The 55,636-nt window shown below is 68.8% G+C and carries 55 protein-coding genes and 1 pseudogene (1 of these 56 cut by a window edge); 38 read left to right on the forward strand and 18 right to left on the reverse strand.

The annotated features are described in order from the left end of the window. Window positions 1-995 precede the first annotated feature (995 nt). The 4 genes from AB0G04_RS20475 (at window position 996) to AB0G04_RS20490 (ending at window position 3,482) form a co-directional block, all read left to right on the forward strand. Complete coding sequence (locus AB0G04_RS20475) at window positions 996-1,340, forward strand: hypothetical protein (protein ID WP_360984682.1); 345 nt, start codon at window positions 996-998, stop codon at window positions 1,338-1,340. Window positions 1,341-1,540: 200 nt separating this feature from the next. Then, window positions 1,541-1,762, forward strand: coding sequence for a sulfotransferase (locus AB0G04_RS20480; RefSeq protein ID WP_360985381.1), 222 nt, complete (start codon window positions 1,541-1,543; stop codon window positions 1,760-1,762). A 103-nt stretch (window positions 1,763-1,865) separates the two neighbouring features. Next, a complete protein-coding gene (locus AB0G04_RS20485; protein WP_360984685.1) occupies window positions 1,866-2,885 on the forward strand; it encodes a helix-turn-helix domain-containing protein in 1,020 nt (339 codons plus the stop codon). A 42-nt stretch (window positions 2,886-2,927) separates the two neighbouring features. Beyond that, on the forward strand, window positions 2,928-3,482 hold the full coding sequence (locus AB0G04_RS20490) for a hypothetical protein (RefSeq protein ID WP_360984688.1): 555 nt from the start codon (window positions 2,928-2,930) through the stop codon (window positions 3,480-3,482). Here AB0G04_RS20490 and AB0G04_RS20495 read toward each other — a convergent pair. Together AB0G04_RS20495 and AB0G04_RS20500 are read right to left on the reverse strand one after the other, a co-directional pair. Beyond that, complete coding sequence (locus AB0G04_RS20495; RefSeq protein ID WP_360985384.1) at window positions 3,382-4,113, reverse strand: hypothetical protein; 732 nt, start codon at window positions 4,111-4,113, stop codon at window positions 3,382-3,384. The genes AB0G04_RS20490 and AB0G04_RS20495 overlap by 101 nt on opposite strands. 23 nt (window positions 4,114-4,136) lie before the next feature. Further along, window positions 4,137-5,027 carry a LysR family transcriptional regulator gene (locus tag AB0G04_RS20500; RefSeq protein ID WP_360984691.1) on the reverse strand — a complete coding sequence of 297 codons (891 nt, stop codon included), beginning with the start codon at window positions 5,025-5,027 and terminating at the stop codon, window positions 4,137-4,139. Window positions 5,028-5,105: 78 nt separating this feature from the next. Here AB0G04_RS20500 and AB0G04_RS20505 point away from each other — a divergent pair, with 78 nt between their 5' ends. From AB0G04_RS20505 to AB0G04_RS20515, 3 genes are all read left to right on the forward strand, one after another. Beyond that, window positions 5,106-5,993 (forward strand): EamA family transporter, encoded by an 888-nt coding sequence (locus AB0G04_RS20505; protein WP_360984694.1) that lies wholly within the window; start codon window positions 5,106-5,108, stop codon window positions 5,991-5,993. Beyond that, complete coding sequence (locus AB0G04_RS20510; RefSeq protein ID WP_360984697.1) at window positions 5,990-6,616, forward strand: NAD(P)H-binding protein; 627 nt, start codon at window positions 5,990-5,992, stop codon at window positions 6,614-6,616. Before AB0G04_RS20505 ends, AB0G04_RS20510 begins: the two co-directional genes overlap by 4 nt. A 125-nt stretch (window positions 6,617-6,741) precedes the next feature. Continuing rightward, window positions 6,742-7,341 carry a calcium-binding protein gene (locus AB0G04_RS20515; RefSeq protein WP_360984700.1) on the forward strand — a complete coding sequence of 200 codons (600 nt, stop codon included), beginning with the start codon at window positions 6,742-6,744 and terminating at the stop codon, window positions 7,339-7,341. Window positions 7,342-7,562: 221 nt separating this feature from the next. On the opposite strand, the gene AB0G04_RS20520 is transcribed toward AB0G04_RS20515, so the two are convergent. From AB0G04_RS20520 to AB0G04_RS20530, 3 genes are all read right to left on the reverse strand, one after another. Beyond that, window positions 7,563-8,339: a tyrosine-type recombinase/integrase gene (locus AB0G04_RS20520; protein WP_360984703.1), complete on the reverse strand. Its 777-nt coding sequence runs from the start codon at window positions 8,337-8,339 to the stop codon at window positions 7,563-7,565. A gap of 344 nt (window positions 8,340-8,683) precedes the next feature. Further along, window positions 8,684-9,211 (reverse strand): hypothetical protein, encoded by a 528-nt coding sequence (locus AB0G04_RS20525; protein WP_360984706.1) that lies wholly within the window; start codon window positions 9,209-9,211, stop codon window positions 8,684-8,686. Between the two features lie 62 nt (window positions 9,212-9,273). Then, on the reverse strand, window positions 9,274-10,374 hold the full coding sequence (locus AB0G04_RS20530; RefSeq protein ID WP_360984709.1) for a hypothetical protein: 1,101 nt from the start codon (window positions 10,372-10,374) through the stop codon (window positions 9,274-9,276). 212 nt (window positions 10,375-10,586) lie between these two features. Here AB0G04_RS20530 and AB0G04_RS20535 point away from each other — a divergent pair, with 212 nt between their 5' ends. Further along, window positions 10,587-13,058 carry a glycoside hydrolase family 3 N-terminal domain-containing protein gene (locus AB0G04_RS20535; RefSeq protein WP_360984712.1) on the forward strand — a complete coding sequence of 824 codons (2,472 nt, stop codon included), beginning with the start codon at window positions 10,587-10,589 and terminating at the stop codon, window positions 13,056-13,058. A 217-nt stretch (window positions 13,059-13,275) separates the two neighbouring features. Here the strand turns inward: AB0G04_RS20535 and AB0G04_RS20540 are convergent. From AB0G04_RS20540 to AB0G04_RS20550, 3 genes and pseudogenes are all read right to left on the reverse strand, one after another. Further along, a pseudogene (locus AB0G04_RS20540) lies at window positions 13,276-13,691 on the reverse strand (DDE-type integrase/transposase/recombinase). A 128-nt stretch (window positions 13,692-13,819) separates the two neighbouring features. Beyond that, window positions 13,820-13,954, reverse strand: a complete 135-nt coding sequence (locus AB0G04_RS20545) for a hypothetical protein (protein WP_360984714.1) — start codon at window positions 13,952-13,954, stop codon at window positions 13,820-13,822. Between the two features lie 151 nt (window positions 13,955-14,105). After that, the gene (locus AB0G04_RS20550; protein WP_360984717.1) at window positions 14,106-14,963 is read right to left on the reverse strand and encodes a calcium-binding protein; all 858 of its coding nucleotides are present in this window, start codon (window positions 14,961-14,963) and stop codon (window positions 14,106-14,108) included. A gap of 194 nt (window positions 14,964-15,157) precedes the next feature. On the opposite strand from AB0G04_RS20550, the gene AB0G04_RS20555 reads away from it, so the two are divergent. From AB0G04_RS20555 to AB0G04_RS20585, 7 genes are all read left to right on the forward strand, one after another. Further along, window positions 15,158-15,658 carry a hypothetical protein gene (locus AB0G04_RS20555; protein WP_360984720.1) on the forward strand — a complete coding sequence of 167 codons (501 nt, stop codon included), beginning with the start codon at window positions 15,158-15,160 and terminating at the stop codon, window positions 15,656-15,658. Between the two features lie 129 nt (window positions 15,659-15,787). Further along, window positions 15,788-17,257: an Ig-like domain-containing protein gene (locus AB0G04_RS20560; protein WP_360984723.1), complete on the forward strand. Its 1,470-nt coding sequence runs from the start codon at window positions 15,788-15,790 to the stop codon at window positions 17,255-17,257. 279 nt (window positions 17,258-17,536) lie between these two features. Beyond that, window positions 17,537-17,983 carry a hypothetical protein gene (locus AB0G04_RS20565; protein ID WP_360984726.1) on the forward strand — a complete coding sequence of 149 codons (447 nt, stop codon included), beginning with the start codon at window positions 17,537-17,539 and terminating at the stop codon, window positions 17,981-17,983. A gap of 398 nt (window positions 17,984-18,381) precedes the next feature. Then, complete coding sequence (locus AB0G04_RS20570; protein ID WP_360984729.1) at window positions 18,382-18,810, forward strand: hypothetical protein; 429 nt, start codon at window positions 18,382-18,384, stop codon at window positions 18,808-18,810. Window positions 18,811-18,927: 117 nt separating this feature from the next. Beyond that, the gene (locus AB0G04_RS20575; RefSeq protein ID WP_360984732.1) at window positions 18,928-19,212 is read left to right on the forward strand and encodes a hypothetical protein; all 285 of its coding nucleotides are present in this window, start codon (window positions 18,928-18,930) and stop codon (window positions 19,210-19,212) included. Between the two features lie 83 nt (window positions 19,213-19,295). Continuing rightward, window positions 19,296-19,790 (forward strand): hypothetical protein, encoded by a 495-nt coding sequence (locus AB0G04_RS20580; protein WP_360984735.1) that lies wholly within the window; start codon window positions 19,296-19,298, stop codon window positions 19,788-19,790. Between the two features lie 679 nt (window positions 19,791-20,469). Further along, complete coding sequence (locus AB0G04_RS20585) at window positions 20,470-20,901, forward strand: hypothetical protein (RefSeq protein WP_360984738.1); 432 nt, start codon at window positions 20,470-20,472, stop codon at window positions 20,899-20,901. On the opposite strand, the gene AB0G04_RS20590 is transcribed toward AB0G04_RS20585, so the two are convergent. Next, window positions 20,895-21,677, reverse strand: a complete 783-nt coding sequence (locus AB0G04_RS20590) for a L,D-transpeptidase family protein (RefSeq protein WP_360984741.1) — start codon at window positions 21,675-21,677, stop codon at window positions 20,895-20,897. The two genes, AB0G04_RS20585 and AB0G04_RS20590, sit on opposite strands and share 7 nt — an antisense overlap. Window positions 21,678-21,787: 110 nt before the next feature. Between AB0G04_RS20590 and AB0G04_RS20595 the strand changes: the two genes are divergently transcribed. Then, entirely contained in the window at window positions 21,788-22,387 is a 600-nt protein-coding gene (locus AB0G04_RS20595; RefSeq protein WP_360984744.1) for a CGNR zinc finger domain-containing protein, read from the forward strand. Window positions 22,388-22,431: 44 nt separating this feature from the next. After that, on the forward strand, window positions 22,432-23,217 hold the full coding sequence (locus AB0G04_RS20600) for a zf-HC2 domain-containing protein (RefSeq protein ID WP_360984747.1): 786 nt from the start codon (window positions 22,432-22,434) through the stop codon (window positions 23,215-23,217). Window positions 23,218-23,220: 3 nt separating this feature from the next. On the opposite strand, the gene AB0G04_RS20605 is transcribed toward AB0G04_RS20600, so the two are convergent. The 3 genes from AB0G04_RS20605 to AB0G04_RS20615 form a co-directional block, all read right to left on the reverse strand. Next, the gene (locus tag AB0G04_RS20605) at window positions 23,221-23,454 is read right to left on the reverse strand and encodes a hypothetical protein (protein WP_360984750.1); all 234 of its coding nucleotides are present in this window, start codon (window positions 23,452-23,454) and stop codon (window positions 23,221-23,223) included. A gap of 53 nt (window positions 23,455-23,507) precedes the next feature. Continuing rightward, window positions 23,508-23,960 carry a large conductance mechanosensitive channel protein MscL gene (gene mscL / locus AB0G04_RS20610; protein WP_360985387.1) on the reverse strand — a complete coding sequence of 151 codons (453 nt, stop codon included), beginning with the start codon at window positions 23,958-23,960 and terminating at the stop codon, window positions 23,508-23,510. Window positions 23,961-24,046: 86 nt separating this feature from the next. Beyond that, complete coding sequence (locus AB0G04_RS20615) at window positions 24,047-24,400, reverse strand: STAS domain-containing protein (RefSeq protein WP_360984753.1); 354 nt, start codon at window positions 24,398-24,400, stop codon at window positions 24,047-24,049. A 163-nt stretch (window positions 24,401-24,563) separates the two neighbouring features. Here AB0G04_RS20615 and AB0G04_RS20620 point away from each other — a divergent pair, with 163 nt between their 5' ends. Genes AB0G04_RS20620 through AB0G04_RS20645 form a run of 6 tightly spaced genes read left to right on the forward strand, consistent with a single transcriptional unit; the run spans window position 24,564 to window position 30,113 of the window. Continuing rightward, window positions 24,564-25,400, forward strand: coding sequence for an STAS domain-containing protein (locus tag AB0G04_RS20620; RefSeq protein ID WP_360984756.1), 837 nt, complete (start codon window positions 24,564-24,566; stop codon window positions 25,398-25,400). Window position 25,401: 1 nt separating this feature from the next. Further along, the gene (locus tag AB0G04_RS20625) at window positions 25,402-25,812 is read left to right on the forward strand and encodes an STAS domain-containing protein (protein WP_360984759.1); all 411 of its coding nucleotides are present in this window, start codon (window positions 25,402-25,404) and stop codon (window positions 25,810-25,812) included. Then, on the forward strand, window positions 25,809-26,213 hold the full coding sequence (locus AB0G04_RS20630; protein WP_360984762.1) for an ATP-binding protein: 405 nt from the start codon (window positions 25,809-25,811) through the stop codon (window positions 26,211-26,213). The genes AB0G04_RS20625 and AB0G04_RS20630 overlap by 4 nt, the downstream gene beginning before the upstream one ends. Beyond that, window positions 26,210-27,244, forward strand: a complete 1,035-nt coding sequence (locus AB0G04_RS20635; RefSeq protein WP_360985390.1) for a SpoIIE family protein phosphatase — start codon at window positions 26,210-26,212, stop codon at window positions 27,242-27,244. Before AB0G04_RS20630 ends, AB0G04_RS20635 begins: the two co-directional genes overlap by 4 nt. Then, window positions 27,241-28,584, forward strand: a complete 1,344-nt coding sequence (locus AB0G04_RS20640) for a sensor histidine kinase (RefSeq protein WP_360984765.1) — start codon at window positions 27,241-27,243, stop codon at window positions 28,582-28,584. The genes AB0G04_RS20635 and AB0G04_RS20640 overlap by 4 nt, the downstream gene beginning before the upstream one ends. Further along, window positions 28,581-30,113 carry a SpoIIE family protein phosphatase gene (locus tag AB0G04_RS20645; RefSeq protein ID WP_360984768.1) on the forward strand — a complete coding sequence of 511 codons (1,533 nt, stop codon included), beginning with the start codon at window positions 28,581-28,583 and terminating at the stop codon, window positions 30,111-30,113. The genes AB0G04_RS20640 and AB0G04_RS20645 overlap by 4 nt, the downstream gene beginning before the upstream one ends. Here the strand turns inward: AB0G04_RS20645 and AB0G04_RS20650 are convergent. Beyond that, complete coding sequence (locus tag AB0G04_RS20650) at window positions 30,110-32,173, reverse strand: S9 family peptidase (RefSeq protein ID WP_360984771.1); 2,064 nt, start codon at window positions 32,171-32,173, stop codon at window positions 30,110-30,112. The genes AB0G04_RS20645 and AB0G04_RS20650 overlap by 4 nt on opposite strands. Window positions 32,174-32,280: 107 nt before the next feature. On the opposite strand from AB0G04_RS20650, the gene AB0G04_RS20655 reads away from it, so the two are divergent. Next, window positions 32,281-33,393: an FAD-binding oxidoreductase gene (locus AB0G04_RS20655; RefSeq protein WP_360984774.1), complete on the forward strand. Its 1,113-nt coding sequence runs from the start codon at window positions 32,281-32,283 to the stop codon at window positions 33,391-33,393. Between the two features lie 92 nt (window positions 33,394-33,485). On the opposite strand, the gene AB0G04_RS20660 is transcribed toward AB0G04_RS20655, so the two are convergent. From AB0G04_RS20660 to AB0G04_RS20670, 3 genes are all read right to left on the reverse strand, one after another. Next, the gene (locus AB0G04_RS20660) at window positions 33,486-34,100 is read right to left on the reverse strand and encodes a dihydrofolate reductase family protein (RefSeq protein ID WP_360984777.1); all 615 of its coding nucleotides are present in this window, start codon (window positions 34,098-34,100) and stop codon (window positions 33,486-33,488) included. A gap of 647 nt (window positions 34,101-34,747) precedes the next feature. After that, window positions 34,748-35,308 carry a dihydrofolate reductase family protein gene (locus AB0G04_RS20665; RefSeq protein ID WP_360984780.1) on the reverse strand — a complete coding sequence of 187 codons (561 nt, stop codon included), beginning with the start codon at window positions 35,306-35,308 and terminating at the stop codon, window positions 34,748-34,750. Between the two features lie 20 nt (window positions 35,309-35,328). After that, window positions 35,329-37,365 carry a SpoIIE family protein phosphatase gene (locus tag AB0G04_RS20670; RefSeq protein WP_360984783.1) on the reverse strand — a complete coding sequence of 679 codons (2,037 nt, stop codon included), beginning with the start codon at window positions 37,363-37,365 and terminating at the stop codon, window positions 35,329-35,331. A 113-nt stretch (window positions 37,366-37,478) separates the two neighbouring features. Here AB0G04_RS20670 and AB0G04_RS20675 point away from each other — a divergent pair, with 113 nt between their 5' ends. The 5 genes from AB0G04_RS20675 to AB0G04_RS20695 all read left to right on the forward strand — a co-directional run bounded on the left by AB0G04_RS20675 (window position 37,479) and on the right by AB0G04_RS20695 (window position 45,455). Then, window positions 37,479-41,873, forward strand: a complete 4,395-nt coding sequence (locus tag AB0G04_RS20675) for a HAMP domain-containing protein (protein ID WP_360984786.1) — start codon at window positions 37,479-37,481, stop codon at window positions 41,871-41,873. A gap of 61 nt (window positions 41,874-41,934) precedes the next feature. Beyond that, window positions 41,935-42,483 (forward strand): response regulator, encoded by a 549-nt coding sequence (locus AB0G04_RS20680; protein ID WP_360984789.1) that lies wholly within the window; start codon window positions 41,935-41,937, stop codon window positions 42,481-42,483. Between the two features lie 131 nt (window positions 42,484-42,614). Further along, the gene (locus AB0G04_RS20685) at window positions 42,615-44,108 is read left to right on the forward strand and encodes a pectate lyase (protein WP_360984792.1); all 1,494 of its coding nucleotides are present in this window, start codon (window positions 42,615-42,617) and stop codon (window positions 44,106-44,108) included. A gap of 61 nt (window positions 44,109-44,169) precedes the next feature. Beyond that, the gene (locus AB0G04_RS20690) at window positions 44,170-44,682 is read left to right on the forward strand and encodes a SigE family RNA polymerase sigma factor (protein ID WP_360984795.1); all 513 of its coding nucleotides are present in this window, start codon (window positions 44,170-44,172) and stop codon (window positions 44,680-44,682) included. Then, window positions 44,679-45,455 carry a hypothetical protein gene (locus AB0G04_RS20695; RefSeq protein WP_360984798.1) on the forward strand — a complete coding sequence of 259 codons (777 nt, stop codon included), beginning with the start codon at window positions 44,679-44,681 and terminating at the stop codon, window positions 45,453-45,455. Before AB0G04_RS20690 ends, AB0G04_RS20695 begins: the two co-directional genes overlap by 4 nt. 200 nt (window positions 45,456-45,655) lie before the next feature. On the opposite strand, the gene AB0G04_RS20700 is transcribed toward AB0G04_RS20695, so the two are convergent. Beyond that, window positions 45,656-45,982, reverse strand: coding sequence for an STAS domain-containing protein (locus tag AB0G04_RS20700; RefSeq protein WP_360984800.1), 327 nt, complete (start codon window positions 45,980-45,982; stop codon window positions 45,656-45,658). A gap of 124 nt (window positions 45,983-46,106) precedes the next feature. On the opposite strand from AB0G04_RS20700, the gene hemL reads away from it, so the two are divergent. Genes hemL through ccsB form a run of 6 tightly spaced genes read left to right on the forward strand, consistent with a single transcriptional unit; the run spans window position 46,107 to window position 52,007 of the window. Further along, window positions 46,107-47,453 carry a glutamate-1-semialdehyde 2,1-aminomutase gene (gene hemL, locus AB0G04_RS20705; protein ID WP_360984803.1) on the forward strand — a complete coding sequence of 449 codons (1,347 nt, stop codon included), beginning with the start codon at window positions 46,107-46,109 and terminating at the stop codon, window positions 47,451-47,453. Then, window positions 47,446-48,102, forward strand: coding sequence for a histidine phosphatase family protein (locus AB0G04_RS20710; RefSeq protein WP_360984806.1), 657 nt, complete (start codon window positions 47,446-47,448; stop codon window positions 48,100-48,102). The genes hemL and AB0G04_RS20710 overlap by 8 nt, the downstream gene beginning before the upstream one ends. Next, window positions 48,102-48,662, forward strand: coding sequence for a TlpA disulfide reductase family protein (locus AB0G04_RS20715; protein ID WP_360984809.1), 561 nt, complete (start codon window positions 48,102-48,104; stop codon window positions 48,660-48,662). The genes AB0G04_RS20710 and AB0G04_RS20715 overlap by 1 nt, the downstream gene beginning before the upstream one ends. Further along, window positions 48,662-49,453: a cytochrome c biogenesis protein CcdA gene (locus AB0G04_RS20720; protein ID WP_360984812.1), complete on the forward strand. Its 792-nt coding sequence runs from the start codon at window positions 48,662-48,664 to the stop codon at window positions 49,451-49,453. Before AB0G04_RS20715 ends, AB0G04_RS20720 begins: the two co-directional genes overlap by 1 nt. A gap of 32 nt (window positions 49,454-49,485) precedes the next feature. Next, window positions 49,486-51,057 carry a cytochrome c biogenesis protein ResB gene (locus AB0G04_RS20725; protein ID WP_360985393.1) on the forward strand — a complete coding sequence of 524 codons (1,572 nt, stop codon included), beginning with the start codon at window positions 49,486-49,488 and terminating at the stop codon, window positions 51,055-51,057. Further along, window positions 51,057-52,007, forward strand: a complete 951-nt coding sequence (gene ccsB / locus AB0G04_RS20730) for a c-type cytochrome biogenesis protein CcsB (protein WP_360984815.1) — start codon at window positions 51,057-51,059, stop codon at window positions 52,005-52,007. Before AB0G04_RS20725 ends, ccsB begins: the two co-directional genes overlap by 1 nt. Here the strand turns inward: ccsB and AB0G04_RS20735 are convergent. Continuing rightward, window positions 52,004-52,828: a hypothetical protein gene (locus tag AB0G04_RS20735; protein ID WP_360984818.1), complete on the reverse strand. Its 825-nt coding sequence runs from the start codon at window positions 52,826-52,828 to the stop codon at window positions 52,004-52,006. The two genes, ccsB and AB0G04_RS20735, sit on opposite strands and share 4 nt — an antisense overlap. Before the next feature lie 75 nt (window positions 52,829-52,903). Here AB0G04_RS20735 and AB0G04_RS20740 point away from each other — a divergent pair, with 75 nt between their 5' ends. The 3 genes in view from AB0G04_RS20740 to AB0G04_RS20750 are tightly spaced (at most 31 nt apart) and all read left to right on the forward strand, a layout consistent with a single transcriptional unit that may run on beyond the window. Then, window positions 52,904-54,364, forward strand: a complete 1,461-nt coding sequence (locus AB0G04_RS20740) for a menaquinone biosynthesis decarboxylase (protein WP_360984821.1) — start codon at window positions 52,904-52,906, stop codon at window positions 54,362-54,364. Continuing rightward, entirely contained in the window at window positions 54,352-55,341 is a 990-nt protein-coding gene (gene mqnP / locus AB0G04_RS20745; RefSeq protein ID WP_360985396.1) for a menaquinone biosynthesis prenyltransferase MqnP, read from the forward strand. Before AB0G04_RS20740 ends, mqnP begins: the two co-directional genes overlap by 13 nt. 31 nt (window positions 55,342-55,372) lie before the next feature. Then, window positions 55,373-55,636 carry the 5' portion of a SigE family RNA polymerase sigma factor gene (locus AB0G04_RS20750; protein ID WP_360984824.1) on the forward strand. The gene runs 249 nt beyond the window's last position, so 264 of the gene's 513 nt are visible here — the first part of the coding sequence; the start codon lies at window positions 55,373-55,375; the stop codon falls past the right edge of the window.

Consider the following 55,636-nt stretch of genomic DNA (forward strand, 5'->3'; position numbering starts at 1 on the left):
GCGACAAACCGATCTCCTCGCCGGCTTCTTCGCCAACACCGGCATGACCCTCGACCCGGAACTACCGTGACGACGCGAACCTCAGCCTTTCAACCTCTGTAGCGGACATGGAAGATTCCGCGTCCATGGACACCGCGGTCCCTGCTGACGGACACGACGAATCCGTGCGGGCGGACAACGGCGCTGACGGTCTGTAACTGGCCCCTCGGGCCGATGAACAGCAGGAGCGAGATTACGCGGCGGTCCTGGAGGATTGCGATCGGATGCTGCCGCACCGCTTCCGCTTCTCGGCGCGATAGACGCGCCTGTGGTGCGGGTCGGCTTGCCACTGAATTCCTTCGGCCACTGCCCCAGAGTCGGAAGAGCCGGCACCTCGAGCCATTAATGATGATCGCTCCTCTGGAACCCATCCTCCAACACTCGGTGTAACGGCAAGCGCTGAAAGATCTTTCGTGCACGTGTCCGCGGATCTGGACTATCTCGTGTCCGTCAACAGTGCGCGAAGCTGACTTGAGCAGCGAGCTGGTGTGCGCGTCGGCGACCTAGGCCAGCGGCCCAACGGAAGCGCTGCGGTTACGCGGGTAGGAGGTGGCGTGGTTGAGGGCGTGCCGGGCGCCGCCGAGCGAGCATGCGCCGATGTTGAGGCGGCCGCCGTCGAGGGCGCCATAGCGATCGCGAAGCCGACGCCCTCCGCGCCGAGCAACGCGGCGCCGGGCACACCGACTGCGTCCAGGATTCTTTGGTGGATAGGCTGGGCGCTTCAGCCCATTTTGGCACCGTTCGGCCCGGACGACGACCCTTCCGCTTTGATGCCGACCTCGACGAGGGCCGCCGAGATCCCGGCGTTGCCCGTTCGGTAGTGACGAGGCACCTTTTTTGGCCCCCTCCCACCGAAGGCAACGCAGCGCCTCCGAGGCATGAAGCGTTCTAGCTACAGCAAGCGACGACGGCAATTGCGGATGCTGACAGTCTGACACTGGTGGGATGATCACGGCATGGACGCGAGGCCGCTGACACAGCGAGAGCGAGCTGTGCTTGACGCCCTTCTGGCGGTTGACTTCCCTGACGTTGCGACCCTGCGGCGCCAGGCGATGGAAGTAGTCGTCGTCGACGCCTGCGGCTGCGGGTGCCCGTCCATCGACTTCCAGCATGGCCGCGGGCTCGGGATGACGGTACGAGCCAATGCGGGCGTTCGAGGCTCCCACAACGGTCTGTTCCTCTACACGATTGAGGATCCGCAGCGCGGTGAAGTCCTCGGCGGCATCGAGTGGGTCGGCGTCGAGGAGACGGACCCGGACGAGCTCCCATCGCCGGAGCTACTGGACATCGAGGCTGCTTGACGGAAGAGCCCGCCCACCCGCCTGCAGGCAGGTCCGGATGCTGGCTGGGCTGAAACCGGTACGCCGTCACGCGTCCCGAACTCGCAACACCTCAATACGCGATGCCGTCAGTATTTCCGCAGATCAGAGCACTGATCAGTTGATGTGGTACTCAAAGGCGTTCGTTTTGGCGTCACCGTGATGCGGATGCGAACGCGAGTCTGACTATCTCCGCGGGCTCGGGCATTGGACCGCTGTGCGAGTTCCTGAGGGTGCCTGTCCCGGGAGGGCCGTTCCCGCACGACAATGCGGCGGACGGATTCGAGCGGGATCTGCAGCGCCGGACCCTGGCCATGTATGCGCGCAGCCTCGCCGGGATGGCGGCGGTGACGGCGGTGCTCGGTGCGGCCGCGGTCGCGTACCGGATGCACCGGTACCGATAGCGGCGGCCGCGGAGTATCGACACGGCATCACCTCACGCCGGCAGTTCGTCAGGCACCCGCTCATCCGGGATCCGGGCGGCCGCTCATGCGTTACCGTCGATGCGTGATTGAGCTGTGGTATCAGTCCGGTGACCTGGCGCGGCTCCGGTTCGCCCGGTCTCCCATGCAGGAGCTCATGACCAGCATGCTCGTCGGGCGCCGTACCGATCGAGCGCGGATGCACCAGCCGTGGGCGCGCTCGGTCCGGGGCTCCGTCGCTGCTCTGCGGCTCGATCTGCTGCGGCCGCTGCTCGACGACCCGCGGTACTTCCCGGATTTCCTGACACCCACGCCCGGGCGGATGGACACCCGGTTCACCGACGAGCTGGACCGGCTGCGTGCCACCCCCGCCGCGGTCGTACGGTCTCAGCTGGAGCTGCTCGGCGGCGCCGCGCCGCCGCCGGACGCGCTCCGGTCCTTCTATGACGATCCCGATCGCCAGCTCGGCCGGCTCGCCGCCGAGATCCAGTCCTACTGGGCGGCGGCGATCGAGCCGATCTGGCCGCGCCTGGCCGCGCTGCTCGACGCCGAGATGGACTATCGGGCCGACCAGCTGACCTCCGGCGGCATCGTGCGCCTGCTCGGCAACCTGCACCCCGAGCTGGAGTACGCGCCGGATGCGTTGCGGATCCGATGGCCCACCTGGCAGACGCAGGGCCGGCTCGACGGAACCGGGCTGACTCTGGTGCCGTGCGTGTTCGTGTGGCCCGCGCTACTGGTCGACATCGATCCGCTGGCGCCGAAGCTGATCTACAGCCCGCGCGGCGTGGGGCAGGTCTGGGACGGCTCGGCCCGGCGCCCGGCACTGCCCATCGCAGACCTGCTCGGACGCAGCCGGGCGACACTGCTGGCGAAGCTCGATCTGCCGCTGTCCACGACGCAGGTCGCCCGCGAGCTCGGGCAGAGCCCTTCGTCGATCAGTGAGCACCTGTCCGTGCTGCGCCGCTCCGGCCTGGTCACCTCCCGGCGATCGGGACGCTCCGTGCTGTACCAGCGCACCACCCTCGGCACCGAACTGCTGGGTGCCGCCGCACCCGGCGATCATTCGGCGAGGAGCGAATCGTGGAGCCGCCGCATCGGTTGACCGACGATCGTCGGGACAGAGTCTCGAATCACGGAGGTCGACATGCGTACGAAAAAGGCATTGTCCTTGGCGGCAGCTCTGACGCTGGTGACGGCGACGTCAGCGGCGGCAGCACCGGCGTCAGCGGCACCGGCGCCAGCACCGGCGCCCGAGCGGGCATTGAGCGGTGGCGGCTGGGAGCCGACCAGCACGCCGCCGTTCGTCCTCCCGGCCGGACAGATCTGCCCCTTCGAGCTGAAGGGCGACATCGTCGCCGACCGCGAGTGGATGCGTACGGTAGCCACCTTCCCGGACGGCAAGCCGCAGGTGCAAGACTTCGCCGGTGTGCTGGTCATCCGGTTCACCAACACCAGCAACAAGCGCTCGGTAGTCCGGGACGCGACCGGCACGATCCGGGTCTACCACCTGCCGGACGGCACGAGGATCCAGCAGCTACACGGCCACAACGCGCTGCCGGTGCGGGCGGCCAACACAGGGTTCCCCGGCGGTGACTACATCACCAGCGGCGACTTCGTCGTGATCGACCGGCCGGGCGGCGTCCGGGAGGTCCCGGTCCGGCTCGGCAAGATGGAGAACCTTTGCAAGACCCTTGCCTGACGGGCCGCCCGGCTCGTTGTACACGTAGGTGAACGCTGGGATGGCCGCCCCGCGGCCGACCGTGGCCATTCCAGATCCTGCGGCAAAGCCGGCGATCCACCCAGTTGCCCGACGACCACGTCGCCGGCCCCGGCTCGATGAAACCGGACGGCGGGACGCAACAGCCCGATCCACCTATCTTCGTGACCGTCCTTCGTTTCCATTTCCACCAGCCCGCCAGCGTGGCGCCGTACTTGCTGGTCAGGTCCTTGATGGCCAGGCCTTCGCAGCCGGCGGCGTGGTAGGTGTCGAACCAGTCGCGGGCTTCGTCGGGGTCGCGGGTAGCCGGGCACAGTGTCAGGCCGGGCGGGTTACCGGCGAGGAGTTCTTCCCGCAGTAGCCGGCGCTCGAGCAAGGGCCGGTCGAGAAGTTCGTGGCCGTCGAATTCGAGCAAGTCGTAGACAATGTACGAGGCGGGGTGCGTCAGGTCTTTGAGCTGCCTCGATAGCAAGTAGATCCGGCTGCTTCGGCGAATGCGAGGCATCTCCAGCCGTCGTTCTCCAGACTCCCGGTGTCTCGTGAGACACCGGCAGTCTGGCGGCAGGCGTCCTCGAATGGTGTCGATGAGGGCGTTGGCGGCCCTGGTCGGCATCACGTGCCTGGCCTGAACAGCGGTTAAGGCCGCGCGTCGTCGACGGAGAGAGTCAGTTCGGCGAGAAATGCTCTCGCTGCCGGGGTGAGGGAGGAGCGGTTCCAGATCAGGTGCTCGATGCGGGTGGGTGCGTCGCGGACAGGGACGGTGGCTATTCCGGTCAGGTGCGGGGTGTACATCGACGCGAGCAGGGCGACGGCGAGGTTCTCCCGGATGAGTCGGAGCATCAGGATGTCGACGGTGGTGACTTCGAACGCGACCTGCCGGTGCACTCCCGCGGAGGCGAAAGCGAGATCGGATTGGGCGCGTCCGGCCGTTCCCGCTGGGAGGTCCACGAATGCTTCCGTAGCCAGCCGGGCCAAGTCGATCTCGGTTTCGGCGGCGAGCGGGTGGTCAGGGGCTACCACGGCGACCAGCCGATCGTGGGCCAGCTGTTTACTGGCGACTCCTTCGGGTCGGGTGGTCACGGGCAGGCCGAGAAAGGCGAGGTCGATCGCGCCGGCCTTGACCTGTTCGATGAGCTGCTCGCTACTGCCGACGCGTAGGCCGATTCGGACCTGCGGGTACTTGTTGTGGAAGGCGTGCAGCGCCGAGGGGATGTCGACCGCCGCGACAGTGGGGATCAGGCCGACGGTGAGCCGCCCGCGGACTTCGCCGATGGCGGCGGCGACCTCGGCGACGGCGCGCTCCGCAGCGTCGAGGCATTGCTGCGCCACCGGTAGAAACGCCTGTCCCGCGAGGGTGAGCCGGACCCGTCGGCTGGTGCGTTCGAAGAGCCGGGTGCCGAGTTCGCGTTCCAGGCGGGCGATCTGGTGGCTGAGGGCGGACTGCACGACGAGGCACCGTTCGGCGGCCCGCGTGAAGCTGTTCGTCTCCGCAACGGCGACCACGTACCGCATCTGCTGAAGTTCCATTGATCCATCGTGATTCGCGATCGCTGGTGTGACAACGATGTGTTGGACTCATCGCTGCCGTGCGTTGAGGCTGAACACATGAAGATCTTGGTTACCTCGGTGACCGCCCTCGCCCCCCTGGTGTGGGGAACGACGTACGTCGTCACCACCGAACTACTGCCGCCGGGCCATCCACTGTTCGCCGCGCTCGTGCGGGCGCTGCCGGCCGGGCTGATCGCGATCGCACTCACCCGTACGCCGCCGCGGGGAACCTGGTGGCTGAAGGCCGCGACGCTGGGGCTCCTGAACATCGGATTGTTCCTTCCCCTGCTGTTCGTCAGCGCCGAACGGCTTCCCGGTGGTGTGGCCGCCACCCTGGGCGCCGCGCAGCCGCTGCTAGTGGCGGTCCTCGCGGTGGCGGTACTGCGCCAGAGCCCGTCGGCGTGGCACTTCGCCTGGGGGATGGTGGGGATAGCCGGTGTGGGCCTGGTCGTGATCGGACCGGCCGCGGGCTTCGATCCTGTCGGCATCGCGGCCGGTCTCGCCGGGACGAGCGTGATGGCGCTCGGCGTGATCCTCACCAAGCGCTGGGGCCGCCCGGACGGGGTCGGCCCGACGGCGTACGCGGGCTGGCAACTCACCGCGGGCGGGCTGTTCCTGCTGCCGCTGACCTGGATATTCGAGGGCGCCCCGCCCGTCGTCGACGGACCCGCCACGCTCGGCTATCTCTGGCTCGGACTGCCCGGCGGCCTGATCGCCTACATCCTGTGGTTCCGCGGCATCACCACGCTGCCGGTCACCTCCGTCGCCGTGCTGGGCCTGCTGTCGCCGATGGTGGCCGCATTGCTGGGCATGGTCCTGCTCGACCAGGTGCTGCGTCCGGTCCAACTGCTCGGCTTCGTCCTCGCCCTGGCAGCGATCGTCGCCGCCCAGCTCACGCCACACAACCTGAGCCCCCAACCCACTCTGGAAAGGATCAACCGTTGAAGATCACTGTTGTCGGTGCCGCCGGGATGGCCGGATCACGCATCGTCGCCGAGGCCCGCCGTCGAGGACACCACGTCACCGCCGTCCTGCCCGGCCCCCGGCCGGACACCCTGCCTCCCGAGGTCACCGACGTACGAGGGGACGCCACCGACGTCGAACTCATGACCAAGCTGTTCGACGACGCCGACGCGGTCGTAGGCGCCACCCGGCCGGCGCCTGGCGCGGAACACACCGTCACCGCAGTCACCGCGGCCCTGCTCGACGCCTCCGCCGCGGCGAAGACACGGATTTTGTTCATCGGCGGGTCCGCGCCGCTGCTGGCACCCGGCGGCGGGCTGGTGTTCGACGCTCCCGAATACGTACCGCCTGCCTGGCGCACCATCGCCGCCGCCAGCATCGCGCAACTGGCCGCCTGCCGCCCGCATACCGCCGACTGGACCTACGTCAGCCCGGCAGCACTGTTCGAACCCGGCGTTCGGACCGGACAATACCGGCGCGGCGGCACGTCTCTAGTCGTGGCTCCGGACGGTACCTCGCGCATCTCGGCGGAGGACCTCGCCGTCGCCGTGCTCGACGAACTGGAACAACCGGCGGAAGAACGGCACTTTTCCGTCGGCTATTGACAGCAACATGCTCGCGGCCGCCTGCCCAGCGCACATCGTGCGGGTGCCAAGCTCACCTGAAACACATCCGAGTCTCTGAATAACCGTCGTGCTTGGCCTCGTACTGCACGGTGCCCCGCGCTCGGATGTCGAGCAGGTCGCGCACGGGAGCATGGCGCGCGGGTAACGACAGGCTCTACGGCGACGTCGGCGGGGACGACCTCCATGGTGGACTGGGCCGAGACTACCTCGACGGCGGTGCGAACCACGACTGGCTCTATGGTGACGACCCCTACCTGGGGGCCGTCGCAGCGGATGTTCTGCTGGGTGGTTCTGGCACCGACGTGGCCAGCTACACCGGCCACACGAAAGCCGTCGTCATCGACGCCGATGGTGTCACCGGTGACGACGGGCAGACCGGTGAGCGCGACACCATCGGCGGTGACGTGGAGTCCCTCTTCGGCGGCTCGGGCAAAGACCGGATCACCGGAAACGCCGGGGACGGCTCGTTCATGGGCGGCGACGGCAACGACACGATCCACGGCGGTGCCGGTAACGACTGGGTCGTGGGCGGCGACGGCCAAGACAAACTCTACGGCGACGCCGGCGACGACTCCATGGACGGCGGCGACGCCGACAATACGGAGCTGCCGTTCGCTGACCTGCTCAACGGGGGCAGCAACACTGCCAGTGGCGACCACTGCGAGAAGGCGAAGAAGGACACGCTGGTCGGCTGCGAGAACTGACGACAGCATCGGCACCGGTCGCGTTCGACCGGTGCCGTGCCGCGTTCGGCGCGGTCCACGGCGGTGCCGAGATCCTTGGGATCCCCCTCATCGAATACGACGCGCCCGTGAACACGCCAGGACCGAACGCGGCCGACGTACCCACGACCGACCCGGACGCGTTCCAGGCCTTACGTCACCAAGCGACACACCTACCGCGGCGCGGCCTCGTACCCGGCCTGCTAATCCCCGACGACGATCACCAGCTGAGGCCGACGAGGTCTCGACCACACCCTGAACCTGCACCCGCCCGCCGGCCTCGACGCACGGTCGGACTCGGACGGCAGGCACCTTACGAGCCGTGAGCAGATCACCAACCGCGCGACAGGGCGCCGGTGACCAACCGATAGCGGGACTGTACGAATGGCCGCTCCGCCGGTCGCTCCACAGTCGCTCATATGTTCCGCACCCTGACCGGACGTACCCGGAGGGGGCCGGATTTCGTCGGCGTCGAGCATGGTGGTGACGAAGGTGTGGTGCAGCATGTGCGGGTGCATCTTCGGGATCCGCAGGTCGGCGGTCTCGGCCAGGTGCTTGAGACGGCGGGTCGCTGCGTGCCGGTCCATTCGGGTGCGGGCGATGCGCAGGACCGGACCGTCGTCACGCTCGTCGACGGCGCGGTCGATAGCCCGGGCCACCGCCGGCAGTAGCGGTACGAGAACGACCTTGCCTCCTTTGCCGCGGACTTCGAACACGCGATGGCCGTGTTCCTCGCCGAGGTCGGCGATGTTGGCGCCGCAGGCCTCGAAGATCCGCAGCCCGAGTAAGCCCAGCATCGCGACCAGAGCGAAGTCGTTGATGTTGGCTGACACTCGGGCGGTGGTGATGATCGCCTCGAACTGGAGATGGCTGAGGCCGAGGGTGGGTGACTCGGGTGGGACCAGTGGCCGGCGGACGTAGTCGGCGGGTGAGTGCGGCAGGATCTGGTCGATGACGCAGACGCGGTAGAAGCCGATCACCACGGACAGCCGCCGGTACACCGTCGACGGCTGGTACAGCCGGACGTCCGGAGCCTGCGCACGTAGCGTTCGATGTCGGTTCGTGCCGCGTGCAGCGGGTCCAGCGATTGCGTAGCTGACCAACGCAGGAAGACTTTGAGGTCGGAGTCGGTGTGCATCCGGGACTGCCGGTGCCGCGGGTGCGGTCAACATCGTGGGCGTCCGAACTGGCGGCCCGGATGCTCGCCTCGTGGATGCGGTCGGCAGGTGCGCCGTCAGCCTGCTCGGTGGGCGGCACCCGGGCAGTCAAGCGTTGGCCGGGCGCCTTCCGCACCGGTGTACACGATGTGATCGTGACACGAGGATCAGGCGGGCCAGATCCGTAGTAGGTATTGCTCCGGGCCGGCTAGCTTGGCGTACTCGGCTTCGGAGCCTTCCTCCAATTCGTCGGCGTCCCAGAGTTCCTGGGCGGCTGCGGCGGCTTGGTCACGCCCGCGATGCGACGCTGTGATCCGGTACATGCCCGGGCCTTGCGGCAGGTCGATCGCTTCAATGTCCCCGGGGGAAAGCGGGATGGGACCGTCGGAGATGTTCTCCACGCAGAGTCGTCCGCCTGGAAACTCCAGGGTCAGTTCCCGGCGTCCTTCCCAGTCTTCACCGGCCTCGGTGTTCGGCGTGCTGTTCCACAGCTCGAGGTTGACCACGATCTGCAGGGAATCCTGAGCCGCCTTGAGCGCCACCCGCCAGCGGCTGGCGCCGATGATGGCGTCCTCGGAGTCAGTCACGCACTGCTGGAAGTCTACTTCTTGGGCCCCCGACAGCGACGGGTCAGCGATGATCAGCCGCCCGTAGTACGGGAGAGCCTGGCCACGGTACGTGCCTAGCAGCGGCATGTTCAGCCTCCACTGTCCGCGTTGGGGCGGGCCGTGCTCGCGGCCCGCCCCAACTTTACGATTTACGGTGTGATGTTGACGAAGAAGGCGTCGCGGTCGATGAGGCGTTGCGCGTTGTAGAACGCGCCGAGCCGTGAGCCGGAGGTGCAGTTGTCGAGGCCCTTGATGGGGCGAACCGACACCCTCGGCGGAAGCCCGGGGTTGTCGGCGCTGCCCGTAGCCGCGCCCTCGTAGGTGGTGCAGAAGGGGTACTCGTCACACTGTCGGCCGCCCGTGGCGTAGTTGGGTCCCCAGGTCTCTTTGCAGAAGGCGATCGAGGCGCTGCGGTTGGCGTCCTGCAGGGGTTTGTCGACCAGCCGGTGCAGGGGTTCGGATCCGCCGGCTCGGCCGGGGATGGACTTGTTCGGCCAGCTGGGGAACGTCCGTTGCGGGTTGAGTTGCGCGTCGCGGATGTGCAGGGCGCTCTGGTTGACGGCCGGATCGCTGAGGGAGAACGACAGCGTCGGCGTGAAGTCGATCAGCGCGGCCCCGTGGGCGGGTGACATCGTTCGGCCGCTGTCGAAGCGTGTGTTGGTCTTGAAGTTGGTCGGGAGCAGACCGGAACGCACGGGAAGCGTGCCCACCTCGAAGGTGTATGTCGCGAGATTCTGCACGACGTTGTCCGGCGCGGCCCCGGTTCCGGCCGGGCTGGAGAAGAACATGTCGTAGTCGGGGCTGTTGGCCCACTCGTCCAGCGTCCGGGCCGGCTCGGTCGGGCAGATCATCATCGCCGACGGGAAGCATCCGGTTGGAATGAGGTCGATGTGCTGGTTGGGCCAGTCGATGACATTGCCCGGGACGGTCGAGACGATGGCGTCATTCCCCGGGATGGTCAGCCGGACCTGGGTCTGCCGGTTGGCGCGGTCGGCCCAGACGAGAATCGAGTAATCGAAGGTGATCTCGCCGGCCACCGTGTTGTTGCCGGTGTTGATAACGAGGCCCGACGTCGTACCGCGGATGCATTGGCGGAATCGATCGGCGAGCCAGCCGTTCGGGGTGGTGAACGCCTCCGACCGTTGCCGGCACTCGGTTCGGAGGTTGTCGGGGTCGGGGGCATGTGCGGCACGGCTCGGCGCGATCGATGACCGGTACCGCACCCGGTTCTCGGCGAGTTCCCGGCTCACCTCCGCGGAGAGCTGGCCCCGGTTGGGTTCTTACGCCGTTCGCGTTGGCTCTGTGTGCCTGACTCTAGGGAGGCGGGCCGTGCTAACCCATTGACTGGGGGCGGGGTGCGATGTGCGGCGCCCCGGCGCCGCTACCTCGAGCCTGGGCATTGATCCTGGGAGCGCTCCCATGCGACGATGCTGATCGATATCTTTCGGCGTGAGGACGAACCATGCGCTTCAGTGGAGCACCAGGCCGCGCAGCGGTCGCGATGACCGCAATGGCCGGACTGCTCGCCGGCGTCATGGCGCAACCGGCCGCGTCCGCCGCGGTCGCGGCGCTCCCGTACCAAGACCCCGCGCTGCCGGTAGCCACCCGAGTCACCGACCTGCTCGGCCGGATGAGCCTGGACGACAAGGTCGGGCAGATGACGCAGTCGGAGCGGGGCACGACGACTCCCGCGGATATCACGTCCTATCGGCTCGGTTCGGTGCTCTCCGGCGGCGGGTCGGTGCCGTCGCCGAACACTCCGGCCGGCTGGGCCGACATGTACGACAATTACCAGCGCGGCGCCCTCGCCACGCCGCTGCAGATTCCGATCCTGTACGGCATCGACGCCGTGCACGGCAACAACAACGTGCCCGGTTCCACCATCTTCCCGCACAACATCGGCCTCGGGGCGACCCGTGACCCCGCCTTGGTGGAACGGATCGGCCGGGCCACCGCCGAGGAGGTCACCGGCGCGGGTCAGGACTGGACGTTCGCGCCGTGCCTGTGCGTGGCCCGCAACGACCGCTGGGGCCGCACCTACGAATCGTTCGGCGAGAAGCCGGAGATAGCCACGGCGATGACGACGATCGTCGGCGGCCTGCAGGGAGTCCGCCTGGACGGGCCCGCCTCGGTGCTGGCCACCGCCAAGCACTACATCGGCGACGGCGGTACCACCGGCGGCACCGATCAGGGCGACACCCGGATCAGCGAGGCCGAGTTGCGCGCCGTCCACCTGCCGCCGTTCGCCGCCGCGATCGAACGCGGGGTGGGATCCGTCATGATCTCCTACAGCAGCTTCAACGGCACGAAGCTGCACGGCCACCGATACCTCATAACCGACCTGCTCAAGGGAGAGCTGGGGTTCACCGGCTTCGTCGTCTCCGACTGGGCCGCCATCGACCAGCTTGACGGCCAGCGCGACTTCACCCGGGCCGAGGTGGTCACCGCGGTCAACGCCGGGCTCGACATGATCATGGTGCCGACCGACTGGAAGATCTTCGTCGGCCACCTGCGCGCGGCCGTGCAGGCCGGAGAGATCCCGATGGCACGCATCGACGACGCCAACCGGCGGATCCTCACCAAGAAGTTCGAGATGGGGCTCTTCGAGAAGCCGTACGCCGACCGCAGTTACGCCACGACGATCGGCAGCGCGGCGCACCGGACACTGGCCCGCCAGGCCGTACGCCAGTCTCAGGTCCTGCTGAAGAACGCCGGTGGGATCCTGCCGCTGGGCAAGAGCGGCGGCAAGATCTTCGTGGCCGGCAAGAGCGCCGACGACATCGGCAACCAGAGCGGCGGGTGGACGCTGAGCTGGCAGGGCGCCAGTGGCAACACCGTGCCCGGCACCTCCGTGCTCGCCGGCATCCGCGCCGCCGTGGGCAGCGCGACCACCGTTACCCATCAGCGCGACGGCATCGGCGTGGACAGCACCTACCGCGCGGCAATCGCCGTGATCGGGGAGACACCGTATGCCGAGGGCCAGGGCGACCGGCCCGGGACGATGAGTTTGGACGCCGACGACCTCGCCACCCTGTCCCGGCTGCGCGCCACCGGCGTACCGGTCATCGTGGTCCTGGTGTCGGGCCGCCCGCTGGACGTCGCCTCGGAGATCGGGGAATGGGACGCGCTGCTCGCCGCATGGCTACCCGGCAGCGAGGGCGCCGGCATCGCGGACGTGCTGTTCGGTGACTACGCGCCGACCGGCAAGTTGCCGGTGACCTGGATGCAGTCGGCCGCCCAGCAGCCGATCAACGACGGGGACGGCAAGACACCCCTGTTCCCGTACGGCTACGGGCTGACCTACTCGGACACCACACCCGCAGACACCACCGCGCCCAGCGTGCCCGCCCAGCCGGCCGCGACCGCGGTGGGCGCCACCAGCCTGACGCTGACGTGGCCCGTGGCGACCGACACCGGTGGCAGCGGGATCGCCGGATACGACATCTACCGGGACGGCGCCTTGGCCGGCTCGACGAACACCACCTCGTACGCCGTCACCGGCCTCAGCCCCGCGACGTCCTACGAGTTCAGCGTGGCGGCGCGAGACGCGGCCGGCAACCGCTCGGCCCGGTCGTCGGCCCTGGTGGTGACCACCGCGCCCGGCGGCACACCCGCCGCGTCGTGCCGGATCAGGTACACCACCAACGATTGGAACTCCGGATTCACCGGCTCTGTCACGCTCACCAACACCGGGTCGACGGCCCTCAACCCGTGGACGCTGACCTGGACCTTCAGCGGCGGCCAGATAGTCACTCAGTCGTGGTCCGCACGGCTGGTGCAGACCGGTTCCACGGTCACCGCGAGCGGTGAGGCCTGGAGTTCCGTCCTGGCCCCGGGGGCGACGGTCACCTTCGGCTTCAACGCCTCCCATCCGGGGGTCAATCCACGGCCCGCTGCGTTCACCTCGAACGGCGTCACGTGCGCCGCAGGGTGAGGGACCCGGACTACGCGACAGCAGGGTCGGCGCTCGTCCGGATGGTCGTGCCGTTGAGCAGGCGGACGGAGTGGACCAGCCCGACAGGACTGAAGGCCCGCGGGGGTGTTGCCCATGTGGCGGCCGGGCGCCGGGTCGTACTCCGCGGCGAGCAGGCCGACGGGCTCCGTTGCGTTGTTCGATCGGCAGACGCGTTCAGCCCGGTCAGGTGGCGTGGTCAGATCGCCGTGGCGAGGTCAGCGAACGCGGCGGCGACTCGCAGGCGAGGGTGTTCGTCGACGGCGAGTTCGTAGTGTCCACGGCGTAGGTTCTGGACGAGGGCGTGGCCGGTGATGACCGTTTGGGCAGTGCGGTCGGTGCGTAATCGGCGCATCGGTTTGAGCCGTTGGTTGAGCCGGCCGTGATCGGCCTCGACAGGATTGTTCGCATACCGTTCGACGTGATGCCAGGCGGCCGGGATCAGGTCGGTGAGCACGGCAGGGTAGACCGGTGCGGCATCGGTCACCACCTCGACCGGCACCGTCTTGAGGGTAGTGAAAGCCCGGCGAAGAACCTTCGGGTCGCCACCGCGTCCCCACGGGTGGTCAGCAGCACGTCGATGACCTGGCCCTGCTGGTCGATGGCCCGGTACACGTACCGCCAGACGCCGTTGACCTTGACGTAGGTTTCGTCGACGAACCAGCGGTCACTTGCGCAGTGCCGGGCGAGCCGGGCGGCGTCGCCCAGCAGCGGAGCGAACCGTTGCGCTCACCGGTATACGGTTACGTGATCGCCTCCACGCCGCGCTCGGCGAGTAGTTCCTCGACGTCGCGGTAGGACCGGTTGTAGCGCAGGTACCAGCGCACCGCCACCACGATCACCTCCAGCGGGAAGCGGAAGCCCGCGAACGCTGACAAGGAGGAGACCACTGACGTGCACGGGACTGCAGATCTCACCGGTCAACCATGCCTGACCGTCCGAAGGACCTAACCGGAACCGCAACACCGATCGCTCAACGCAATAGCGCGCTCCGGGTTACCAGGCTGCCGATCTACCATCAGCGGCTGGTCACCGGGGATGCCGTTCCTCGCAGGAGATCAGGACGTCTTCGGGTTGGCCCGGCCAGCAGGTGTCGTGCTCGGTGCCGCCGTCGAGGCGGCTCATGCCCGTCGTGACCATCAGGATGTCGGCGCCGGCTTCGCCGTACAGCTGATTGCGTCCCGCCCATCCGTACAAGCGGTCGTCGCCGCCCCCTCCGTGGATGACGTCGTCGCCGCCGTGACCGTCGATCTCGTTGGCGGCTGCGTTACCTGTCAGCCGGTCGTTGAAGTCGGTGCCGTTGAGGTTCTTGACGTCCGCACCGACGGTGTCGTGTTCGCGAGGCAGTCCGTCGTCGCCTGCGGCGCCGTCCAGGTCGACGGTCACCGCGCTGCGGTAGATCGAGTAGTTGACGGAGTCGCGGCCGGGCCCGCCGAGCAGGACGTCCGCGGCGGCCGCCCGGCTGTCCACGTCACCGGTGAGCCAGTCATCGCCCGCCCCGCCCTCGAGGCGGTCGCGGCCGGCCGATCCGAGGAGGCTGTCGTTGCCGCTGTCGCCGTACAGCCGGTCGGCGCCGCCGTCGCCGTACAGCCGGTCGGCGCCGCCGTCGCCTTGGAGTACGTCGTTGCCGTTACCGCCGCGGATGACGTCGTTGCCCGAGCGGTTCGGTCCGTTGATGCAGTCGCTGTCACCGAACACCAGGTCGTTGCCGTCACCGGCGGAGATGTAGTCGGAGCCGTCGTCGCCGTAGATGTGGTCGTCGCCGCCTCGGCCGTAGATCTTGTCGTTGCCGGCGCGTGTCTGGGCGCAGATCGCATCGGCACGCAGATCGTCTGCCCGGGAACCGCCGACGAGGGTGTCGCTGCCGTGCCCGCCGTCGGCTTCCATCCTCAGATCGCTGTTGTTGACGACGGAGTCGTTGCGGTCATACAGGCCGACCCGGATCCGCGTGCTCCATCACTCGGGGTGTTCGCCATTGCGGGCCCGATCCCGCCCATGGCCGCTCACCGGTCGAGACGCCATGGCGCCGAATCCGACGTGACCTCGGCAAGGTGCCGGATGAGGACATTGCTGGGTTGCGGATGTCCACCATCGCGACCATGCAGCGGGCCGAGACCGTGATCGCGCACGAGATGGCCCACGCGATCGGTCCGCACATCGTCGGCAGCCTGCAGACCGATCCGACGCCGGAGACGGTCGGTATGGATCAGCCGTCGTGGGTCGTCGAGGGCTTCGCCCGCTGGATCGACCACATGACCCGGCCCGGCTCGGCCGACCAGGGCGCGGCCTACGTGCGCCGCAACAGGGCCAGGTACCGGCCCACTGACGGCATCGTGCCGAAGAACACCGGCTTCTACTCCGACGACCCGGCCCGTACCAGCTTCAACTACGAGATCGGTGCGGCGTTCTTCTACGCCGCGGAGAAGACCAGCAACCGGCAGAAGGCCACCGACCTGTATATCGCGTTGAGCGGCATCCCGGAGCTGACCAGCCTGGACCGGATGTTCCTCGACGGCAACATCCGCGGCGTCGGCATCGAGCCGGACAGGTTCTGGACCACCTACAAGAAACTGGTCACCTGACCAGACGCCTGTCGAGCCCTGTGTCCGACACGAGGTGGGAAACGGTGCCGTAGGGCTGAGTCTGGCGGGGCGGCCAGCCGATCCATCGATCGGTTACGCTGCGATCGGTTTCGATCATGGGGGTCTGGGATGGTCTTCAGTGCGGGTCTTCGTCGCGGCCGTGGCGGCGTGCTGGTCGCCGCAGTCGTGTCCGGCATGGTGGCGGCTGCGGCAAGTCCGGCTCTGGCGGATCCGCTGCCGGATGTCACGGCGCCGGTGATCGTCGACCTCGGGGTCGAGCCGGGGCAGCTGATCCCGCGGTTGTTCCGGTTCACGCCGGTCGTGACCGATGACGTCGGTGTCGCCAAGATCGAGGGCCTACTCGCAGGCCTGCCCCATCAGGTGTCCTGCGGGGCCGTGTCCTGCACGGTGGACACCAACGGGGTGCCGCATGACGCGGAGGTTGCGCTCAGTGTGTGGGCGCTCGACGCGGCCGGGAACAAGAGCGAGGTCGTGACGACCACGGTGCGTATCGACAAGGTGATCGGGTCGGTGACGCTGTCACCGCGGGCGGGAACCGTCATGCCGGCCGGGCCGGTGACCGTGCGGCTGTCGGGGATGGCCGACGACATCGTGAAGGTCGAGATGACCACGGCATTCACCGGTGGTGAGGTGCTGGCCACCCGCACCGAAGGGCCGTGGGAGTTCACCTGGAACGCCGTCGCCGGCAAGGAAAGGCTGCACTTCCGGCTCACCGACCGCGCGGGCAACACCGGCACCCAGGACAGCTACTACGTCGTCGACGACCAGGCACCGATCATCGAACGCGTCGACTCGGTCACGAGCTTCTCGCCGGCCCGGCTGGATCTGGGCGGCGGCTGGGTCGGGCAGTCCAGTCAGCTGCGGGCCACGATCCGCGACAAGTCGAAGATCGCCCGCTTCGCATGGCGGGTGAACGGCCAAGCCGCATCGAGTGATCCCCTTCTCGTCTGGCACCCCGCCCGTCTCCCCGGTCCCACGGCTGAGGTATCCCTACAGGTCTGGGACACGTTCGGGTTCACTTCGTCGACGTCGTTCACGGTCAACCTGGACAAGGACGCCCCGGCCATGACCGTCTACCCCGCCGAGAGGGCACTGATCCGCGGCACCTCATTCCGGACCTGGGTTAAAGCCACCGACGCGCGCGGCGTCGCCTATGTCGCCCTGCAAGCACCCGACAACCCGACCGGATCGCGGGCCGCAGCATTGACGGTGCCCGCCGGCCGCGACGGGGCACGCACGATCACCTGGCTCGGCGTCGACAACCACGGCAACAGCAGACTCGCCCAGCGCATGGTGATCGTCGACAACACGGCGCCGTCGGTGGCCTACAAGAAGGCGCCGAAGAACCTGACGAAGCTGAAGAAGAGCACCACGCTGACCGCCACGGTCGGCGACCGCAACGGCGTCGCCCGCGTGCAGCTGCTGGTCAACGGCAAAGTCGTCGTGACCGACACCACCGTGGCCTACAGCTTCACGCTCAACCCTAAGAAGTACGGCAAGAAGTTCACCGTGCAGATCCGCGCCTACGACAAGGCCGGCAACGTCAGATACAGCCCCAAGCGCACCTACCGCCGCTGATGAGGGAACACGCTGATCCGCCGACGGCGTCCCGCCCGCAGTGGTGACCGGGGCTCGGCGTCCCGCCCGCGGTGGTGACCGGGGCTCGGGGGAGACACCGCCGCGATCAACACCGGTGCCGTGCACGAGCCGAGGTGACTCGGATGAGCGATGCTGGCCGACGGGCTCGATTGTCACGGGGAGGCCGCCCCAGTGTGCTCGGTCAACCTGCCGCCTCCGCTTTGTCGTACCCCCGTGCTTCGATGCCGTCGTTGAAATTCGCGGGGTGGGGAGAGTGTTGTGGGCGCGTCTGGTTGGAGTTACTACGTCGAGTATCAGCCCAATCTGAGTAAGGCCCTCGCCGAGTTACGTACGAGGGTTTTCGAGGATGGCGACTATTGGTGGGCCGAGCCGTACGAGTTCGGCGAGTCCGCGAAGAGCTTCCCGAACCGGCCGCGGACCGAGGACGAGTTGTGGAGCTCGGAGTCGGTCCAGGAGTCCGGGACCCACTCGATTCTCGACATGCGTGAGATGGTTCGACCGGGTGAGCAGCCGACCTTCGGCACGGTGGAACCGGTCAGTGAGGCGGAGGCGCTGCAGTGTGCCGGCGTGACGAGGTTGACCCGCGCACACGTGGCCCAGTTGCAGGAGCTGATGCTCGAACGATGGTTGGGTCGATGTGCGGTGTTGCACGACGACGCGGGCCAGCCGTCCGAGATCTACTTCTGGGGATACTCCGGTGACTGAGTCAGGCCGAGGCCGAGAACCGAATCGTCGCTCGCGGTCCGCAGGATGAGGTCAGGGCGTGCGCCTGCTCCCAGGTGTCGGCGGATCGACGCCGCCGGCTGACCAGCCGCACCTCGTCGATTCCAGGCATCGCACCGCGTCAGCCATCGGTCCGGCCTTGGAGGGTGTGGCCGGTTGCCCTCGCCGGCGCGATGGCCGAACTCAGGACTCAGTCATCCAGGCCGTTACAGAGCGCGGTCGAAGTGATCATGGAGAATGTCTTGCCTGTCGTACTCCGGCGTACCGGATTCCTCATCGCGGTCCCACTGGCCGCCTCACTCGTTGCCGATCGTCGTGCGGGCACTTCGATCATGGCGGCGGGGTTGCGGCCGGCGGCCCGGCGCACGTAGCAAGGAACGATGACGGAGAACTTCGTGGTGGCGCCGCCGTGTGGGACGTGCGGTAAGCGGGAGCGACGCATCGAGCTGGTCCCGCCCGGCGGGCTGCCGCTCGACTGGGACACCTGGCCGGATTCCTCCCGCGCCCTCGTCCAACAGCGCCGCGGCGACGGCTGGTGGATGGTCTTCTCCGGGATCGAGGGTGGCAACGGCCACGGCGACCCCCTCACCACGGAGCGGGCCGAGCGGATCCGAGCCGCGTTCGCCGAGCCGTACCAGCATGCCCGGGTGCGAACCGCCGACTTCTACGACGATGCCGGGATGTGTGGCCCGTGTGGACAGTTCTACTGTGAGGTCCACTGGAACCCCACGGTGTCCGGCCTGGGACGGTGCCCCGGAGGCCACACCAAGAGCCTCAACCCGTTCTGGACCTCGGCTTTCGACGACTGAGAACGCCGTTGCCGTGGTTCCGTGAACGGGCGTCTTCACCAAGGTCATCGATGTTACGATCCGACGCCCCCGATCACTCCACAGGACGCCGAGAGTCGGGGGCATCGGGGAGAGATAATGCATCGCACCGTCCGGGCGTTGCTGTCCGCGGACGTTGCCGCGGTGAGCACCAGCACCTTCCTCGTCGGAGTTCCGGCCGCGCCCGCGCAGGCCGCGAACTACGGCGATGTCCCACTGACTTTCTGGTCCTACACCGACAAGGCGCGACCGGCCACGCCGAACCCGAATCCGTCCGGTGACTTTCTCATCGGCACCAGCGAGGGTTCGACCGGTCGCGCCTACTTCACTTGCGACCTGACTCCGCTCAAGGGGCAGGACAACGATGCGGCCCGGTCCTCATGACCGGGCCGCATCGCCGTTCCGTTCCGAGAAATCAAATATGAACCGGCCGCCGGCGACCAACTGACGACAGGGAGCCTCGTATCGTGACCGAACTCCAGGACCTGCCGGTCGAACTCGAGGCCGGCGAAGGTCGCGTGGCCGCCACCGCAACCCACGACGGCCACGTCGGCACCGCAGTGATCGAGCGGCACGGCAGCCCGGCGAAGGCCGGGCACGTCCCGATCGGCACCCGCGATGCCAAGTCGCTGACCATGCTCGTGGACGGGGACGAGGCCGTTCTGCGTCCCGGGCCGGGCCGGTACACGCGGGGGTCGTACAAGGTGCGGGTGCGGCACGGCTCGGTGTCCTACATATACCGGCCGAAGAGCCCGGACACCCACCGGCTCCTGCGCGACGGCGTACGGCTGGGTGACTTCGAAGTCCGCAAGGACGGCACCATCGACGTCACCTGGCACGAGGGCGCGGAACCGACCGCCACCGACGCCGCCGTGGGATACGCCCTGGCCGCCGCGTTCGGCACGGGTGCGCAGTTCTTCATCATGATGATGCTCGACGTGGTCGGTCAGGTTCCCGACTGAGGCCGCCGACGACCATGTCCCGCCGGATGACGATGTCCGGATTCCCCAGTGACGCTGACCGATGGAGTGTCCGGTCATACCTAGGACATTGCGGGCGGTTGATGGGTGGCAACCCCGGCTCGGGGCGGGGGCGCCCGGAGGCGACATCGCCTACCGGACGGAACGGTTGTTCCGCCGAAGACGTCGCTCGCCATGCCGCGCTTGCCGCCCTCGGTGCCGCTGAGCCGGAGCCGCACTGACCGCCGTAGAGCGCAGCCTCTGCGGTGCCACCGACTCCGTCACCCCGGCCGCGGTCAGTCCGAGTGCGGCGATCTTGCGCGTGAGACTCGCACGAACGAATCCCCCTTTCTGGTGCCGGATGCTTCGGCCCGGACGCTGGCATGCTCCGGCTGCAGGGAGGCGGCAGATCGCCGTCCCTGGATCGTCCGCCGGCGAATCCGGAGAATGGATGCGCAGCTCAGGGGGCAATAAGGGCCTGAGATTGTCAGACCCTGTCGGTAGGGTGAGCGGGCACGGCGGCCGAGGGGGTCGCAACCTGACTCAATCGGGCTAAACCGGAACGTCGGAAATTTCGGTCTCACCGTTGGGGTGTATTCGCTTGGGGTCACGGCCCCGGCGTGCCAGGGTCGGAGTCGGGCCGCGTTGGGCGCGGTCGTTGAGATCGGAGATTGATTTGTCGGTGTACGACCCAGGGCAGCTGCTGGCCGGTCATCGGTCCGCGAGCATGCTGACGGCCCTCGTCCAGCGGGGCGGCCGTCCGGCGGCGGTGAGTCCCACGATCCCGCTCCGGGCCGGCGAGAAGCAGTTCGGTTGGTTCCCGGTCGACGTCATCGGGGGCGGCCGGCGGCTCGCGGTGATCACCAACCAGCGGTTGGTGCTGGGCGACGAGTCCTTCGCGTTGCGGTCGGTGACGGGGTTGCGTCCGCAGCCGGACGACTGGGCGCTCACCCTCGACATCCGGGGCCACGGGACGGTGGAGATCATCGGGCCGTGGGTGCCGTGGCTGAGCGTGGTGCTCTGCGCCGAGATTCACGGCGCGGCGTGGCCACCCGGATACGCGGTCGTCATCCCCGCACCGCGGCGGGCGAGGCGCCTCGTGACGGTTCAGTAGACCCAGACACGGGTTTTCAGCGGGATCGCCTCGTTGTTCCAGAGCCAGTTCATCGCGGCGATTGAGACGCGGGCGCAGCCGTGTGACGCCGGGTACGGCGGGACGCTCGGGGCGCCGTGCACGGCGATGCCGCCGTTGAAGTACTTCGGGCGCCACAGCAGCCCGAGAGGGGCGTTGCGCCAGCCGTCGATCTGGCGACCAACCTTGAACTTCCCGCGCGGGGTGTCGGCCAGGAACGTCTCGCCTTCCTGCTGGTAATACTCGTTCGAGCCGGTCGACGTGTTGAAGGTCCGCGTGACCTGCCCGTCGGTGACCAGGAGCAGCAGCTGCCGTTTCAGGTCGATCTCGATCAGAGTGCCGCTCGTGGAGCGCGCCTTCGGGCGTACGCCCTGGTCCAAGGCTTTTCGGGTTTTCGGTCCGACGGATCCGTCGCGGCCGAGACCGGCCGCCTTCTGCAGTGCGTAGACCGCCTGCCGGGTGGTGTCACCGAACTTGCCGTCCGCCTTGCCGTTCCAATACCCCAGCTCGGTGAGGCGCTGCTGCAGCGCCAGCACATCGGCGCCCTTGGCACCGGCTTTCAGCTTCCTCCGGGGCTCGGACGGGGGCGGCGCCGGTGTGGTCGGCGCCGCGGAGACGGTGGGCGCGGGAGCAGGCTGCGAGACCGGGGCCGAAGCGGTGGGCACAGGCTCCTGCGCCGTCGGCGTGTTCGTCTCACAGCCGACGACGAGGGTCAGCGCCACCACGGCGGCGATCGTGGTCGCCAGAGCTCTACGCACAGGTGAAGTCTAGAGACTCATTCACGACCGTCCACCGATGAACAGCGGCCGTCCACTCGGCCGGGTGGCGTTCCGGGTACGGCGGAAAAAGAGCCGAGTAGGCTTTGGCTATGTCATGGAAGGCGAGCGCGCGGCACGGCGTACGGGAGGCGCCCGGTGGATTCGCCCTCGTTCAGGAGTTGTTGAACACTCGTCCGGCGATGTCCTATGCGTCTGATCTGCTGGCCGGCGTCGATGAGGCCCAGTGGTGGGTGACCGACGCGCTCGGTCTGTGGTCACACGTCTCCGGCCTTCCGGGACCGACCCTGCTGCTCTCCGCCGCCGATCTGCGCTCCATGCGCCGCCTGCGGACGGCGTTCGAGCACGTGCTGACGGCCGGCGCGAGTCCGTCACCCGACGACGCCCTGCTGCCGCCCGCCGACGTGCAGGTGAGCCTGGTGCCGGACGCGGCCGGATGGGTGCGTGTGGTGCCGACCGGCCGCGGGGTCCGCTGGCTGGCGTCGGCACTGTGGGCCGAAGCGCTGCTCGCTCAGCAGGCGGGGCTCTGGCCCCGGCTCAAACTCTGCAACAACCAGGCCTGCCGGGCCGCTTTCTTCGACACCTCGCGGAACAACAGCGGAGTCTGGCACGACGTCAGCACCTGCGGAAACACGGCGAACCTGCGTGCTTTCCGGGAGCGGCGGCGGCTGCTCGGCCACGAACATCACTGAACCCCGGCGGGAACTCGGCGAGGTTTCTGGGCGACTATCAAGTCATGGCATGTGAGCGGTGGCGCGAAATGCTGTCCGCGCAGCTGGACGGCGAGGACGACCCGGTGATGCGCCCGTTGGTCGACGAGCACCTGGGCGGGTGCGCCGGCTGCCGGGACTGGCTGGACCGGGCGGCGGCGGTGAACCGGATGACCCGGACCGCCGCGGTGCCCGACGTTCCGGACCTGACGGCGGCGATCCTGGCCGCTCTGCCGGAGCAATCGGCGATTCCGCGCCGGCGGCGTCTGCCGGTGGCCGCCCTGCTGTACGTGGCCCTGGCCGTGGTCGGCGCCGTGCAGCTGATCCTCGGGCTGACCCAGGTCGGCGGCGGGGTGAGCGCCGGGCACGCGCACAACGGGCTGGGCGCCACCCAGGGACATCTCTGGCACGAGTCGGCGGCGTGGAACGTCGCCGTCGGAGCCGGTTATCTCTTCATCGCGCTGCGCCGCACCCGGCCGACCGGCCTGGTGCCGATGCTGACCGCCTTTGTCGGAATGCTGCTGCTGATCTCGGTCACGGACCTGACCGGCGGCCGGGTCGATGTCGACCGGCTGATCGGCCACGGCTTCGTGATCGCCGGATATCTGCTGGTGGTAGCACTGGCCCGGGGCATCGGCGGGGAGATGCGGCCGCCCGGCGCACGGATGGGCACCGGCTGGCGGGCACGTTTCGACACCGACACCGATACCGGCACGACAGGTCCGGAGGCGCCGCTGCCCGGGCTGCGGCTGCTGCCACCGCCGCGCGGCCCGCTGACCGCGCGGCATCACGAGGGCCATCGGGCGGCCTAGAACTCAGCGGGCGGACGGGCGGACGGAGAGTTCACGCCACTCGTCGGGACCGTTGAGCAGGCCGCGGATCATGTCGAGGGCCGCGTCCTCGCTGTCGTACTCGAAGAAGTGCGAGACACCCTCCGAGCCGCCGGCGCGCTGTTCGACATACCACTGATCACCACTGGCCCGTAAGTAGACGTCCTTGCGGGCGAGGCTGCCCCACTTGCCGTTCCACCAGTGCTTACGCTGCTCCATCCCGGCACTGTATCGAACATGTGTTCGAACGGTGCCGGGAGGGCGGATCTTTTTCAGTACTTCTGCGGCGGCTCGGGCTGGCGGCCCAGTACCTCGTCCAGGGCGCTGTTGGAAACCTGGTGGCCCTGGCCGCGCAGCATCGCGTCACGGATCTCGGTGAGCAGCTTGACCTCCTCGCTGGGTGCCTTCGGCGGCGGCTCCTCGCCGCGACGGCGGCGCTCGGCCAGCACATTGAGCGGCATGACCACGAGGAAGTAGAGGACCGCGGCGGTCAGCACGAAGGTGATGATCGCGTTGATGAACGACGCGTAGTCGAACTCGACCTTGTTGACGTAGAACTTGCCAGCTTTGAGGCCTTCGCCGCCGCCCAGAAGCTGGATCAGCGGCTTCAGGAACGCGTTGGTGAAGCTGGTTACCACGGTGGTGAAGGCAGCACCGATGACGACACCGACCGCCAGATCGACGACGTTGCCGCGCATGATGAAGTCTTTGAAGCCTTGGAACATCTTGCCCATGAACACACTCCCGAGCCGGATTCAGTCCGGGACGGGGTGCCCGCCGCCGGTCGACGACAAACTACGCCGACCGGGAATCAGTCGAGGGCAGGCTCCTCGGCGGCGACCGCCTCGTCGACGGTGGGATAGGTGTGCAGCACCTCAACCAGGCCACTCACCTCGAGGATGCGCAGCACCCCCCGCTGCGGGGCGGCCAGACGGACCGTGCCGCCGGCGTCGTCGGTGCTGTTCTTCGCGCGGACGAAGACCGAGAGCCCGGTCGAGTCGCAGAAGGACACCTCGGCGAGGTCGAAGATGAGGCGGGTCCGGCCCTTCTCCAGCAGGTCACTGATCTGATCCTGCAGCTGGGGGGCGGTTGCCATGTCAAGCTCACCAGCGACCGACACGACCACCATGTCGTCACGCTGTTCCGTTTGTACCGTCAGGGACATTCGCCGACCTCCAGTTATTGCTGAACGGTACTCCACGTACCCCTCGGTGCGCAGAACGGGACGCACCTTTGCCCTCGGTCCGTTACTTGGCTTAGAGCAACTATTGGACATCCTGATGGTAAAGTCCGGCCGTTACGCAGGATCACTCAGTGGGAGGGCACCGATGCCGCTCAGTCCGGACGAGGCGAGACGCTTCGCCGTACTGCTGGAAAGCCAGGCGGAGCAGCTGACGGCACGCTGGGCCGAACTGGTCTCGGCAGGTCTGCGTGGCCGCCTGAGCAGCGCTGAGCTGAAACGGCAGACCTTCGACCTGCAGCGTGGGTTCCAGCAGGCGTTCGCCGGCGGTGCCACCGATCTGAGTGGCGAGCCGGCCGCCGAACTGCGGGCCCAGCTCAGCGAACTCTCCAACAATCGGGCCCGGCAGGGATTCAGCGCCACCGAGACCGCGGTCAGCGTCTACGCGTTCAAGGACGCGCTGCTCGAGTTCCTCGGCGACCAGCACGAAGCCGGCACCCTCCGCGACTACGTGGCCATCTCCGGCTTCGTCGACCAGGCCGCGCTGTTCACCTTCGACACCTACGTGCGGGTCCGCGAGTCGCTCATCGCCGAGCAGACCGAGCAGTTGCTCGAGCTGTCCACCCCGGTGGTGAAGCTCTGGGAGGGCGTGGTCGCCGTGCCGCTGGTCGGCACGCTGGACTCCGCTCGTGCCCAGGTGGTGATGGAACGCCTCCTGCAGACTCTGGTGGACACCAGCTCGCCGTACGCGATCATCGACATCACCGGTGTTCCCGCGGTCGACACCCAGGTCGCCCAGCACATCCTCAAGACCGTGGTGGCGGCCCGGCTGATGGGCGCCGACTGCATCATCTCCGGCATCCGCCCGCAGATCGCGCAGACCATCGTCGCCCTCGGCATCGAGTTCGGCGACATCGCCACCAAGGCCTCGCTCGCCGACGCCCTGCGCCACGTGATCGGCCGGACCAAGCAGTCGGGACGCTGACGTGGAACGTGTGCCGGTCCTGAAGATCGGCGACATCCTGCTGGTCTCCATCCAGATCGACATGGAGGACCAGGTCGCCCTGCAACTGCAGGAGGATCTGGCCGAGCGGATCGTCGCGACCGGTGTGCACGGCGTGATCATCGACATCAGCGCGCTCGACATCGTCGACTCGTTCGTCGGGCGGACCCTGGCCACCATCGCCTCGGTCTCCCGGGTGCTCGATGCCGAGACCGTGGTCGTCGGCATGCGCCCGGCTGTGGCGATCACCCTGGTCGAGCTGGGCCTGTCGCTGCCCGGCATCCGGACGGCGCTCAATGTCGAGATGGGCATCGCGATGATCGGCACCCGCGAGTCCACCGACGTGCTGGACGAGGGCGAGGACGAGATCGACCATGCGGTAACCACGTCGTGAACGACGAGAGCCAGCGCATTCCGGTCACGACCGATCAGGACGTGGTCCGGGTGCGGCAGCTCGTGCGTACCGTCGCGGTCGCGGTGAAGCTGTCGCTGGTGGATCAGACCAAAATCGTCACCGCGGCGAGCGAGCTGGCACGCAACACACTGGTCTACGGTGGTGGTGGCGAGGTCGAGGTGGTCCGCGTGCACAACGACCGGCGGGCCGGCATCCGGATCGTCTTCGCCGACCAGGGCCCCGGCATCGTCGACCTGGACCTGGCCCTCACCGACGGTTACACCACAGGTGGCGGGCTGGGGCTGGGTCTCAGTGGTGCACGTCGCCTCGTGGACGAGTTCGACATCGACACCGGGCCGGGTAAAGGCACGACAATTACGATCGTCAAGTGGTGCCGATGAGCGGAGGCGCGGTGGCGTCCCTACCCGAAGGACTCCTGGACGGAGGGGTCTGGTTCCGGGTGGAGGAGCCGGGGACGGCCTCTGCTGTCCGCCGGGCCGCCGAACGCCTGGCCGCTGAACTGGCCATGCCGGAGCAGCGGATCGCCGACCTCTCCATCGTCGCGGCCGAGACGGCCGGCAACCTCACCAAGCACGCCTCCCAGGGCACCATCCTGGTCCGTACCGTGCGGGTCAGCGATCAGGCCGGCGTCGAGCTGATCGCGGTCGACAGCGGGCCCGGTATGACCGACGTGCAGCGCTCCATCGGCGACGGTCACTCCACCGCCGGGACGCTCGGCATCGGCTTCGGCGCGATCCTCCGTCAGGCCGGCTGGTCGGACCTGCACTCGGTGCCCGGCCGAGGGACCGTGATGAGCGTGCAGGTGTGGGCCGGTGACGTGCCGGAACGCGGCTGGGCGGCCGGACTGACCCGGCCACTGGCCGGTGAACCGGTGAGCGGGGACGCGCTGGCGGTCCGCGAGGCCGACGGCCGCCGGCAGGTCCTGGTCTGCGACGGTCTCGGGCACGGTGGTCTCGCGGCGGCCGCGTCGCACGAGGCGGTCCGGGGATTCCACCGGGCACCGGCCGGCCCGCCCGCCCAGGTGGTGGAGACCCTGCACCGCGCCCTCGGGCACACCCGGGGCGCCGCGCTGGCCGTCGCGGAACTGGATCCGAAAGGCGGAGTGGTCCGCTACGCGGGTCTGGGCAACATCTCCGGCATCGTGCTGGCGCCGGACGGCAGCCGCCGCGGCATGGTCTCCATGCCGGGGATCGCCGGACATCAGCGGCGGCAGATCCGGGAGTACGACTACCCGCTGGCCCCAGGTGCGCTCGTGCTGATGCACACCGACGGCGTGGTCGACCGATGGAACGCGACCGACTACCCGGGCCTGCTCTCCCACTCGCCCGAGGTGATCGCGGCCACCGTGCTGCGGGACGCGGGTACCCGCCGGGACGACGCCGGCGTGCTGGTGGCCCAGGCTTCCACATGACCGCGGAGCCGCTGATGGGCATACGTCTGCGGGTCGAGCAGGACGTGTTCGTGGTCAGGCAGATCGCCCGTGAGGTCGCCCGGGCGGTCGGCCTCGAATCGCAGGACCAGACCCGGCTGGCGACCGCGCTCAGCGAGGTCGGCCGGGTGCTGCTCGCCGCGGGGCGGCACACCGACGTCACGTTCACCGCTGAACCGAACGGGGTACCTACTCTCCACGTAGCCATGGCACAGCCGATGACGGGGGAGGCAGCCCGGCTAGCCGAGAAGTTGCAGCATGTCGGCCGTCTGGTCGACACGATGGAGGTCGACGATGTTGAGCCCGGCACAGTTGTCCGCATGTCGAGGCGGCTGCCCCTTGGCGCTCCTCGGCTGACCGCCGATCGGATGGAAGAGATCCGTGAAGGGCTGTCCCGGCACGTCCCCGGAACCCCGCTGGACGAGCTCGCGGTGCAGAACCAGCAGCTCATCGCCGCTCTCGACGAGGTGCGGGCGCAGCGCGACGACCTGGCCCGGCTCAACGCCGAACTGGAGGAGACCAACCGCGGGGTGATGGCTCTCTACAACCAGCTGTCCCAGGAGCTGGAGGAGACCAACCGCGGCGTGGTCGCCCTGTACGCCGAACTGGACGAGAAGTCGGCGCAGCTGGGGGCGGCGAGCGAGGCGAAGAGCCGCTTCCTGGCCAACGTCAGTCACGAACTACGCGCCCCGGTGACCGCGATCATCGGCCTCGGCCGGCTGCTGACCGACTCCGGCTCCGACGACCTGACCGTCGAGCAGCGACGCCAGGTGGATCTGATCCGTGGTTCGGCCACCGACCTGCTCACCCTGGTCAACGACCTGCTCGACCTGGCCAAGGCGGAAGCCGGGCGGATCGAGCCGAACTGGTCAGAGGTCGATCTGCGGGCGGTGTTCGGCCAGCTGCGGGGCACCTTGCGTCCGCTCGTCACCCGTCCCGGGGTGGAGTTCGCCGTCGATGAGCCGGTCGTGCCCACCCTGCGATCCGACGAGGTGTTGCTCGCCCAGGTGCTGCGCAACCTGCTCACCAACGCGATCAAGTTCACCGGGGCCGGCTCGGTGCGGCTCAGTGTCCGTCGCGTCGGTGACGACGCCGAGTTCGTGGTCGCCGACACCGGCACCGGAATCCCCGCGGAGCTGCAGGAACGCGTCTTCGAGGAGTTCTACCAGGTGCCCGGCAGCAAGCCGGTGAGCGGCAAGGGCACGGGCCTCGGCCTGCCCTACGCCCGGCGGCTGGCGGGGATCCTCGGCGGTGCACTGCGGGTCGACTCCACACCGGGCGAGGGCAGCACCTTCACCCTCAGGCTCCCGGCCACGTCATGAGCCCGATCAACCTGCTGGTCGTGGACGACAGCGCCAGCAAGCGATACGTGCTGGTCAGCTGGCTCACCCGGGCCGGTTTCACGGTGTTCGAGGCCGAGACCGGCGGCGCGGCCCTGGCCAGCCTCCTGGAAACTCAGGTCGATCTGGTCGTCCTGGACGTGAAACTGCCCGACATGAGTGGCTTCGACGTCTGCGAGACGATCAAGACCGATCGGCGGTACGGCGCACTCCCCGTGGTCCATGTGTCGGCGCACGCCGTCGACGTCGGTGACCGTACCCAGGGGCTGAACCGGGGCGCCGACGCCTACCTTGTCGAGCCGATCGAACCGGACGAGCTGATCGCCACCGTCCACGCCGTCCTCCGCTACTACCGGGCCCGGCAGCGTGCCGAACTGCTCGCCGAGCGGATGGTCCGGCTCGCCGAGACCACTCTGGCGATCAACTCGGCACCCACCCTCCCCACTCTGCTGGCGGCCGCCGCCGAAGGCGCCAGGGACATCTTCGGCGGGCCCGTCGTGGTGGTGGCCGAGACGTCCGAGGGGGAAAGCCTCGCGGCGACCGGCAAACCCGCGACGGTACGCCGATGGGCGGTCCCCGGACACCGCGTCGCCGTCGGATCGCTGGTCCGCAGTGACGAGTCCGCAGACTGGAACCTCGTCGACTGGCCGGACGGCGACAACGTCGCGGTCGCCGCCGCCCGGCTGCGCATCGACCGGCCGCCGGTCTACGTCGCCGTCCCCGGCAGTTCACAGACCCCCGGTTTCCCGGTGCTGCGGCAGCTCTCCCAGGCCGTCGCCGCGGCCGTCGAGGCGCAGCGCTCCTTCGACGAGGAACACCGGATCGCGGTCACCCTGCAGCGCAGTCTGTTGCAGTCACGCCTGCCCGATGTTCCCGGCCTGGACCTGGCGGTCCTCTACGAACCGGCCGGCGCGCAGACCGAGATCGGCGGAGACTTCTACGAGCTCACCGTGCTCGACGACCGCCTCCTGGTGGCGATCGGCGACGTGGCCGGCCACTCGTTGCACGCCGCCACCGTGATGGCCGAGATCCGGCATGCCGTCCGCGCCTACGCCGTCGAGGGGCACACTCCCGGCGCCGTGCTGGAGCTGGTCAACCGTTTCATGCGTACCGTCCTGCCGGCCGAGTCGGCGACACTCTGCCTGCTCACCCTGGAACCGGCCACCGGCCTGATCCGGATGGCCAGCGCCGGGCATCTGCCGCCGCTCGTGCACGTCGACGGCGAGGTCCGGTACCTGGAACCGCGCGGGGCACTGCTCGGCATCGCGGCGCCGCCGCGGGCCGAACTCGAATTCACCCTCCCGCCCGGCGGCACCCTGGTTCTCTGCACCGACGGCCTGATCGAGCGGCGCGACGCCGACCTCGACGAAGGGCTGAACGCCCTGGCGACCGCGGCCAGCCAGGTGGAACCCGACCTCGACGCGTTCTGCCATCGCCTGCTCACCCAGCTCACCGGAGCCGGGGAGCAGGCGGACGACATCGCCGTCGTCGCGGTCCGCCGCAACGCCTAAGCAGCGCCGAGGACGTCCAGGACCCAGGCGAGGTTGAAGGCCTCTTCCTTCCACGCGTCGTAGCGGCCACTCGGACCGGCGTGCCCCGCGCCCATCTCGGTCTTCAGCAGGTAGTTGCCGTCCGGCGCCACCGAGCGCAGCCGGGCGATCCACTTGGCCGGCTCGTGGTAGAGCACGCGGGTGTCGTTCAGGCTGGTCACCGCGAGGATCTTGGGGTAGGCCTGCTTGGTGACGTTCTCGTACGGGCTGTACGACTTCATGTAGGCGTACACCTCGGCCGAGTCGAGCGGGTTGCCCCACTCCTCCCATTCGGTGACCGTCAGCGGCAGCGACGGGTCGAGGATCGAGGTCAGCGGGTCCACGAACGGAACCTCGGCCAGAATGCCGGCGAACGACTCCGGGGCGATGTTGGCGATCGCACCCATCAGCAGGCCACCGGCCGAGCCACCGCGGGCGACGAGGCGCTCCGCCGACGTCCAGCGGCTGCGCACCAGAGCCTCGGCGGCTGCCACGAAGTCGGTGAAGGTGTTCCGCTTGGCGAGCATCTTGCCCTGCTCATACCACTGCCGGCCCATCTCGCCGCCGCCACGGACGTGGGCGATCGCGAAGACGACACCGCGGTCGAGCAGGGACAGGCGGGGGATCGAGAAGTACGGGTCGATCGAGTGTTCGTACGACCCGTAGCCGTAGATCAGCGCCGGGGCGGTGCCGTCACGCTGGACACCCTTGCGCGCCACGATCGAGATCGGCACGCGGGTCCCGTCGGCGGCCGTGGCCCACTCGCGGAACTGCTCGTAGTCGGCGGGGTCGTACCCACCGAGGACCGGCTTCTGCTTGCGCAGCGTCATCGTCCGGGTGTTCAGATCCACGTCGTAGACCGAATCCGGCGTGACCAGCGAGGTGTACGCGATCCGCACGGTGGAGGTCTCGTACTCCGGGTTGCCGGCCAGCCCGACCGCGTACAGCGGCTCCGGGAAGTCCATGTCGTACGAGGCGGTGCTGCCGTCGGTGATCACCCGCAGCCCGGTCAGGCCGTCGCGGCGCTGCGAGATCACCAGGTGGCGGGAGAACGCGTCCACCGACTCCAGGCGGGTGCCCGGCTGGTGCGGGATCATCTCGACCCACTCGCCCGGGTTGTCCACCGACGTCCACGCGAGCGCGAAGTCCTCGGCACCGCGGTTGTGCAGGATCAGGAAGCGGTGGCCGTGGTGCTCGATCGAATACTCGACGCCCTGCACACGCTCCGTGATCAGGGTGGGTTCGGCCGTCGGATCGTCGGACGGGAGCACCCGTACCTCAGAAGTGACCTTGCTCTGGGTGTCGATGACGATGAACTTCTCACTACGGGTGAGGTCGACGCCCACCCAGAAGCGCTCGTCGGGCTCCTCGAAGATCAGCGTGTTCTCCGTGGTGCCGACCGTGTGGCGCCACACCCGGTTGGGTCGCCAGGCCTCGTCGACGGTGATGTAGAACAGCGTGCTGCCGTCGGCGGACCAGGCGCTGCCGTAGAAGACGTCGGTCACCTCGTCGGCGAGCACCTCGCCGGTGACCAGATTCTTCACCCGCAGGGTGAACCGCTCGTCGCCGTCGAAGTCGGTCGAGAAGGCCAGCCAGTTGCCGTCCGGGCTCACGTCGAAGGTGCCGAGAGCGAAGAACTCCTTACCCGCGGCCAGCTCGTTGCCGTCGAGAAGGATCTGCTCACCGGGCTTCTCCGACTCCATCGGCGGACTGGTTTCGCCGGGGCGCACCGGGACGCGGCAATGGATGCCGTACTGCTTGCCCTCCTCGGTGCGGGTGTAATACCAGAACCCGCCCTTGCGGCTCGGGACCGACAGGTCGGTCTCCTGGGTACGACCCTTGATCTCCTGGAAGACGGTCTCCCGGAGATTCGCCAGGTGTGCGGTTGCCTGCTCGGTCCAGGTGTTCTCCGACTCCAGGTGGGCGAGGGTCGCCGGGTCGTCCTTGGCCATGAGCCACGCGAACTCGTCGACGACTGTGTCGCCGTGGAAGGTGCGCTCGGTCGGCGCCTGGCGGGCGATGGGTGGACCTTCAATCGTCACCGGAAACACGTTACCGTCCGGATTTCCCCGACACACGAACCTCAGTCATTCGAACATGTGTACGATGTGCCGAAGTGAACGATCTTCGTTGTGGGGAGGCTTCGGGCGTGAGCGGTTCCCTTCTCGCCGAACTGGCGGACATCTGTGGCCCGGATGCCGCACGCGTCGCCGGCCCGGAAGATCAGGTCGCCGGGCACCGCGCCGGCTTCGTCGCCTCGCCACCCACCGCACATTCCGTCGGCCGCCTGCTCAGGCTCGCCGGGGAACGCGGCCTCGGCATCCGGACGCGAGGATCCGGAAGCAAAATCGGTTGGGGTACGCCTCCGCGGAACCTGGACATCCTCCTCGACACAGCGCGCCTCCACGGGGTGTGGGATCACGACGGCACGTCCGCGGTCATCGCCGCCGGCACCCCCGTCACCGCCGTCCAGGAGACCCTCGCCCGGCACGGCAAACGCCTGACGCTCGACCCACCGTCCCCCGGCGCCACGATCGGCGGTGTGCTCGCGGTCAACGAGTCCGGTCCGTTGCGGCACCGGTTCGGCTCACCGGCCGGCCAAGCCGTGAGCGTCAGCCTGATCGACCCCGCCGGGCACCCCGTCGACCTCGCCGAGTGGGAGAGGCCAGCCGGCGGCGTGATCACCTCAGCGGTGCTGCCCGTCGAGGAACTCCCGCAGGCCCGGCGCTGGGTCGTGCGTCCGGTGTCGACCCCGACCGAGGCCAGCGACCTGGCGGCCCGGCTCGTGGCGCAGGAGATCGCGCTCAGTGGGGTCGAGGTCGACCTGCCGGCCGCCGGAGAGGGCTCGTTCGCGCTACTCCTGGAAGGCACCGAACCCTTCGTCACCGTCCGCGCCGGACGGATGGCCCGTGAACTCGGTCCGCTCGCGGCCATCCGCACCGAACCGCCCGGCTGGTGGGGGCGCTACCCGTTCGACGGTTCCGATGTGGCGCTACGGCTCCGCGTCCGCTCCCGCGACCTGCACACGGTCGGTTTCGTGCTGCGCGACGCGGTCGGGTCGGCGGTGTCGGTGCGCGGTTCGGTCGGGGCCGGAGTCGTGCACGCCGTACTGCCGCGTGGTTTGTCCGCCACCCGGATCGGCGACATCGTGGTCGGCCTGAAACAGGTTCTGCTCGCCCGGCGCGGTCAGGTCGCGGTCCTGACAGCTCCGCCGCAGCTTGCCGCACAGATCGAGATGGCCCGGCCGGAAGACCTGTTCTGACTCCGCCCGCCACGCGCCGGCGTTCATCGGTCCGCGGCTGCCGGTCGGTGCGTCCGCGACGGCCGGCCGGGTGGCAGCGGGCCGGGCGGCGATCAGCTGAGTGAAGGAATCCGGGCGACGGTCTCGGCTGCCAGGTGACGGCCCAGCCGGGCGACGTCGCCGACCGCGTACGTGAGGTAGGCGAACTGCCCGACCTCGCGGACGCCGGTCAGAATCAGGTCGTCGACGAACACCCGGCGGCGCAGCATGGGGACGCCTTCACCGAGGATCGTCGGGGCGATGCCCATGATGATCTCGTCGAGCAGGCCCTCGGCGACGAATTGACTCACCAGGTTGCCGCCGCCGGCCAGCCAGACGTTCTTGCCCTGAGCAGCGACGACCATGGCCTCATGCACCCGGCGGACATCGCCACTGATCATGAACACGTTGGCGTCCGGCACGGGCGGCAGATCACGGTGGGTGAAGACCCAGCACGGCACGTCGCCGTACATGTCATGCCAGTTCTCCGGCTCCTCGAGCAGGTTGTCATGCTCGAGCACCCATTCGTAGGTGGTCGCGCCCATGGCGAACGCGCCGACACCCTCGAAGAACTCACCGAACGGGTTCTCGGTGCCCTCATCGACCTCGAAAAGCCAGTCCAGCGAGTTGTTCTCGTCGGCGATGAAGCCGTCGATGCTGGTGGCGGTGTAGTACTGCGTCTTCGCCATGAGAAACACCATGCCACGAGCCGCCCGGCAAAAAGGGCAGATCGATCAGACCGCCCGCACCCTCCCGTCAGCTCTCCCTTTCCTGTGCGTTTCCGGCCGCGTCGCCCTCTCGAGCGCGGCCATCTGCCCTCTCGACCTTCTCCCTCCAACCGCAGGTCACTCCCGCTCAACCCGCGTGGTGATTCGCGGTCCGATCCACACCACACATCACCACGCGACGTGCTGCCCGCATCGGGCGGCACGCCTACGGAAAGCCGCTGCGGGCGGTCGGAACGGCGACTTCGCGTGGTCGCGCTAACGGCTCAACCGCTCCAGGCCGCGGCCGGACATGCTGCGGCAAGGCATGCCGGTGCCGGTCGCGGTGGGCGGTGGGCGGAGGCGTCTTGATGTGGTGGAAGTTGCGCGTTCGGCGTGAGGCTGGGGATGCGACTTGAGGACCGCATGGACCTGGCGAACCGGACGCAGCGGGCGCGGGGTGCCGGTGGCGGGTGGGGTGTTGCCGCACCCAGCCCGCCACCGTCACCGGCTCGGCGACCGCGGCCTGGGAAAACCGGCTGCGGGGTCCCACACCGTACTCCAACGGACGGGGGCACGGGACCGACTCTCACATCTCGGATATCCGGCGTGCCGTGTCGCATCCACACTGGTCAGGACGCCGGTGGCCGGACCTCGTAGGTCAGGTAGGCGAACTGGCCGATCGGGCGGGCGCCGGTGAGGCGGTAACGGGACGAGGTGATCCGGCGGGGCAGGACGGGGGCGCCGGCGCCGAGAGTGACGGGGGCGACCCCGAGGATCACCTCGTCGAGGAGGCCGTGGTCGGCGAACTGTCCGGCCAGCTCGCCGCCGCCGACGAGCCAGATGTTCTTCCCGGCCGCTGCCGTGACCATCTCGGCGTGGACCGGGCGCACGTCACCCCGTACGAAATGGAGGTTTGCTCCTGGGATGACCGGCAGCTCGCGGTGAGTGAAGATCCATGCCGGTGTGTCGCCGTAGGGGTCCGTCCAGGAGGACGGGTTCTCGAGCGAGTTCTCGTGCGCGAGGATCCACTCGTAGGTGGTGGCGCCCATCGCCAGGGCCCCGACGCCGGTGAAGAAGTCGGCGAACGGGTTCTGGCCGCCCTCGTCGACCTCGAAGAGCCAGTCCAGCGAGTTGTTCTCATCGGCGATGTAGCCGTCGAAGGTGGTCGCGGTGTAGTACTGCGTCTTCATGACGACAAACTAGGCAGAAATCAGGCGTCGTTGCGCAGGACGAGGATCGCGATGTCGTCGCGTGGCTCCTCGACCGAGAAGTTGATCGTGGTGGAGCGGAGGCGGGCCGCCATCACGTCCGCCGGGTAACCGGCCAGCGGCGCGGAGGCCTCGCGCAGCCGGGCGGAGCCGAAGAGCTCGCGGCCGCGGCGCCGTTCGGTGACCCCGTCGGTGTAGAAGATCAGGGAATCGCCGGAGTTGAGGGTGATCGTCACGTCCGGTGAGGTGATCGTCTCGAGCAGGCCGAGGGCGGTCCCGCCGTCACCGACGAAACTCGTCTTGCCGTCGGCCCGCACCAGCACGGCCCGGTCGTGGCCGGCCAGGTGCAGGCACACGGTCAGCGCACCGGTCGGCTGGCGGGTGACCGACGCCATGGCGAGCGTGCAGTACCGCCCGCCGCCGCGCTGCACGAGGGTCCGGTTGACCCGCCAGAGGATCTCGCTGAGCGCCTTGCCGTCGTCGACCAGGATCCGGATCACGTCGCGGACCAGGCCGGTCACGGTGGCCGCCTGGACGCCCTTGCCCGAGACGTCACCGACCACGACGAGCCACTGGTCCTTGCCGGACGGGACGACGTCGTAGAAGTCGCCGCCGACCTCGGAGCCGGTCGGGACGTACTCGGCGGCGAAGCCGATGCCTTCGACCCGGGGCAGGGCCGGCGGCAGCAGCGACGCCTGCAGGGTCCGGGCGACGGTGCGCCGCTCGTCGTGGATGCGGGCGTTGTCGATGGCGAGCGCGGCCCGGCGGGCCACGTCCTCCAGGACCGCCACCTCGTCACCGTCGTGCCGGTGTTTCGGGTGCCGGCCGACGGCCAGGGTGCCGAGCCGGGCGCCGCGGGCGACCAGTGGCACCGCGTAGCCCTCGAGCGGTGAGTTGAACATCACCTGGGTGCCGAGCCGGGACGCCTCCTCGAGGCGGGCCAGCAGCGACTCGGGGCCGGGTTCGGCGAGGGTGACGTGCAGCTGGGCCAGCGCGGACTCGTCGGCGTGGGTGGCGGCGGCCAGTTGCAGGCGGCCCCATGCGTCGGTGGTGTGCACCGCGCACCACTGGCCGAGCCGGGGTACGACCAGCTGCGGGATGAGGGCCATGGTCAGGTTTACGTCGAGCGACTGGGCCAGCAGCTCGCTGGCTTCGGCGAGGAAGGTTATCCAGGTCTGCCGGCGGATGTCGGCGCGGCGCAACCGATCGTTCTCCAGGTGCAGGGCGAACCGCTCGGCGACCATGGTGGCCAGGGCCAGGGCGTACCCCTCGGGGGCGGCGTCGAGTTCCAGTTCGCCCGCGTACGGCCGCTGCACCGCCAGGGCCACCCGGATGGTGTCGGCGTTGTCGCGGGGCGCCCGGCCGTACCGCGCCAGAAGTTGTCTTCCGATGCCGTCGCCGCGGTCGAGCCGGACCACACCGCCGGCCGCGCCGGTGAGCCGGGCCAGCCGGGAGAGGAGGTCGGCGGCCAGGTCGGCCAGGCCCTCGTCGGAGTGCCGGTCGGTGCCGCTGCGCAGCAGGCCGGTGAGCGCGCCGAGGCTCGGTGTCTCGGCGGCGCTCGGCAGGCGGACCGGGACGCCGGCGCCCTCGCGCTGGTCGAGACGGAACCAGACGCCCTTGCCGTCGCCCTCGTGAACGGTGCCCCACCGGCTGGCGAAATGGTCGACGAGGAGCAGGCCGCGGCCACGTTCGGCGACCTCGCCGATCTCGGCGCTCTCGTTCTTGGGGCCGATGGTGAGCTGCTCGACGGGGCCGGCCGCGAAGTCGGTGACGGTGACGGTGAGGCCGCCCGGATCGGCGGAGACCTCTATCTCGAGCTCGGTGTTGGCGTGCACCACGGCGTTGGTGGACAGCTCGGTGGTGAGCAGCAGAGCTTCGTTGAGCAGGCCGACCAGCCCGGTCTCCTCGAGCACCGAGCGGACCAGGGCGCGGGCCGCCGCGGGGGTCCGCCGGTCGTTGGGGAGGCGGGTCCGGCGCACCAAAGCCTCGGACGGGGCTCCTGACGGGATGCTCGTCCTGGTTCCGACCTCGGCTGGCACCCATGCATCCTCTCCCGTCGAAGGGTGGATGCACAAAGTCGTGTCTCGCATTGACCCGGTCGAGCGAGAGAGGATAGGGAGCCCCCCGGCAGCAGACAGCAGGTGAGGACGATATGACTGCGGCTAAAGAGGTCAGCGTCGGTGCGCCCGACGAGACCGTTCTGCTCGGTGAACTCGCCGACGCGTTGCACCGTGTGCGACGTGGCGATCTCAAGGTGCGGCTGCCCCGGCGGGGTGGCGCGGCCGGGGCGGTGGCCGAGGCGTTCAACGAGGTGGTCTCGCTCCAGGAGCGGCAGAACCTCGACCTGCGCCGGATAAGCCGGATCGTCGGACGGGACGGCCGGCTCACCGAACGCCTGGACGAGGAGGGGCTCGACGGTTCCTGGGAGGACAGCGTCCGCTCGGTGAACTCGCTCATCGACGACCTGGCCCGTCCAACGACCGAGATCTCCCGGGTCATCGTGGCGGTGGCCGAGGGTGACCTGTCGCAGCACATGGCGCTGGAGATGGACGGCCGGCCACTGCGCGGTGAGTTCCTGCGCATCGGCCGGACCGTGAACACGATGGTGGACCAGCTGTCGTCGTTCGCCGACGAGGTGACGCGGGTGGCCCGCGAGGTGGGCACCGAGGGTGAGCTCGGCGGTCAGGCCGACGTACGCGGGGTGGCCGGCACCTGGAAGGACCTGACCGATTCGGTCAACACGATGGCGTCGAACCTGACCCATCAGGTGCGATCCATCTCACAGGTGGCGACCGCGGTGGCCCGCGGCGACCTGTCGCAGAAGATCACCGTATCGGCGCGGGGTGAGGTCGCCGAGCTGTCCGACACAATGAACGGGCTGACCGACACACTGCGGCTCTTCGCCGAGCAGGTGACCCGGGTGGCGCGGGAGGTGGGCACCGAGGGCAAGCTCGGCGGCCAGGCCGACGTGCCGAACGTGGCCGGCACCTGGAAGGACCTCACCGACTCGGTGAACTCGATGGCGTCGAACCTGACGAGCCAGGTCCGCAACATCGCCCAGGTCTCGACGGCGGTGGCGAAGGGTGACCTGTCGCAGAAGATCACGGTGGCGGCGCAGGGCGAGATCCTGGAGCTGAAGGACACCGTGAACACGATGGTGGATCAGCTGTCGTCGTTCGCCGACGAGGTGACGCGGGTGGCCCGCGAGGTGGGCACCGAGGGCCGGCTCGGCGGTCAGGCCCAGGTCCGCGGTGTCTCCGGCACCTGGCGTGACCTCACCGAGAACGTGAACCAGCTCGCCGCGAACCTGACGGCCCAGGTGCGGAACATCTCTCAGGTCTCCACCGCGGTGGCTAAGGGTGACCTGTCGCAGAAGATCACGGTCGACGCGCGCGGCGAGGTTCTCGAGCTGAAGAACACCGTGAACACGATGGTGGATCAGCTGTCGTCGTTCGCCGACGAGGTGACCCGTGTCGCCCGTGAGGTGGGCTCGGAGGGCAAGCTCGGCGGACAAGCCCAGGTCAAGGGCATCTCGGGTACGTGGCGCGACCTCACCGACAACGTCAACTACATGGCCTCGAACCTGACCAGCCAGGTACGGAACATCGCGTCGGTCACCACGGCCGTGGCGAAGGGCGACCTGTCGCAGAAGATCACCGTCGACGCGCGCGGCGAGATCCTGGAGCTGAAGTCGACCGTCAACACGATGGTGGATCAGCTGTCGTCGTTCGCCGACGAGGTGACGCGGGTGGCCCGCGAGGTGGGCACCGAGGGCAAGCTCGGCGGTCAGGCGCAGGTGCGCGGGGTGGCCGGTACGTGGCGTGACCTGACCGACAACGTCAACTCGATGGCGTCGAACCTGACGAGCCAGGTCCGCAACATCGCCCAGGTTTCCACCGCGGTCGCTAAGGGTGACCTGTCGCAGAAGATCACGGTCGACGCGCAGGGCGAGATCCTGGAGCTGAAGAACACCGTGAACACGATGGTGGATCAGCTGTCGTCGTTCGCCGACGAGGTGACGCGGGTGGCCCGCGAGGTCGGTTCGGAGGGCAGCCTCGGCGGCCAGGCGCAGGTGCGCGGCGTGGCCGGTACGTGGCGTGACCTGACCGACAACGTCAACTACATGGCGTCGAACCTGACGGCCCAGGTGCGGAACATCGCGTCGGTCACCACGGCCGTGGCTAAGGGTGACCTGTCGCAGAAGATCACGGTCGATGCCCGCGGCGAGATCCTCGAGCTGAAGAACACCGTGAACACGATGGTGGATCAGCTGTCGTCGTTCGCCGACGAGGTGACGCGGGTCGCGCGCGAGGTGGGCTCGGAGGGCAAACTCGGCGGACAAGCCCAGGTCAAGGGCGTTTCTGGTACGTGGCGCGACCTCACCGACAACGTGAACCAGCTCGCCTCCACGCTGACCATCCAGCTGCGCGCCATCGCCGAGGTGTCCACCGCCGTGACCCGGGGTGACCTGACCCAGAGCGTGGCGGTCGAGGCGATGGGCGAGGTGGCCGACCTCAAGGACAACATCAACCGGATGATCGTCACGCTCCGCGACACCACGAAGGCGAACGCGGAGCAGGGCTGGCTCGACTCGAACCTCGCGCGGATCGGTGGCCTGCTGCAGGGCCAGCGGGACGTCGGCGAGGTCTGCCGCATGATCATGACCGAGGTGACACCGCTGGTCGACGGCCAGCTCGGTGCGTTCTTCCTGGTCGACAACGAAGAGGCGGTGATGCGCCTGCGGCTCAACGCGGCCTACGGCTACGTCGCCCGCGACCACGACGTGATCTTCGGGCCGGGTGAGGGCCTGGTCGGTCAGGCCGCGGTCTCCCGGCGGACCATCCGGGTCCGCGCCACCCACGACGGAATACTGACGATGCGGTCGGGCCTGCTCGCCATGCCGCCGAACGACCTGGTGGTGCTACCGGTCCTGTTCGAGGGCGAGATGCTCGGCGTGATCGAGTTCGCCTCGGTGGCGGCCTTCAACGGGCTGCATCTGACGTTCCTGGAGCGGCTGGTCGCCACGATCGGCATCGCCCTCAACACCATTCAGGCCAACCGGCGTACGGAAGAGCTGCTGGCCCAATCACAGCGGCTGGCCCGGGAGATGCAGGACCAGTCGGCCGAGCTGCAGCGCACCAACGCCGAGCTGGAGGACAAGGCGAAACTGCTCAGCGACCAGAAGGCGAACATCGAGCTGAAGAACCGGGAGATCGAGCTGGCCCGGCTCGGCCTGGAGGAGAAGGCGCAGCAGCTGTCGCGGGCGAACACGTACAAGTCGGAGTTCCTGGCGAACATGAGCCACGAGCTGCGGACCCCGCTGAACTCGCTGCTGCTGCTGGCCCGCCTGCTGGCCGACAACACCGAGCGCAACCTGACCAGCAAGCAGATCGAGTTCGCCCGCACCATCCACAGTGCCGGCTCGGACCTGCTGTCGCTGATCGACGACATCCTGGACCTGTCAAAGATCGAGGCCGGCCGGATGGACGTGGAGCCGGACGTCCTCGACTTCGACGGCATCCGCAGTTACGTCGAGCAGGCCTTCGTCCCGCAGGCGGAGGTCAAGGGGCTCGAGTTCCGGGTCACGGTGGCGCCCGAGCTTCCCGACTCGATAGTCACCGACCCGCAACGGCTGCAGCAGATTCTGCGCAACCTGTTGTCGAACGCGGTGAAGTTCACCGACAGCGGTTCGGTGACGCTGAGCATCTTCCCGACGACCCTGGAGTCGGACGTCGACGCCCCCTCGTCACTGCACTCGGCGCAGCAGGTGGTCGCGTTCGCGGTCACCGACACCGGTATCGGCATCTCGGACGAGAAGCTGGCGATCATCTTCGAGCCGTTCCAGCAGGCCGACGGCACCACCACCCGCAAGTACGGCGGGACCGGCCTGGGCCTGTCGATCAGCCGCGAGTTCGCGGCGCTGCTCGGCGGCACCATCGCCGTGTCCTCGGAGCCGGGTCAGGGTTCGACGTTCACGCTCTACATGCCCGAGGCGCTGGTGCCGGACGCGATTCCGATGCCGGCCCTTCCGCCGGTGCCGGCCAAGGCGGTTTCGGTACGCCCGGTCGCCTCGCTGGGACTGCCGCTGATGGAGATGCCGCCGAGGCCCGAGGAGAAGCCGGCGGTGAGCCCGGCCGGCCGCAAGCTGGAGGGCGTCACGGTACTGATCGTCGACGATGACGTGCGTAACGTCTTCGCCCTGACCAGCGCCCTCGAGATGCATGGACTCCACGTGCTGTACTCGGACAACGGGGTGGACGGAGTTCGGATCCTGGCCGAACATCCCGAGATCGACCTCGTGCTGATGGACGCGATGATGCCGGACCAGGACGGCTACGAGACGACGAGGGGAATCCGGCGCAATCAGCGTTTCCAGGACCTACCGGTAGTGTTCCTCACGGCGAAGGCAATGCCGGGTGACCGGGAATCTGCCCTTGCGGCCGGTGCGAGCGACTACATCACCAAACCGGTCGATCTGGACGAGCTGATCGAACTGATGGACCGCTGGGTGAACGCGGAAGGAACCGGAGCGCCGAAACACGGCTGAAAACGGCCGTGATGGGAATGCGCCACGGGAGGGAACTACCGGGTGGGTGAGGTGAGCGCGGGTGGGTGAGCGTGCCAAGGCGCTACTGGTCGACGACCGGCGGGACAATCTGCTGGCCCTGGAGGCGATCCTCCAAGGCCTTCCGGTCACGGCGGTCGCCGTGGAGAGCGGTGAGGCCGCGCTCAAGCAGCTGCTCACCGACGACTTCGCGGTGATCCTGCTGGACGCGCACATGCCCAACATGGACGGCTTCGAGACGGCCAGTCACATCAAGCGGCGGGAGCGGACCCGGCATGTGCCGATCCTGTTCCTCACCGCCGCTGACCGGGACGCCCAGCTCGCCCTCCGGGGTTATGCGGTCGGTGCCGTCGACTACCTCACGAAGCCGTTCGACCCGTGGGTGCTCCGGGCGAAGGTTTCCATCTTCGTCGAACTGTGGATGAAGAATCAGCAGCTCAAGGTGCAGGCGGAGGCGTCCAAGGAGCGTGAGGCGCAGTGGCAGCGCCTGACCGGGACGGTCGACGAGGCCGCCCGGGTGCTGCGGGCCGGCGGCGAGCAGGCCGCCACTGAGGCACTTGATCTGCTGGACAAGGCTCGATGGGGAGACTGACCCAGCCAATGTGACCTGGGTCACTAGCGGCAACCTTGCTGGGCAGTCGCACCACTACCGGGGCGTGATCGCTTGATCATGCGACGTCCGCCGTCCCCCGACGGCGGCCTCATCCCCTGAGTAGGAGCAACATGCGGCACGCAATGCCCAGCGCGACTCCGAGCCGGCGTCGTCGTCTCGTCGCGGGACTTGGCGCGGCCGGTGCGGCCGGTGCCGTCACCGCGCTGGTCGCCGTCCTCGTCCCCTCCGCCTCGGCCAGCACCCTGTTCAGCGACGACTTCGAGAGCGGCGCGGGCAACTGGTCCAAGTCGGGCGGCACCTGGTCCGTGGTCTCCGACGGCTCCAAGGTCTACCGGCAGGCCAAGGCCGACAGCGAGCTCGCCCGCGTCTTCGCCGGCGAGACGTCCTGGACCGACTACTCAGTCGAGGCGAAGGTCAAGGCACTCGACCTCAGCAAGGGCCTGGCCGGAGTCGCGGCCCGGGCCAGCGGTTCCTCCACCATGTACCGTCTCGCGCTGACCTCGGCCGGCAAGGCCGAACTGCAGTCGGTCAAGGGCAGCACCATCACCACCATCGGCTCGGCCCCGGTCAGCAACGTGACGGCCTGGCACACCCTCAAGGTGGACGTCTCGGGCAGCACCGTCACCGGCTGGATCGACGGCGCCAAGGTCGCCTCCGGCACCGGCTCGCTGGCCGGCAACGGCCGCATCGGTCTCGTCACCAGCTTCGCCTCGGTCGAGTTCGACGACGTGTCGGTGGCCGCGCTCGGTGCCGGCCCGGCGCCCACCTCGCCGGCGGCCTCCCCGACCGCCTCCAGGACGGCCACCGCGGCGCCGACCGCGACCGCCTCCAGGACGGCCACCGCCTCGCCGACCGCCACGAAGACCGCGACGGCGACCCCGACCTCGGCCCCGACTCCGACGAAGACCACCACCAGCCCGGCCACGTCGTGGCCCAAGGCGGCGGGCGACAAGCCGGTCACCGCCACGATCGCGGTGTCCGGCACCCTGGACGGCGGCAACGTCCGCTACTTCGGCAGTGGCGCTCTGGGCGGTGACGGTCAGGCCGAGGGCCAGGACCCGCTCTTCAAGCTCGCCGACGGTGCGGTGCTGAAGAACGTGATCCTGGGCGCCCCGGCGGCGGACGGTATCCACTGCTCGGGTTCGTGCACGCTGCAGAACGTGTGGTGGGAGAACGTCGGCGAGGACGCGGCGACCTTCAAGGGCGGTGCCTCGGCGTCGTACACCGTCGACGGCGGCGGTGCCAGGGGTGCCGACGACAAGGTGTTCCAGCACAACGGTGGCGGCACGCTGACGATCCGGAACTTCCAGGTCGCCGACTTCGGCAAGCTGTACCGCTCGTGCGGCAACTGCTCGACCCAGCACAAGCGTGCGGTGGTCGTGCAGAACGTGGTCGCCACCGCCCCGGCCGGCAGCCTGGTCGGTATCAACGCCAACTTCGGCGACACCGCCCGGATCTCCGGCGTGACCGTCGTGGGCAAGAAGAGCCTGGACATCTGCGTCAAGTTCACCGGCAACAGCTCCGGCAAGGAGCCGACCAAGATCGGCACCGGCCCGGACGGCGTCAACTGCATCTACAACGAGTCCGACATCACCTTCAAGTGATCGTCCGTGGCCGCCGGAGGCTCTTGCCGGCGGCCACGGCCCGGAACCCACAGGGATGCCGATGCGCGACGCTGCCTTCCGCGAATACTTCGAGCGGCACCATGACTCGATGTCGCGCCTCGCCTACCTGATGACCGGCGAGGCGGAGATCGCCGACGACCTGGCCGCCGAGGCACTCACCGAGGTGTGGCGGCACTGGGAGCGGGTCGCCGCCGCGGACGACCCGGCCGCGTACGGGCACGGCATCCTGATGAATCTGGCCCGCAACTGGGTCCGTCGCCGCAGCCGGGAGCGGCTGCTCTCCCTGGAGCCCTTCCGCCGGGCCCTGGACCCGGACGTGCCGGCGGTCGTCGACGTACGCACGGCACTCCGGCGACTCCCGCACCGGCGGCGGGCCTGCGTGGTTCTCCGGTACGCCTTCGACCTCTCGGAGAAGGAGGTCGCCTCGGCGCTCGGTATCTCGGTCGGTGCGGTCAAGAGCGCGACGTCGCGCGGCGCCCGGCAACTCGCGGAACTACTCGGCGGCAGCAACGTCGCACTGGCACGAATCAACGGTTGGGAGGCGGCGCGATGACGCTCATCGAATCCGAGCTGCGCGCGGCATTGCGCGCCGAGGCGGCGGCGCACCGTCCCGATCGGGAGGCGATGCTCGACCGGATCACCGAGACCGCCATGCGCAACAAGCCGGCTCCGCGATTCCGGATCGCCGGTGTGGCCGTCGCCGTCTCCGCGATCCTCGGTGCCGGTGGCTTCGCCCAGTGGGCGGTCGCCGGCGACGGCGACCCCGCACCCCCGGTGGTCACCGTAGAGCCTGTTCCGAGCAGCCCGGCGCCCTCCCAGGCATCCCGGCCGGCGAGTACGCCGAGCACGTCACCCAGCAAGGCGGCCCCGAAGTCCCGGGCACCCGGCCGGTCGCCGAGCGTCCCGCCGGCCGGCTCGAGCTCACCGGCCTCCCGGCCCACGGCGCAGGGAGCCCTCTGGTCGGACGGGTCGGTCGTCCCCGACGGTGACTCGCAGGGCAGCAGCGTCGTGACGGTGACGACCAGCGAGCCGCTCACCGCGCTCGAGGTGACGATCCGGTTGACCCGCACCGGAGGGCTGACGGCGCGCGGCGGCAGCCAGCAGGTGCCAGGAGCGAGCGTGACCAGCACCGTGACGGAGGAGCCGGCCGCGTTCGTCTATCGGTTCGTGCTGTCCTCGGGGGACAGTCTGGACCCGGGGACCTACACCTTCTACGCCCGGTACACCCACCCCGAGGGCGGGCGGAACGCCGGCGGTGACACCTACGCGGCGGCGGCGACCACCGAGGTCGGTGCGGCCCCCAAGGTCAGCGGCGACTTCCGCTGACCCCCAGCTGGCTCTCACCGCTGTCTCGCGGCCCGCAAGACAGCGGTGGCGTCCAGCCCCCGAGCCCCGGCTGGCTCTGGCCGTTGTCTTGGAGGGGTTGAGGCAGCGGTGGTGTTCAGCTGCGGAGTTGCGGCTGGCTCCGGCCGTTGTCTCAAGGCCCTTGAGACGACGGCCAGAGCCAGCCGGTTTTGTTCGGGGGTTCAGCTGGCGTTGATCATCAGGGCTGAGCGCAGCCCGGTGATGTCGAGCACACGCATCAGAAAGTCGCCGACGTTCGCGAGCGCCAGGACCATCTGTGCGTGCTGCGCCTTGCGGCTCAGCACCACCAGCGTGCCCAGCCCCTGCGAGTCGCAGAAGGTCACGCCGCCCATGTCCAGAACGATGCGAATCAGCTGGTCATCGCCGATCAGCTCGTTGACGACCGTCGACAACTCGGTGACCGTGAGCACGTCGATTTCCCCGGCGAGCTGAATCGTCACCTCGTCGGGTGCTCGCTGAACCGCGATGGACAGCTCGGGTCGCTCCACGCGGCTCAGCCTATCCTCTTCCTGGCGAATCAGCCCGTCCGGCGCGGTCAGATCAGGCGCTTCCGGACATCACCCGGCGACGTGAACAACCCTCTCGCAATACTCGTTTCATGGCGCTGACAGAATGGGGACCGCTGTGACCACGAAAAATCCCGCCGCGGATCTTCCGTACCCGGAGGATGCCCCGGCCTCCCAGGCCCTGTTCGACCGCGCCCAGGCCATCGTGCCGGGCGGGGTGAATTCACCTGTGCGTGCGTTCCGCGCGGTGGGTGGCACGCCCCGGTTCATGGCCTCGGGCTCCGGCCCCTGGCTGACCGACGTGGACGGGCGGCGTTACGTCGACCTCGTCTGCTCCTGGGGCCCGCTGATCCACGGCCATGCGCACCCCGAGATCATCGACGCGGTGCAGCGGGCCGCGGCTCTCGGCACCAGCTTCGGCACGCCGACCACCGGTGAGGTCGAGCTGGCCGAGGAGATCGTCCGGCGTACCTCGATCGACGAGGTCCGGCTGGTCAACTCGGGCACCGAGGCGACCATGACGGCGATCCGGCTGGCCCGCGGTTTCACCGGCCGGTCGAAGATCGTGAAGTTCGCCGGTTGTTACCACGGCCATGTGGACGCGCTGCTTGCCGCGGCCGGCTCCGGTGTGGCCACTCTGGGCCTGCCCGACTCGCCCGGCGTCACCGGCGCGGCGGCGAGCGAGACGATCGTCCTGCCCTACAACGACGTCGCCGCCGTGGAAGCGGCATTCGCCGCCGACGGTGACCAGATCGCGGCGATCATCACCGAGGCGGCGCCCGGCAACATGGGCGTGGTCACCCCGCGCGACGGCTTCAACTCCACGCTCGCCGAGATCGCCCACCGGCACGGCGCCCTGCTGGTCGTCGACGAGGTGATGACCGGGTTCCGGGTTTCCGCCGGTGGCTGGGCCGGGCTGCACCCGGTCGCCGCCGATCTGTTCACCTTCGGCAAGGTGATGGGCGGCGGGCTGCCCGCGGCGGCGTTCGGCGGCCGTCGGGAGATCATGTCCCGGCTCGCCCCGGCCGGCCCGGTCTACCAGGCCGGCACGCTCTCCGGTAACCCGCTTGCCTGCGCGGCCGGGCTCACCTCCCTGCGGCTCGCCGACGAGACCACCTACAAGCGGCTCGACGACCTGGCCGCCACCATCAGCTCGCTCTGCGCCGACGCGCTGGCCGCCGAGGGTGTGCCGCACCGGCTGCAGTCCGCCGGCAACATGTTCTCGATCTTCTTCACCGACGCGGAGGTCGTCGACTACGACTCCGCAAAGACGCAGAACGCTGCCGCGTTCAAGGCGTTCTTCCACACCATGCTGGCCAATGGCGTCTACCTGCCGCCGAGTGCCTTCGAGTCGTGGTTCGTGTCGACGGCGATCGACGACGCAGCACTGAACGTGATCGCCGCCGCGGCGCCGCTCGCGGCCCGAGCCGCCGCGGGGGCAAATCTTGAGTGAGCCGACCAGGACCACGGTGCATGTGTTGCGGCACGGCGAGGTCTACAACCCCGGCAAGATCCTGTACGGACGTCTGCCCGACTTCCACCTTTCCGAGCTGGGCAACCAGATGGCGAAGGCGGCTACCGAGGTGCTGGCCGGGCGGGACATCACGCACGTGGTGGCCAGCCCGCTGGAGCGTGCCCAGGAGACGGCCGCCCCGTTCGCGGCCGAGTTCAAGCTGGACATCGCCACCGACGTACGGCTGATCGAGAGCGCGAACTACTTCGAGGGCAAGAAGGTCTCGGTCGGCGACGGCGCGTTCAGCAACCCGCGCCACTGGTGGGTGCTGCGTGACCCGATCACCCCGTCCTGGGGCGAGGCGTACCTGGTGATCGCGCAGCGGATGTTCGCGGCGCTGCAGGCGGCGCGGGTCGCCGCCGAGGGGCACGAGGCGGTCTGCGTCTCGCATCAGCTGCCGATCTGGACCCTGCGGCGGTACGTGGAGAACAAGCGCCTCTGGCACGACCCGCGACGACGTGAGTGCGGCCTGGCCAGCCTCACCTCGTTCCGGTTCGAGGGTTCCAAGGTGGTCGGTGTCGACTACTCGGAGCCGGCCGCGCACCTGGTAGCCATGTCGGCCACGGCCAAGACCGCCAAGGGGGCGTGATGCGCCGCCTCGTCGCCGTCGCTGTCGCAGCGGTCACCACCGCCGGGGTCCTGACCGGTTGCGGCGGCGAGGAGAACTGGGCGAAGAAGTGCACCACCACGAACATGGTGGTGGAGTGCGCTCCGGAGCAGCGGCCGCTGGTCTCCGGAGTCACCGGCGAACTGCTCGGCGGCGGCACGTACGACCTCGGGAACGACCGCGGCAAGGTGGTCGTGGTCAACTTCTGGGGCTCGTGGTGTGCGCCGTGCCGGGCCGAGGCCGACGACCTTGAGAAGACCTACCAGGCCACCAAGGCCAAGGACGTGACGTTCCTCGGCGTCAACACCCGCGACGAGCGTGATCCGGCGAAGGCGTTCGAGCGCAGTTACCAGGTGACCTACGACAGCCTGTTCGACAGTGAGGGCCGGGCCGGCCTCAAGTTCGACGTCACCCAGAACGCGATTCCGAGCACCCTGATCCTGGACCGGCAGGGCCGGATCGCGGTCGGGATCCGGCGGGCGACCACGATCGCGGAGTTGCAGCCGCTGGTGGAGAAGATCGCCGCGGAGGCGACGGGCTGATGGGCGGCGCGTTCGAGGGTGCGGTGACCGGCGGGCCGATGCTGCTGGCGATCGGCGCATCACTGCTGGCCGGTCTGGTCAGCATCCTGTCGCCGTGCGTGTTGCCGCTGCTGCCTGGCTACCTCTCCTACGTCACCGGGCTGGTCGGTTCCGACATGGAGGCGGTGACCGGCCGCGGCGACACGTTGACGAAGACCCGGACCGTGGCCGTGAAGAGCCGGGTCCTGGCCGGCAGCGTCCTGTTCGTGCTCGGCTTCTCGGTCGTGTTCACGCTCATGGTGACGCTGGTGGCGAACATCTTCTTGCAGCTGAAAGCCCAGCAGGACGTGCTGAACACGGTCATCGGCGCGGTGATCGTCGTACTCGGCCTCGGTTATCTGGGCTGGATCCCGGGTTTCCAGCGGGAGGCCCGCGTCAGCAAGCTGCCGGCGGCCGGGCTGCTCGGCGCACCGGTTCTCGGGGCGGTCTTCGCGATCTCCTGGACACCGTGCGTCGGCCCGACCCTCGGTGCGGTCATGGGCCTGGCTACCACGACCGGGCAGACCGACCGGTCGGTCGTGCTGGCGCTGGCCTTCAGCCTGGGGCTGGGCGTGCCGTTCGTGCTCTTCGGGCTCTTCTTCCGCAAGCTGCTCGGCGTCTTCACCGCGATCCGCCGCAACAGCCGCTGGGTGACCCGGATCGGCGGTGGCCTGCTCATCCTGGTCGGGCTGGCCCTGATCACCGGCGCCTGGGACCAGTTCCTCATCTGGCTGCTGACCACCTTCGACTTCGGTCAGGAGACACTGCTGTGACCGCGGTCGACGACCGGCCCGCCACCGCCGAGATGCCCCCGCCGCGCCGGGGCAACCCGCTGTGGGCGTTCCTGCGCAACTCCTGGCGGCAGCTCACCAGCATGCGCACGGCGCTCGTGCTGCTGTTCCTGCTCGCGGTGGCCGCGGTCCCGGGGTCGATCTTCCCGCAGCGCGGGGTCAACCGGGAGAACGTCGCCGAGTACTTCGCCGAGAACCCGGAACTGGCGCCGGCGCTGGACCGGTTCTTCGCCTTCGACGTGTACGCGTCACCGTGGTTCGCGGCGATCTACCTGCTGCTGTTCACCTCGTTGATCGGGTGCGTCCTGCCCCGGCTCCGTGATCATTTCCGGGCGCTCACGACCGTACCGCCGGATGCTCCGAAGCGGCTGGACCGCCTGCCGCAACATGATCAGGGACAGCAACGCCCGGAGGAACCCGCGGCCGTGGCCGCGGAGATCGCGAAGCGGCTGCGCGGCAGGCGGTTCCGCACCCGGGTGCGGGAGACGCCGGAGGGCTGGACGGTCTCGGCCGAGAAGGGCTATCTGAAGGAGACCGGCAACCTCCTCTTCCACATCGCGATGCTCGGGGTGCTGGTCGGCGTCGGGTTCGGGCACTGGTACGGCTGGCACGGCAACCGCCTGCTGGTCGAAGGCCCCGACCTGGGTTTCTGCAACAGCGTGACGCAGCACGACGAGTCGGTCCTCGGCCCTCGCGTCGATCCCTCCGACCTGCCGGACTTCTGCCTGCAGATGACCGCGTTCGAGGCCACGTTCCAGACCACCGGCGTGCCGAAGACGTTCCAGGCGACGGTGAACGTGAGCGAGGACGGCGGCGACCACTATCGGTCGGAGAAGTTCACCGTCAACGACCCGCTGCGGCTCGACGGCGCCACCGTGAACCTGCTCGGCCAGGGCTATGCGCCCGAGCTGCGGTTCACCGACCGGTTCGGCGCCCAGCAGACCAAGGTCGTCCCGTTCCTGCCGATCGACGGCATGCTGACCAGCGAGGGCGTCGTCCAGTACCCGGACGTCAACATCGACCCGGCGACCGGCAAGCGCGACCCGACGCTGCAGATGGGCTTCGAGGGCCTCTTCCTGCCGACCGGCGGCACCGACGGCAGCGCGCAGTCGAAGTTCCCGGCCGCTGACAACCCGGTCCTCTATCTGAGCGCCTACCGGGGTGACCTGGGACTGGACTCGGGCCGGCCGGGTTCGGTCTACGCCCTCGACCGTGAGCAGATCGCCGACGGTGACCTCAAGAAGATCAGCGGCGAGCGGCCGTACGTGCTGCGGCCGGGCGAGAAATGGACCCTGGACGACGGCAGCACGCTCGAGTTCGTCGACATCCGCCGGTTCGCCACCATCTCCATCCGGCACGACCCGACGAAGGTGTCGCTGCTCGTCGGTTCGGTGGTGGGACTGATCGGCCTGATGCTCTCGCTGTACGTGCACCGCCGCCGAGTCTGGTTCCGGGTTCTGCCGGTCGGCGGCGATCCGGCGGGCGGTAGCGTGATCGAAGCCGGTGGCCTGCCCCGCACCGACTATCCGGGGTTCGGCGATGAGTTCGCGGCACTCACCCGGCACGTCAAGGAAGGGACGCCCTGATGGCGGAGTTGTCCAATCAGCTTATGGCGCTGACCGTGCTGGCCTATCTGGCCGCCATGATCTGCTACGCCGGGGAGTACGCGTTCGGTAAGCGCAGCCACATCGGCAGGGCCGCCGACCGGCAGTTGATCGGCGCGGGCGGCCCGGCCACCTACGAGGAGGCCACCGAGGTCCGCAAGGAGTCGGCGCGCGGCGAGTGGGTCGGCCGTGCCGCGGTCGGGCTCAACCTGCTCGGCCTCGCCCTTCACCTCGGCACCACGGTCACCCGCGGTCTCGCCGCGGAGCGCATGCCGTGGGGCAACATGTACGAGTACATCCTGTCCACCGCGCTGATCGGCTCCGCGGTCTGGGCGGGTGTGCTGCTGCGTAAACCGGCCGTCCGGCACCTGGGCCTGTTCGCCTCGCTGAGCCTCGTGGTGATGCTCGGCGCGGCCGCCCTGGTCGCCTACACCCCGGTCGGTCCGCTGGTGCCGGCGCTGAACTCGTACTGGTACGTCTTCCACGTCTCGACGATCATCATCTCGTCCGGCATCTTCCTGGTCGGTGTGGTGCCGGCCGCCATGTTCCTGATCAAGAACGGGTGGGACGAGGGCCGGCGCAGCTTCCCGTACACGCTCGGCAGGCGGGTCGGCGAGGCCGGCACCCTGGAGCGGCTGACGTTCCGCCTGCACGCGTTCGCCTTCCCGCTGTTCACCTTCGGGGCGCTGATCGCCGGTCCGCTGTGGGCGGAGGCGTCCTGGGGCCGCTACTGGGGCTGGGACCCGAAGGAGGTGTGGGCGTTCATCTCCTGGATCGTCTACGCCGCCTACCTGCACGCCCGTGCCACCCCGAGCGTGAAGCGGAGCACCGCGACCTGGATCGCGATCGCCGGCTTCGTGACGATGCTGATGAACCTGTTCGGCGTGAACCTGTTCTTCGAGGGTCTGCACTCGTACGCCGACGCGGGCTAGCCGGCGCAGTCCCCGGCGGTCCACGTGTCGTAACGGGTCACCCAGTCCAGACAGAAACCGCCGCGGGCGGCCGCCCCGGTCTCGGTCGGGACGTCCTCGCGCCAGTACCGGGCCGGTCCGCCGCCGACCGGCCGCAGCTGCACGTTGTCCACGGTCACCTTGGGTACGTCGATCTTGGTCTGCCGGGTGGCGTCGACGTGCACCTCGACGTACTGCTCGATGCGGGCGCCGGCACCGAGCGGCAGACGCTGCTGGGTCAGCAGGTTCCACCGGTTGTTCCACCACAGCCAGGCCCGCCAGGTCCCGGTCCGGTCGGAGCCGATGTCCAGCCAGACCTGGTCGCCGGGGCGGACCGCGTACTGGTCGTAGAACTGCCACCGGTTGGTGTTCGTGTCGAAGGTGTAGACGTGCTGGCGGCCCGGCGAGGCCCAGCCGGTCTCCGCCCAGCCGGCCTCCAGCCAGGCGATCCGGCCGCCACCCAGGTCCCGCTTCGCCATGAACCGGCCGACCACGAAGTCGTACGTCTGTGGCCGGATCGAGCCGTCGACGACCGAGAACCGGCCGGACACCCCGCCCCAGTCGCCGCTGGTCCCGGCGCCGAGATGGTGGTACCCGCTCGGTGTGAAACCGGTCTTCGCCGACTCCAGCACGGGTTGATCGGCGCGGCAGGCGCGCGGGCTGTCCAGGGTCGCCGGACCGGTCGGCGGACGGGTCGACGCCGGGCCCGGCGTGCACTCCGGCAGCCCGATCTCGGTCGCGGCGACGTCCGGGGCGACGGCCAGCGCCGCGGCCAGACCGGTCAGCAGACACCATCGGGTCACGTTCCGGGGCTTCATGAAAGCCCCAACGGGAGTCCCGGATCTCCAGTGACGGACGCTGGTGCCAGACTGGGTGCCATGGCGCCGCGTGGATTCCCCTATGCCGATCTGCAGAGCTTCATCGCCGCCCTGGAGGCCGCCGGTGAGCTGCGCCGGGTCACCGTGCCGGTGGACCCGACGCTGGAGGTCAGTGAGATCGTGACCCGGACCGTGCGGGCCGGCGGTCCGGCGCTGCTCTTCGAGCGGCCCACGCGGGGCGAGATGCCCCTGGTGATCAACCTGTTCGGCACCGAGAAGCGGATGGCGATGGCGCTCGGCGTCGACCGTCTCGACGAGGTCGGCGAGCGGATCGGCGCGATCGCCAAGCCGGAGCTGCCGGTGGGCTGGTCCGGCATCCGCGAGAGTATCGGCAAGGTGCTGCAGCTCAAGTCGATGCCGCCGAAGAAGGTGAAGAGTGCCCCCTGCCAGGAGGTCATCCTCAGGGGCGACGAGGTCGACCTCGACAAGCTTCCGGGCCTGCAGGTCTGGCCGGGTGACGGCGGCATCTTCCACAACTTCGGGCTGACCCACACGAAGCATCCCGAGACAGGCAAGCGCAACCTCGGCCTCTACCGGCTGCAGCAGCACTCGAAGAACACGCTCGGCATGCACTGGCAGATCCACAAGGACTCCACGGCGCACCACGCGGTGGCGGAGCGGCGCGGCGAACGCCTTCCGGTCGCGGTCGCGATCGGATGCGACCCCGTGGTGACGTACGCCGCGAGCGCCCCGCTGCCCGGCGACATCGACGAGTATCTGTTCGCCGGCTTCCTCAAGGGCGAACGGATCGAGATGGTCGACTGCGTCTCCGTCCCGCTGCAGGTGCCGGCCGAGGCGCAGATCGTCCTGGAGGGCTACCTGGAGCCGGGCGAGCGCCTGCCGGAGGGCCCGTTCGGCGACCACACCGGCTACTACACGCCGGTCGAGCCGTTCCCGGTGCTGCACATCGAGACGATGACGATGCGCAAGAAGCCGGTCTACCACTCGATCGTCACGTCGAAGCCGCCGCAGGAGGACCACGGCCTGGGCAAGGCCACCGAGCGGATCTTCCTGCCACTCGCCAAGATCCTGATCCCGGACATCGTCGACTACGACATGCCGGCGGCCGGCGTTTTCCACAACTGCCTCATCGTCTCGATCCGCAAGCGGTACCCGAAGCACGCGCAGAAGGTGATGAACGCCATCTGGGGCGCCCACCTGCTGTCACTGGTCAAGCTGATCGTCGTCGTCGACGAGGACTGTGACGTCCACGACTACAACGACGTCGCGTTCCGGGCGTTCGGCAACGTCGACTACGCCCGTGACCTGCTGCTCACCGAGGGCCCCGTGGACCATCTGGACCACTCGTCCTATCAGCAGTTCTGGGGCGGCAAGGCGGGCGTCGACGCGACTCGTAAGCTGCCGACCGAGGGCTACACCCGGGGCTGGCCGGAGGAGATGACCATGTCGCCCGAGGTGGTCAGCCTGGTCGACAAACGGTGGAAGGAATACGGGCTGTGACAGCCATCGAGGAGAAGCCCGGCAAGATAAAGGCCTTCCTGCGCCTGGTCATGATCGAGCACTCGATCTTCGCGCTGCCGTTCGCCTATCTGTCCGCGCTGATCGCGATGGCCCAGCCTCTCGGTGACGTGACCACCGACGGCCGCGTGATCCAGGACCTGGAAACCGGCCCGATCAGCACCGGCGTGCACTGGATGGACCTGCTGCTGGTGACGATCGCCATGGTGTCCGGGCGGACCTTCGCGATGGCTGCGAACCGGATCCTGGACCGTAAGATCGATGCGCTGAATCCGCGGACGCAGAACCGGGAGCTGGTCACCGGCGCGGTGAGCCTGCGTACCGCCTGGACCGGCGCGGGCATCTCGCTGGTGCTCCTGATCGTCGCGGCCGGTCTGCTCAACCCGCTCTGCCTGTTGCTGTCGCCGCTGGCCGTGATCCCGCTGGTCGTCTACCCGTACGCCAAGCGCTTCACGAATTTCCCGCACTACGTGCTGGCGCTGGCGCAGGCGGTCGCCCCGGTCGGCGCGTGGCTGGCGGTCACCGGCACTTTCGCGGGTTCCTGGCCGGCCTGGGTGCTCGGCGTCGCGGTCGGCCTGTGGATCGGCGGGTTCGACATCATTTACGCCTGCCAGGACATCGACGTGGACCGGCGGATCGGCGTGCAGTCGACGCCGGCCCGGTTCGGCATACGGACCGCGTTGCACATCTCCACCGTCACCCACGTGGTCTCCTTCGCGCTCTTCGTCTGGTTCGGCCAGCTCGTCGGGCTCGGCCTGTTCTGGTGGATCGGCCTGCTGATCACCGGAGCCGGCCTGGTCTACCAGCACGTCGTGGTGACGCCGAGCGACCTATCCAAGATCAACAGGGCGTTCTTCACCGCGAACGGCTTCATCGCCATCGCGCTCTTCCTCTTCGCCCTGCTCGAGCTGATCGTCGATGGACGGTTCGTCCCGCTGTATTCCGTAGAATTGATGTAACCCTTTCCGCCACCGTCACCGTCTTATCCGCGTGAGCGATCGAGAGGCCGAGTTCCGCGAGTTCGTCGCGGCCCGGATGGAGCCGTTGCGCGGGCTCGCCTACCTCACGTGCGGGGACTGGCAGGTGGCCGAGGACGCCGTGCTGTCCGCCCTCGCGAAGCTCTACGTGAAATGGAGCCGGGTGGGCAACCCGGACGCGTACGCACGGACCGCCGTCGTGCGGGCCGCGATCGACGAGACCCGCCGCCCGTGGTGGCGCCGTGAGCAGGCGCGCAGCCACGCCATGCCGGACGCC

The sequence above is a fragment of the Actinoplanes sp. NPDC023801 genome (genome assembly GCF_040639655.1).
Classification (GTDB): Bacteria; Actinomycetota; Actinomycetes; order Mycobacteriales; family Micromonosporaceae; genus Actinoplanes.

Excerpts from the sequence above, each read along its gene's own strand:
- AB0G04_RS20740 (WP_360984821.1), top strand. The coding sequence starts at position 52,904 with ATGGCGCCGCGTGGATTCCCCTATGCCGATCTGCAGAGCTTCATCGCC.
- AB0G04_RS20475 (WP_360984682.1), top strand. The coding sequence starts at position 996 with ATGGACGCGAGGCCGCTGACACAGCGAGAGCGAGCTGTGCTTGACGCC.
- AB0G04_RS20575 (WP_360984732.1), top strand. The coding sequence starts at position 18,928 with ATGCATCGCACCGTCCGGGCGTTGCTGTCCGCGGACGTTGCCGCGGTG.
- AB0G04_RS20665 (WP_360984780.1), bottom strand. The coding sequence starts at position 35,308 with ATGAAGACGCAGTACTACACCGCGACCACCTTCGACGGCTACATCGCC.
- AB0G04_RS20660 (WP_360984777.1), bottom strand. The coding sequence starts at position 34,100 with ATGGCGAAGACGCAGTACTACACCGCCACCAGCATCGACGGCTTCATC.
- AB0G04_RS20605 (WP_360984750.1), bottom strand. The coding sequence starts at position 23,454 with ATGGAGCAGCGTAAGCACTGGTGGAACGGCAAGTGGGGCAGCCTCGCC.
- AB0G04_RS20560 (WP_360984723.1), top strand. The coding sequence starts at position 15,788 with ATGGTCTTCAGTGCGGGTCTTCGTCGCGGCCGTGGCGGCGTGCTGGTC.
- AB0G04_RS20550 (WP_360984717.1), bottom strand. The coding sequence starts at position 14,963 with ATGGAAGCCGACGGCGGGCACGGCAGCGACACCCTCGTCGGCGGTTCC.
- AB0G04_RS20535 (WP_360984712.1), top strand. The coding sequence starts at position 10,587 with ATGCGCTTCAGTGGAGCACCAGGCCGCGCAGCGGTCGCGATGACCGCA.
- AB0G04_RS20725 (WP_360985393.1), top strand. The coding sequence starts at position 49,486 with ATGCCCCCGCCGCGCCGGGGCAACCCGCTGTGGGCGTTCCTGCGCAAC.
- AB0G04_RS20640 (WP_360984765.1), top strand. The coding sequence starts at position 27,241 with ATGACCGCGGAGCCGCTGATGGGCATACGTCTGCGGGTCGAGCAGGAC.
- AB0G04_RS20490 (WP_360984688.1), top strand. The coding sequence starts at position 2,928 with ATGCGTACGAAAAAGGCATTGTCCTTGGCGGCAGCTCTGACGCTGGTG.
- AB0G04_RS20615 (WP_360984753.1), bottom strand. The coding sequence starts at position 24,400 with ATGTCCCTGACGGTACAAACGGAACAGCGTGACGACATGGTGGTCGTG.
- AB0G04_RS20690 (WP_360984795.1), top strand. The coding sequence starts at position 44,170 with ATGCGCGACGCTGCCTTCCGCGAATACTTCGAGCGGCACCATGACTCG.
- mscL (WP_360985387.1), bottom strand. The coding sequence starts at position 23,960 with ATGTTCCAAGGCTTCAAAGACTTCATCATGCGCGGCAACGTCGTCGAT.
- ccsB (WP_360984815.1), top strand. The coding sequence starts at position 51,057 with ATGGCGGAGTTGTCCAATCAGCTTATGGCGCTGACCGTGCTGGCCTAT.
- AB0G04_RS20675 (WP_360984786.1), top strand. The coding sequence starts at position 37,479 with ATGACTGCGGCTAAAGAGGTCAGCGTCGGTGCGCCCGACGAGACCGTT.
- AB0G04_RS20595 (WP_360984744.1), top strand. The coding sequence starts at position 21,788 with ATGTCATGGAAGGCGAGCGCGCGGCACGGCGTACGGGAGGCGCCCGGT.
- AB0G04_RS20720 (WP_360984812.1), top strand. The coding sequence starts at position 48,662 with ATGGGCGGCGCGTTCGAGGGTGCGGTGACCGGCGGGCCGATGCTGCTG.
- AB0G04_RS20685 (WP_360984792.1), top strand. The coding sequence starts at position 42,615 with ATGCGGCACGCAATGCCCAGCGCGACTCCGAGCCGGCGTCGTCGTCTC.
- AB0G04_RS20645 (WP_360984768.1), top strand. The coding sequence starts at position 28,581 with ATGAGCCCGATCAACCTGCTGGTCGTGGACGACAGCGCCAGCAAGCGA.
- AB0G04_RS20515 (WP_360984700.1), top strand. The coding sequence starts at position 6,742 with ATGTCGAGCAGGTCGCGCACGGGAGCATGGCGCGCGGGTAACGACAGG.
- AB0G04_RS20620 (WP_360984756.1), top strand. The coding sequence starts at position 24,564 with ATGCCGCTCAGTCCGGACGAGGCGAGACGCTTCGCCGTACTGCTGGAA.
- hemL (WP_360984803.1), top strand. The coding sequence starts at position 46,107 with ATGGGGACCGCTGTGACCACGAAAAATCCCGCCGCGGATCTTCCGTAC.
- AB0G04_RS20505 (WP_360984694.1), top strand. The coding sequence starts at position 5,106 with ATGAAGATCTTGGTTACCTCGGTGACCGCCCTCGCCCCCCTGGTGTGG.
- AB0G04_RS20495 (WP_360985384.1), bottom strand. The coding sequence starts at position 4,113 with ATGCCGACCAGGGCCGCCAACGCCCTCATCGACACCATTCGAGGACGC.
- AB0G04_RS20715 (WP_360984809.1), top strand. The coding sequence starts at position 48,102 with ATGCGCCGCCTCGTCGCCGTCGCTGTCGCAGCGGTCACCACCGCCGGG.
- AB0G04_RS20635 (WP_360985390.1), top strand. The coding sequence starts at position 26,210 with ATGAGCGGAGGCGCGGTGGCGTCCCTACCCGAAGGACTCCTGGACGGA.
- AB0G04_RS20555 (WP_360984720.1), top strand. The coding sequence starts at position 15,158 with ATGTCCACCATCGCGACCATGCAGCGGGCCGAGACCGTGATCGCGCAC.
- AB0G04_RS20600 (WP_360984747.1), top strand. The coding sequence starts at position 22,432 with ATGGCATGTGAGCGGTGGCGCGAAATGCTGTCCGCGCAGCTGGACGGC.
- AB0G04_RS20525 (WP_360984706.1), bottom strand. The coding sequence starts at position 9,211 with ATGCCGCTGCTAGGCACGTACCGTGGCCAGGCTCTCCCGTACTACGGG.
- AB0G04_RS20695 (WP_360984798.1), top strand. The coding sequence starts at position 44,679 with ATGACGCTCATCGAATCCGAGCTGCGCGCGGCATTGCGCGCCGAGGCG.
- AB0G04_RS20570 (WP_360984729.1), top strand. The coding sequence starts at position 18,382 with ATGACGGAGAACTTCGTGGTGGCGCCGCCGTGTGGGACGTGCGGTAAG.
- AB0G04_RS20500 (WP_360984691.1), bottom strand. The coding sequence starts at position 5,027 with ATGGAACTTCAGCAGATGCGGTACGTGGTCGCCGTTGCGGAGACGAAC.